This is a genomic window from Paraburkholderia diazotrophica (assembly GCF_900108945.1).
GTDB classification, from domain to species: Bacteria; Pseudomonadota; Gammaproteobacteria; order Burkholderiales; family Burkholderiaceae; genus Paraburkholderia; species Paraburkholderia diazotrophica.
Map to the genome: position 1 here is coordinate 230,687 of NZ_FNYE01000001.1, position 57,280 is coordinate 287,966.

The window sequence follows — 57,280 nt, forward strand, 5'->3', positions numbered from 1 at the left end:
ACGGTTTTCTGATCCGCGACGACGGCCAGGACGATCTGTTCCTGCCGACGGGCGAAATGCAGAAGGTCATGCACAACGATCGCGTGCTTGCGCGCATCGTCGGCTATGACCGGCGCGGGCGGCCCGAAGGCCACATCGTCGAGGTGACGGACCGCGCGAACAAGCGCGTGATAGGGCGCCTCTTGAACGAGAACGGCGCGCTGATCGTCGTGCCCGAAGAGAAGCGCATCGGCCACGACATCCTGATCACGCAGAACACGAAGAAGGCGAAGGTCGGGCAGGTCGTGGTCGTCGAGCTGACCGACTTTCCGAGCCGCCATTCGCAGCCGCTCGGACGCGTCGTCGAAGTGCTCGGCGATATCGACGATCCCGGCATGGAAATCGAAATTGCCGTGCGCAAGTACGGCGTGCCGCACGAGTTCAGCCAGGCCGCGCTCGACGATGCCGCGAAGCTGCCCGACGAAGTGCGTCCCGTCGACATCAAGCATCGCGTCGACTTGCGCGACGTGCCGCTCGTGACGATCGACGGCGAAGACGCGCGCGACTTCGACGATGCCGTCTATTGCGAGCCGATCAAGGTCGGGCGCGGCGACGGCTTTCGCCTGATCGTCGCGATCGCCGATGTGTCGCATTACGTGCTGCCCGACAGCGGCCTTGATGTCGATGCGATCGAGCGCAGCACGTCGGTGTATTTTCCGCGCCGCGTGATTCCGATGCTGCCGGAAAAACTGTCCAACGGACTCTGCTCGCTCAATCCGCAAGTGGACCGCTGCGTGCTCGTGTGCGACATGGTGATCACCGCGCGCGGCGAGATCAAGGCGTATCAGTTCTATCCCGGCGTGATGCATTCGGCCGCGCGTCTCACGTACACGGAAGTCGCCGCGATCCTCACCAACACGAAGGGCCCGGAAGCCACGCGCCGCGCCGCGTTGCTGCCGCAACTGCAGCATCTGTACGGCGTCTACAAGTCGCTGTTCGCCGCGCGCCAGAAGCGTGGCGCGATCGACTTCGACACCACGGAGACGTACATCGTCTGCAATGCGCAGGGCAAGATCGAGCAGATCGTGCCGCGTCACCGCAACGACGCGCACAAGCTGATCGAGGAATGCATGCTGGCCGCGAACGTCTGCGCGGCCGACTTCATGAAGCGCAACAAGCACCCGGGCCTGTATCGCGTGCACGCGGGTCCGACGGCGGAACGCCTCGAAAACCTGCGCACGTTCCTGCGCGGCATGGGGCTCACGCTCGGCGGCGGCGACACGCCGCACGCCAGCGACTACGCCGCGTTGATGGCGCACATCCGCGACCGGCCCGACGCGCAGATGCTGCAGACGATGCTGCTGCGCTCGATGCAGCAGGCCGTCTACAGCCCGGACAACATCGGTCACTTCGGTCTCGCGTACGAGGCATATGCGCACTTCACGAGCCCGATTCGCCGTTATCCCGATCTGCTCACGCACCGCGCGATCTACGCGATCCTGCAGGGCCGCAAGTACGAGCCGAAGACGCCGCATGGCGTCGAGCTGAACACGGCGCTGTCGCCGCGTGCCCGCGCGCTGCAGGCAGAGGACGAGAAGCGCGGCGGCCGCAGCCGTCCGAACACGGCGATCTGGGAAGAACTCGGCTTGCACTGCTCGTCGAACGAGCGCCGCGCCGATGAGGCATCCCGCGACGTCGAAGCGTGGCTCAAGTGCTACTTCATGCGCGACAAGCTCGGCGAAGAATATGGCGGCATGGTGAGCGGCGTGACGTCGTTCGGCATCTTCGTGCAACTCGATGCGCTCTTCATCGAAGGGCTCGTGCATGTGACGGAACTGGGTTCCGACTACTTCCAGTACGACGAGATCAAGAACGAACTGCGCGGCGAACGCACGGGCATTCGCTATCGTTTGTCGGATCGCGTGCGCGTGCAGGTGAGCCGCGTCGATCTCGACGCGCGCAAGATCGATTTCCGTCTCGTGCGCGATCTGCCCGTGAAGCCGCAAGCGCATCGCGCGACGTCGGCGGAGAAGGCAAGCGATCTCGGCGGTCCGCGCGTGCGTTCGATCGAACGCACCGAGCCTCTCGACGGCGCGCGCCGCAAGAAGGCCGCGCCTTCGCAGACGGCGGCCGTGAAGGAAGCGCGCGCGGCGCGCAAAGCGGGCGCGTCGAAGAAGCGTCCGGCGTCGAAGTCGTCCGCGAAGCCAGCCCGCAAGAAGCGTTGATTCTGTTGTAACGCCGCGCGTTTTCACTGCGCGCGGCGCCCGTTCTCATCGGGTGCGCCTCCCACGTTTTCGCCGGGCGCGCTCATTCAAAGGTTGTTTCAGTCATGTCACGTCTCAAGGTTCTCTACGGTTTTCACGCGGTGACGGCACGCTTGCGTCACGATCCATCGACGGTCGAAGAAATCTTTTACGACCAGTCGCGCCGCGATCGCCGGATGAACGACTTTCTCGCCGTGGCGAAAGAGGCGGGCGTGCGTCTGATCGCCGCCGATGAAACGCGCCTGTGGGGCCTCGCGCATACGGAGCGCCATCAGGGTGTCGTCGCGCGCGCGGGGGACCTGCCGCTCGCGCAGAACCTGGCGGAACTGCTCGACGGGATTCAGGGCTCGGCGTTGCTGCTGGTGCTCGACGGCATCACCGATCCGCACAATCTCGGCGCGTGTCTGCGCGTCGCCGATGCGGCGGGCGCGCATGCCGTGATCGCGCCGCGCGACCGCGCCGTCGGCCTGAACGCGACGGCGGCGAAAGTGGCAAGCGGCGCGGCCGATACGGTGCCGTACATCACCGTCACGAATCTTGCGCGCACATTGCGCGACCTGAAGGATGCGGGCGTGTGGGTCGTCGGAACGGCGGGCGACGCGACTGCGTCGTTGTACGAAACGAAGCTCGATGGTCCCGTTGCGCTCGTGATGGGCGCGGAGGGCGAGGGCATGCGCAGGCTCTCGCGCGATACTTGCGATGAAGTGATGCACATTCCGATGGCCGGCTCGGTCGAGAGTCTGAATGTTTCCGTCGCGTCGGGCGTGTGCCTGTTCGAGGCCGTGCGGCAGAGGTCGGTGAAGAAGTAACCGTCACGATGCAAAGCCACGAGCGAGGCCGTAGCGTTCGGATCTCATGAATCGACAAGCTGCTTTCAAGATCGAAGCCCTTCGCCGCGCGGTCGCCGTTGCGCTCGCGGCGCTGCTCACCGCCGCGTGCACGACGAACATCGTCGAGCGCGGCACCTACTACGCCGACACGTCTCGCCACGCGCAGTACGCCGACACACGCATCCGCTTCCTCGTGATGCACTACACCGAAATCGACGAAGCGCAGTCGCTCGACGTGCTGACCAATGAGCAGGTCAGCGCGCACTACGTCGTGCCGGATCATCCGCGCGAGAAGAGCGGCGAGCCCATCGTCTGGCAGCTCGTGCCCGAGTCGCAGCGCGCATGGCACGCGGGCCTCAGCTACTGGCAGGGCACGACGGAACTGAACGCTGCGTCGATCGGCATCGAGAACGTGAACCTCGGCCCCATCGATACGCCGCAAGGCCGCACGTGGCAGCCGTATCCGCCTGAGCAGGTCGACGCGATGATCCGCCTCGCAACGGACATCGTCACGCGCTATGGCATTGCGCCGACGCGTGTCGTCGGCCACAGCGATATCGCGCCGCAACGCAAGATCGATCCGGGTCCGCTCTTTCCGTGGAAGCAGTTGTATGACGCGGGCATCGGTGCATGGCCGGACGATGCGACGGTCGCGAAAGAGCTGGCGGGCCGCGATCCGCGCGCGAGCGCCGACGTGCGCGCGCTTCAGCAGAAGCTCGCGCGCTACGGCTATGAAGTCGCGACGGACGGCGTGCTCGACGACAAGACGCGCCGCGTCTTTGCCGCGTTCCAGATGCACTTTCGTCCCGCCGACTATTCGGGCGATCCGGACGCGCAAACCGATGCGATCGCGCAGGCCTTGCTCGACAAGTACATGCCGCAGGCGGCGTCAGAACCGGCTCAGCCGGCGCCGTGAATGCATGTCGCGCGTGACGTGCACGTGCACGACATCAGCGACGAGTCGTGAGCAATAAATCCGGCCTCGCGCGCCGACTCCGGTAAACTTGCGCTTTTCCGCCTGCGTTGGCATTTCCTCACCATGACTCAAGACGAACTCAAGCAACTGGTCGGCCAGGCTGCCGCCGACTACGTCCTCGCGAACGTGCCGGAGGGCGCTGTAATCGGCGTCGGCACCGGCTCGACCGCGAACTGCTTCATCGACGCGCTGGCCGCGCACAAGTCGCGCTATCGCGGCGCCGTATCCAGCTCGGTCGCGACGACGGCGCGCCTGCAATCGCACGGCATCCAGGTTTTCGATTTGAACGACGTCGAATCGCTGCCCGTGTATGTCGACGGCGCCGATGAAATCGACCACGGCGGCGCAATGATCAAGGGCGGCGGCGGTGCGCTGACGCGCGAAAAAATCGTCGCGTCGGTGTCGGAGAAATTCGTGTGCATCGCGGACGCGAGCAAGCGCGTCGATGTGCTCGGCCAGTTCCCGCTGCCTATCGAAGTCGTGCCGATGGCGCGCACGGCGATCGGCCGGCGCATCACGGCGATGGGCGGCGTGCCCGTCGTGCGCGTAACGAAGGACGGCTCGCCCTATATCACGGACAACGGCAACGAGATCATCGACGTCAAGGGGCTGCGCATCAGCGATCCGCGCGCGCTCGAAGCGCAGATCAACGCATGGCCCGGCGTCGTGACGGTGGGCCTCTTTGCCGCGCGCGGCGCGGACCTGTGCCTGCTCGGCACGGAGAAGGGCGTCGAGACGATCGACTATTCGCGAGTCTGATCGGCTCGCGCCAGCACGAACATGATGCGCCCGTGAGGCGTACATGACATGCGCGTTGCCTCGCGTTCGCGCGAGGCAGCGCCGCGCCAACGGTTCACCACAACTCAAACAGCAACGTCTCCGATCGCGCGAGACATTTGCCGCAAATACGCATCGAGCGAGAAATTCCGCTGCGCATCGGCGCGTCCTCGCGCCGCGAGCCGTTGTGCGAGCATCGGATCGTCGCGCAATGCGGCCATTGCCGCGACGAGTTCATCGATGTTGCCCGGCTCGACGAGCCATCCGTTCTCGCCGTGCGTGACGATCTCTTTCACGCCACCCGCCGCCGTTGCAATGACCGCGCGTTCCGCCATCATGCCTTCGACGATCACGCGTCCAAACGGCTCCGCTTCCGTCGACGTATGGACGATTACGTCCATCGCGCTCATCCATGCGGGCACGTCGTCGCAGAAGCCCGCAAAGTGCACGCGATCGGCGACGCCCAGCGCTTGCGCCTGGCGATGCAGTTCACGCTCGTATTCGTGCTCGCCGAAGAGCGCCGCGCCTGCCAGCACGAGATGCGCACCGGGCAGCCGCGCGAGTGCCGCCAGTGCGACGTGTTGACCCTTCCATGGCGCGAGGCGCCCGAACAGACCGGCGAGCCACGCGTCTTCCGGCAGACCGAGACGACGGCGCAGCGCCGCGCGGTCTTGCGCATCGGGCACCGCGAAGGCGGCGGCATCGATCCCGTTGTGAACGACGCGAACGGGGTAATCAGGACGCAGTGTCAGTGAAACGAGTGCATCGGCCGATGCGCGCGAGTTGGCGATCACATGATCGACAGCATGCAGCGCGAGCCAGCGCACGATGGCCAGTTGCACCCGGCCGAAGTGATCGCGCGACAGAATATCGTGCAGATACCAGACGACGGGACGCCCGTGCAGCAGCTTGCCGAACGCGCCCAGCACGAGTGCCTTCTGCGAGTTGACGAACACGAGATCGTAACGGCGAGCCTTGCGCGCGATCGATACGACCTGCCCCGCGATTGCAGGGAATGCGCCTAACCATGCGAAGCGCAGCGCATCACGGCGCACGCCGGAAATGCGCGCATTCGCCGACACATCGACGGATACGCCCGCGCTTTCCAGACGCTCGCGAAACGGACCATCTGAAAGCAGCAATACCTTGCCGCGCGAAGCCCAATGACGCGCGAGCGGCAGCAGTGCGAATTCGGCGCCGCCGAGTTCGCCGCTCTGATCGATGAACAGCACAGTGGGCGGCTCGTTTTCGAAGGCCGCTTCGGCGTGCGGCGTTTCGACGTGCGCGATGCCTTGCGCAACGATGTCGCCGATGACGGCGGCCTGAGTCGGATCGGATGGAGTCATTTCGCAAGCGCAGACAGGTGGTGGCGTCATTATTTGCCGCGCTTCCGGGCGGCACTGTTGGACGACGCACGCAGGCATTCATCAGTGCGGTGTGCCCGCCCGTCCGCTGCATTTCAACCGCTTTTTCAGCCGACCTTCAGACGCAGCCTGTCAGCCGCTTCATGATCGAACGGCTGGGGCTGCGCATGCGCGGCGACCGTTCGCATCACTTCGATCATGAACGCGCGCCGGAAGATCGCCGATGAAAATCGCTCGGCATTCGTGCGGCACGCCTGTGCGGTGATGTCGGCGTTGTGCTGCTCGAAAAGCGCAATGGCCGCATGCATCGAAGCGACCGTTTGTTCATGGAAGTGCACGCCCGTCGGATGCGGCTCGCCATACGGAATCACCGTTTCGAGCGCGCCGCCCTTGCCATACGCGATCACGGGTGTGCCACAGGCCTGTGCTTCGACGACGGCAATCCCGAAGTCTTCTTCGGCGGCGAATACGAACGCGCGGGCGCGCTGCATGTGATCGCGCAGCACCTCGAACGGCTGATAACCCATGATCGTGATGTTGGGCTTCGCCTTCGCGCGAATCTCCGCCATCTGCGGGCCGTCGCCTATCACGACGAGGCGCCGCTCGGGCGTGGCCGCGAACGCTTCGACGATCAGCTCCATCCGCTTGTATGGCACCATTCGCGAAGCCGTCAGATAGAAGTCGTCCTTGTTCGCGTGCATCTCGAACGCCTGCACGTCGACGGGCGGCGGCACTACGGCGGCTTCGCGGCGGTAGGCCTTCATGATCCGCCGCGCGACGAAGCGCGAATTGGCGATCAGCTGATCGACGCCGTTCGCGGTGCGCGCGTCCCAGTTGCGCAGCCGATGCAGCACGAGGCGGGCCGCCCACGAACGCGGGCCGCTCGTCAGACGCGCTTCACGCAGATACTGATGCTGCAGATCCCACGCGTAGCGGATGGGCGAATGCACGTAGCTCACATGAGTCTGGTCCGGGCCGACCAACACGCCCTTCGCTACAGCATAGGAACTGGTGATGACGAGGTCGTACGCGGTCAGGTCGAACTGCTCGACCGCGAGCGGCATCAGTGGCAGATAGCCGCGATAGCGGCGACGCGCGAAAGGCAGCTTCTGGACGAACGAGGTCTGCACGGACTTGCCGCGCACGACCGAGCGGTCCTCCAGAAAATCGACCAGGCTGAACAGGTCGGCGTCCGGGAAGCATTCGATGATCTGCTGCAGTACTTTTTCCGCACCGCCGGACACGACCAGCCAGTCGTGGACGATTGCCACTTTCATGATGGCGACTCCTCGCTGAGCGCAACATGGTGCCATTGAGAAAAAATAACCGGTTCCGTATCGCGCGTAAGTGCGGGCGAGCACACACGACATGCTTGCAGCGCGCCGGATACCAATGCGCAAGGTGTGTCCACAACGAAACAGGCCGCGCATTTCGTCTGATGACGAGATGCGCGGCCTGTTTGCAGGAGACCTGAAAGGTCAGTTAACGCTAGTCCGGCTTGTGGCTGATATCGAGCGCCGTATACGCATATTTGTACTCGGTGCCGTCATAGCGTCCGCTATGCTTCGGCGGAATCGCGTTCATCACGCCGCCGATCACATGCGCGCGAGCGCGGCGCAACTTTTTCAGCGACATGCGGATGTCGCGCTCGGTATGCGCGCCCGAGCGAATCACGAGGACGGTGGCGCCCGCAACGTTCGAGATGATCGCCGCGTCGGCGGCTGCGAGCAGCGGCGGCGTATCGACGATCACGAGATCGAACTGAGCGGACAGCAGATCGAGCACCTCGGCGAAGCGGTTCGACGTGAGGATTTCCGATGGATTCGGCGGATAGCCGCCCGCTGCGATGAAATGCAGACCGGACACGCCCGTTTCGCGCGTCGCGAGTTTGAGATCGACCTGGCCTGTCAGCAGCTCCGTCAGTCCGCCATTGGGCGAGCGTCCGAAGTAGTGTGCAAGACGTCCGCGCCGCAGGTCGGCGTCGATCAGCAGCACGCGCTTGCCGGACTCCGCGAAGAGCGTCGCGAGATTCGCGCACAGGAAGCTCTTGCCGTCCGAAGGGGCAGGGCTCGTGAACGCGACGATCCGGTTCGCGGCATCGATCAGACCGAATTGCAGCGACGCGCGCAAGCCGCGCAGGCCCTCGACGGAGATATCGAACGGATGCGTCTTCGACAGCAGCGTCCGCGTGGCCGCATACGGCGACGCAATGATGGTCTGCGTATTCACAGGCTCGCGAACGGGCGCGCCCGTTTTCAGCGCGAACGATCTCACGAGGCGTGTCAGTCCTGCCGGCAACTTGCGGGCATTGCCGCCCGGCTGCCTCGATGCTGCCGATGAACCGTGCGGCAGCATGCGGTCGCCGCGCAACTGCTGCTGGCTCATCGCGATCGCGCCGAAAATCGGCAACTGAAAGCGCCGTTCGACGAACTCGGGATCGGCGATGCCCTGGAAGAACGTGCGGCGGCAGAACGCGAACAGAATGCCGGCGAGGATGCCCAGCACCGTGCCCGCCGAAATGATCAGCGCGGGGTTCGGACGCACGGGCGACGACGGCACCAGCGCTACGTCGATGATATGCACGTTGCCCATGGTGCCCGCGCGCGTGATCGAAAGCTCCTGGATGCGGTTGAGCAGCAGCACGTAGATTTCTTCGGCAACCTTGGCGTCACGTTGAAGCGACATCGCTTCGCGCTCCGAGCCGGGCAGCGTCTTGAACTGATCCTCGAAGCGGCCGCGCTCGCGGGTCATCGCCGAGAGCTGCGCGTCGACGGTCTTGACTTCAGGGCTGTCTTCGGTGAAGCGCGTGAGAAGCTGCGCGCGTGCAATGCGCAACTGCGCAATCTGCTTCTCGTACTCGATGCCGCCCGACAGATAGATGCTCGCCTCCTGAGTCGGCTGGAACGAGCCGCTGCGGCGCTGGTATTCGGAAAGCGCGGTCTCGGCGCGCGTCACCTCTTCGCGCAGACGGGGCATTTCGCTGTTGAGGAACGACAGCATGTGGCTCGCTTCTTCCTGCGCGCTTTCCTGCCGGTGCTTCAGGTAGGAAGCGGCGACGGCATTCGTGATCGCTGTGATCAGGCGCGGATCGGTGCCCATGTACGACAGCTGCACGATGCCCGTGTCGTGGCCTTTCTCGGTGACTTGCAGTACGTTTGCGAATCCCAGGACGGCGTCGAGCTGATTGAATCGCATCAGATGAAACTCGGTGTCCGGACGGGCGACGAGCTTCGTCACTTTCAGCGTGACGCCGTTGCCCTCGGCCTGCGTGCCGGCCTGGCCCGTCAGCAGCGTAGCGCCGTTAGGATCGAGCAACTGATAGCGGCCGTCGCCGAGTGCACGCAGCGTCAGCATCGCGCCTTCGAGGCTCGTCGGAACCGAGAGCGAATCGACCGCGAACAGCTCGCCGCCCCACGCATACGAGCGCATGCCGAAGAGCGCGTCGAGGGGATGTCCCGGCCGCGCGAACATCGACGTCAGCTTGCCGATAAACGGCATCGTATCCGGCCATGCGTTGAAGTTCAGCTTGAACTGCTCGACGACGGGCTCGACCACCGCGCGGCTCTTCATGATCTCGACTTCGGCCTCGGTGTGCATGCCGCCCGACGGCACGAGCGCCGCGAGCTTCGAATTGGCGGCGCCTGCATTGCCGCCGTTGCCGGAGTCGACCTGCACGAGCGCATCGGCCGAATAGACGCGCACCTGCATGTGCGCGTAGAGGGCCGAGCACGCGATCACCAGCGCCGCGATGCCGATGACCCACCAGATCTGCTCGACGATGATTCTCAGCAGATCGCGCATCACCGCATCTTCGTCGTTGCCCGGCGGAGAGTCTTCCATCATGTCGTACGTGCTCATTGTTTTCTCCATCGCGTAGCGACCATCAGCGAGCCAGTTCCTTCGTAAAGAAGAGCGTTTGCAGTGCCGGCGTGATCGTGTCCAAGATGCGGTTGAAGCGCGCGACGCTCGCCACTTGCACGTACACCACGTCCTTCGGTTGCAGCTGGAATTTCGTCATCAACATGATCGCGTCGACCTGGGTCATGTCGAGCCTGAACACATCGGGCGCCAGTGACTTGTCGGCGGCCGGTGACTTGTCCGCGCCCAGTGACTTGTCGACGCCGCGAATCACGTAGATCGAGCGGGGATCGGCGTTGCGCACATCGAGACTGTTCACGCCCGCGATCGCGTCGGCGAGCGTGAGCTTGCCGCGGTTCATCGGCAGCGAAGTGGGCCTCGCGACTTCGCCGAGCACGAACACGCGGCTGTTCGAGCGATCGGGGATGTCGACGAGGTCGCCGTCTTTCAGGATCACGTTCTGATTCGGGTCGCCCGTTTCGAGCAACGAAGCGACGTCGACGCGATAGCGCACGCCGTTGCGCGTGATGCCTACGTCCTGCAGATCCGCATCCGTCTGCGCGCCGCCTGCGCGATTGATCGCGTCGAGCACGGACAGCGGCAGGTCGGTGATCGATTCAGGCGTCGGATTGCGCACATTGCCCGTCACCTGCACGATCTGGCTATTGAAGCCCGACACGCGCACGTCGATCTGCGGATCGCGAATGGTCTTGCTGATCGCCTTTGTCAGGAGTTCCTGCACTTGCCGCGTCGTCTTGCCGAGTACCTTTACGCGGCCCGCGCGCGGGAAGAAGATCGTGCCGTCGCGCGCGACGCGCACGGCAAGGCCGCTTTCGCCGCCCGTCGATGGCGAAAGCACCGCTATCGTGCTGCCCTGGGGAGCCACGAGGTTGCCCGGCGTCGCGCCGCCCGCTGCGCCCTGCGGGATGGGCGGCAGATTGGGCGACGTGCCGCCGCCCGTCAGTTCCGGATGGTCCCAGACGATGATGGTCAACTGATCGTTGACACCGATCTGGTAATCGTAAGTGGCTCGCTCCTCGGGCGTGAGGCACTTCAGCGGACAGACGGAAGGCTTCGCGGCCGCGCGCTCCTGAGCGAAGTAAGCGATATCGATCGGCGTGACCTCGTACTTCGGCGCCGCGTACTGCGGCTGCCGGCTGGTGTCGAGCCGGTCCGAATCGAGAAACGGTCCGGGCGCAATCGCGCACGCTCCCAACGACAGGCAGGTCAGCCCCGCGAGCAATATTCTGATAGTCATGATCGCAATTCCCCGTATGTGCCAGCGTTGCGCTAACGGATGGCTTCGTGCCACGCGCGACGCATCGCACGCAGTCCGACCCACCATTTGCGCAACGCAAGCGTGATGCTTTCGCCGCCCGCCGCGAGCGTCAGCGCGCGCACGAGACCGGGGTCCGCGCGATTGCCGATGAGCGTCACGTAGGCGACGAATGCCCAACGGCCGATCGACGACAGGTGCTCGCACATGATCAGCCGCAGGTTGAACGACGCGTTATAAAAAGCCGCGGCATTGAAGATGTGGCGCTGGTCCTCGTCGCCACGCACGGCCGGGTAATGCTCGACAAGCAGGTTCGGGTCGTAGACGAGCGTCCATCCGCGCCGGACTACATCCAGACAGAAAGCCATTTCGCAATGCACCTGCGCGCCGTTGCCGCGCAGGCGCTGATCGAAACGCACCGGGCCAATGGCGTCGCGGCGAAACGCCATGTTCACGCCCTTGAGCACCTGCACCGCGCGCGGCGCGCCGCAACCGATGTGATGGTTGCCGATCGCGCGTCCGTACCAGCGCACGAGACCGACGGCTTCTTTTTGTCCCGTGAGAATCGCGTCGCGCTCGTGAACGATGTCGCGCCCGCCGATACCGCCGAGCGCCCGATCGTTTGCGAACGCGGCATCGATACGCGCGACCCAGTCCGCGTGCGGCGCGGCGTCGTCGTCGGTGAAGCAGACGATGTCGCCCGTTGCGGATTCGATGCCCTGGTTATAGGCCGCCACGACGCCCGCGATCGTGACGTGCGCGACCTGCACGCGAATGCCGCGATGCGCGCCGGCATGGCGCGCGAGCCATTCGAGCGTAGGGCGATCGTCGGCGCGCGCGATCACCACGACCTGATCGGGCCGCCTCGTCTGCGCATCGAGCGCGGCGAGGCAGCGTGCGAGATCGCCTACGCGTCGATACGTCGGCACGACCACAGAGACTTTCACGTTGAACCCCGTACCTTCTTTCAATAAGCGTTGTGGCCCACAAAGCCCTTGAATATCGTCATCATCACGATGCGCATGTCGAACCAGAACGACCAGTTGTGGATATAGAAGAGGTCGAACTTCACGCGCGCTTCCATTTTTTCGATCTTGCTGGTACTGCCGCGATAGCCGTTCACCTGCGCCCATCCCGTGATGCCCGGCTTGATGCGATACCGGTACATGTAGCCGTACACCAGATCCTTGTAGAGATCGTCGTGTTCGAGTGCATGCGGGCGCGGCCCGACAACCGACATTTGTCCGAGCAGCACGTTCACGAATTGCGGCAGCTCGTCCATGCTCGTGCGCCGCATGAACGCGCCGATCTTCGTCACGCGCGCATCGAATCGCGCTGCCTGCGTCAGTTGTCCATGCGATTCGTGATGCACGGTCATCGAACGGAACTTGTAGATCGAAAACGGTTGACCATCGATGCCCTTGCGCTCCTGCGTGAAGAACACCGGCCCCGGCGAGCTGAGCCGCACGGCAAGCGCGAGGATCGCGAAGACGGGCGCCAGCGTGACGAGCACGACGAGCGCGAACAGGCGGTCGAATATCAGCTTCGACCACATCTGGATCGACGAGACGGGCGTTGCATCGAGGTTGATCGTGGGCAGTCCGGCCACGCTGACGAGCTCGTGATTGAACAGCGACAGGCTGCGCACATCGGGCACGAAGCGCAGGTTCGCGAAGTCGTGCTGGAACGTCCGGCGAAACCGATAGATCACATGCTCATCCGAAAGCGGCAATGCGAGCCACACCTCGTTGATGTGCTCGTCGCGGACCTTCTTTGCGAACTCGTCGATATCGCGCAGCATCGGCAATCGCCCCGCGCGCACTCGCTCGCCCGTGTCGAGCATGTCGCCGATGTCGGCGCTGGTGTCGAACAGGCACACCGGCTTGAAGCCCGCCTGCGGCGTGCGCTCGAGGCGCGCCACCAGCGTGCGGGTAAAGCCGGGCGCGCCAACGAGCGCGACCGTGCGAAAGTTCAGTCCGCGCCGGCGCATCATCTGCAAGCCCAGATGTGCGGCGAACTTCGTCGCGAGAATCATCGCCCCCGAGATCACCGTCGCATATCCGAACCAGAGGCGCGACACGGTGTCCATCCGATGCAGCGTGAAGACGAGGACGAGCCCGAGCGCGACCGCGACGAGCCATGCCATCGCGACGCGCCCGAGCATCACGGCGAGCGGCTTTCCGCGCCACGTTTCGTAGATGCCGAACGCCGGAAAGAGCAGCAGCACCAGCACGCAATTGAACGCGATCAGCAGCTTCTCGTTATCCGCGAGTTCGTACGAAGCGGGAAACCGTGCCGAATGGGCGATGAGCGCGCCTGCAATCACGAAGATCGCGTCGAGGCAACGCGCAACGTTCCTGAACATAACGGAGCCTTAGCTCACACGGTTTCCGCTTGATGCAGGCGCGGCAGCAGACGGTCGAATTCGCGTTTCACGAGGCCATAGCATTCGCATGCGCGGGCTTCGAGACCTTTACGATCCAGCACGCGGATATGGCCGCGGCTGTGATGGATCAGACCGTCGTTGTGCAGCTTGCCCGCCGCTTCCGTGATGCCTTCGCGGCGCACGCCGAGCATGTCGGCGATCAGCTGCTGCGTGACGGAGAGATCATCCGATGCGACGCGATCGACCTCAATCAGCAGCCACCGGCAAAGTTGCTTGCTCAACGAATGATGGCGATTGCAGGCAGCCGTCTGCGCGACCTGCGTGAGCAGCGCGTGCATGTAGAGCAGCATCAGGCGGCGCAGGAAGTCGGAGCGTGCGAAGTGCTGGCGCAGCGCTTGTGCGGACATCCGGTACGCGAATCCGGAGCACTGCACCTGCACGCGATTCGGCATCGTCTCGCCGCCCGTGAGCACGGGCACGCCCGTCATGCCTTCGCGGCCTACCGCGGCGATCTCGACCGAGCCGCCGTCTTCCATCGTCGACAGCATCGAAATGATTGCCGTGGTGGGGAAGTAGACGTGATGAATCCGTTGGCCCGAATCGCACAGCAGTTGTTCCGTGCGCAGATGAACGAGTTCGAGATGAGGGGCAATGGCCTGCCACTCATGGGATGGCAACGCGCCGAGCAAATGGTTGCCGTGCAGGTCGGATTGAAGCGTAAGCATGATCGGTCCTCGCAAGAAGCCGCGCGCTGCACGACTCCCTTATTTTTTAACCCGGCGCTGTGCTTCTTTTTGTTTGCCGCCTGGCTCGCGGCAAGAAGCGTACAGACCGGCCCCGTCGAACCATCCGCGAATGCGCTCGTTCAAGTTCTGCCATTCACGCTGGTGATCACTGCGCCGAGTATTGAGCGAGGACTGTGCCAATTGGCCTGAAAACGAGTACTGATGCGGCGCAGCGACGCAGATAATGAAACCCAACGCCGCAAAACGTATCGTTTTGTTTCAGATTTGCACACTGCCATTTTTCCGATGATTTGAGAAATGGCATTAACTTGTGAATCGTAAGTCACTGATTCATCAGGAAGTACGAATATCGTCGCAAGCGTTCGGGTAATGCGTTCATGCCTGAAAGCCCTTTAATGAGTGATTTCCGGATAGAACGCGTTTTGATTCAGATGTGTTCCGTTCCTTTTGTGTGCTGGCGCACGGATACCGATTTTGATCAAAGCCCGGTTTTTAAAGGCGCGAATGTGTCGGACATAAGCCAACGCCCGCTGCGCAAGTGTCGGCGCGGGGCGCCATTACCTCAGTCAAAAGAATGGCGATGATTATCGCTGTGAGACGAAAACGTTTAGCGGTAGTAGACGGCGGCCATTGCGTTGATTGCGCGAACTTCTCCATCGGGTGTCCGGTTTGTATCACTTGCGTGCAATGGGATCAGCGGAACCCTCACGGGCTGGCCTGGCACGAGATGAAACCAGTCGCGCCGCGCACGAAAGTGCGAATCGACGATATGGACGAAGCGCGCGAAGCGGCGCGTCTCGATCACGAGCTGCCAGCCATCGGACGAGGCCTCGGGCGTTGCCGTGAGGCCGAGGTCGTGGCGCGCGAGCGCGGTGCGCTCCGGCAAATGGAAGGCCTCGGACAGCACCGCGCCGCTCTTGGCATCGCGCAGCGTCACGATGGTCACGTCATGGGCGCGCGGGCCGAAGCGGTACGCGTGCGCGAAATCGAAGAACTGGCCGAGCAGATCGGCTGCGGCGATCCGCTCGGTGCGGCGCGCAGGCAGTTCGAGCGCGCGGCTTACGTGAGCGACGCTGACCGTGCCATCGCGCAGGCAAACGATGTCGAGCTGAACGCCCAGCGTCTGATCTGTCTCGTTGATGAGATGCACGTCGAGGCCGTTCAGTCCTTCATCGGTGATGACGGCCTGCACGGGCTGCAGCACGTCCGCGAGCGCATGCCACGCGCTTTTCGGGCGGCCCGTCACATCGATCACGCCCCAGCCCGCTCCCGCCCGAAGGTCCTGTAGCTGCCACACGAGCCCGCCGCCGCACGGCGAGCCCGCGCGGCGCCATTCGCCGAACACGTCGGCGAAAAGGTCGGCGACGACGGCACGCGACAGATCGAGATAGTGCTGCGGGTCTTCGTAGCGCAGCCGCGACGGTTGCACGCCATAGAGCGTGCGCAGGTAGTGATCGCGCACGTCGTCGAAATCCCAGCCCGCGCCCGGGTCGCGCGGCACTGCGTTCTTCCAGCGCGGATCGTGCGCGTGGATCGTGCCGAGCGCATCGTGCAGCGTCGCGTCGTCGGGGACGTTCGCGAACGCGAGGCACTCGGCCGCGAAGCGCACCTGCGCGCGGCGCGCGTCGTCGAGCGGACGCTGATACGCGCCGACGCCGTAATAGTGGGTGATGCCCGTGCGCGTCGAGAAGGGCCAGGCGCCGCCCGTCGGCGAATGCGCGACATAGGGCACGTCGGGCCGCTCGCTTGCGACGATGGCGGGCAGCCGTTCGGTGAAGAGCGGCTGCGCGCGCTGCGCAGTCGGCAGGCCGAACATCGCGGCCTGCTGGTCGATCTCGCTGCCGCCGCACAGGACCGCGAGCGACGCGGCATGCCGCGTACGCGCGAGAAACTGCGTGGCTTCGCGCGCGACCGTTGCGGCAAACGCATCGTCGTTCGGATAGTCGAAGTTCGCGAACGGGAAGTCTTGCCAGATCAGGATGCCGTGCTCGTCTGCGAGACGGTAGAACGCGTCGGACTCGAACACCATCGTGCCGCCGACGCGCAGCATGTTCATACCCGCATCGCGCACGAGTGCGAACGCTTGCGCGAGCTGTTGCGGCGTCCCGGCGAGCGTGACGAGGTCGGCGCTCGTCCAGCACGCGCCGCGGCAAAACACGGGCACGCCGTTGACCTTCAGCGCGAAGCCTTCGCCATCGTCGCCGCGCGCGACATCGATCGTACGAAAGCCGACGCGGCCCAGTTCGATCTGCATGCCGATTTGTATATCGCCGATGCGCACGGCAAGCGCATGCAGCTTCGGCGCGCCGTGCGTGTGCGGCCACCATCGCTCGACCTTCGGAATACGCAACGAGCCCGTCAGCGTGCGTTTTGACGCGTCTGCCGGCGTGCCCACGTGCGGACGACCGGCGCACCATCGCAAAGGAGCTTCAATGCCCGCGCACATCAGCGACGCGCGCGCCTCGATCGCATCGTCCGCCTGCGGATGCACGAACGTGAGCGCCAGCGTGACGATGCCGTCGTCGCCGTCGAGCCGGGTCTTGATATCGACGCGATCGATGGCGAACGGCGCGTTGCCGAGCAGCTCGATCGCGCGCCACGGGCCGACGGGCTGCACCTGCGGGCACCAGCCCGGCATATAGCCGAGCAGCGTGGTGCGCACGTTGCGCAGCGTCGGCGGCGTGACGAGACGCGGGCGCCAGCGCGCGCGTGAGCGGCGCGCGCCGAGCGCGGGCCCGAGCGAGCGGAAGCACAGCGCGAGCGTCGCGTCCTCGTGCAATTCGAACGCGATGTCGTGCGTGACGAACATCGAATCCGACGTGAGCAGCCGTTCGCCGTCGAGCCAGACTTCGGCGAGCGTCGCGAGCCCGTGCAGGCGCAGGCGCTGCGCGCCCCGGCCCGCGAGCCGCAGACGATACCAGTGGTCGTCGAATGCGAACGCGGGCGCGCGCTCGATATCGAGCAGGCCCGCCGCGCGCCACGCCGATGCGACCGTGCCGGGCACGTGAGCGGGCAGCCAGCCGGCCTCGGGCAGGTCGGCGGGTGTCGCGCATGCGCCGGGCTTCGTCGTCACGCATTGCCAGCCGTGCGTGAGCGGCTGCGGCCAGCAGGATGCACGAAGGGCGTCGCCCGTGTGGGCCGAGGTGGTGGAAGTGGCGCTCGCGCCTTGCGGCACGAGCGCCAGGAGGTCGTTTGGCAAGGCGCGCACAGCGTGTTCCGTTGAGGCGGCGAACGCGCCCGCCGAGGCGCGCGGCTCGCCGCGGCAGCCGCTACAGCGTCAGCGACGCAAGCGGCGGGATGGTCTGTTCGTAGGCGGCTTCGAGCACGTCGAAGCAGTCGTCGCAGGGATCGCGCCGGCCCCGCGCCATCGCGCGCACGAGGCGGAACTGCATCACCATTGCTTCCGATGCGATTCTCTGCGCGGACGCCGCAATCGGCTGCGGAATCTCGAAGCCTTGCGCCGACAGCCAGATCAGATACTTCGACAGAAATTCGAAGTTCGCGCCGAGCTGCCGCATCAGGTTGAACGAGTACGGATGGAAGAAAGGCTCGCCGCGCTCGAGCAGCATGTCGAGATGCGCGGGGAACGCCTTGCGCCATTCGCTGACGGGATTGCGCAGCGGCCGGCGCTCAAGATGCGCGCGCAGCAGTTCCGCCGATGCATGCGCGAGCGCCACGCCTTCGAGTGCGGGCCGCGCCTGCTTGGCGAACTCGACGTACGGGAACAGATAGTCGGGTTGTCCCGCGAACTGCGGCAGCTTGCGGAACACGCCGTCGTAGTCCTCGCCGTCGAGCGTGTGATAGCCCGTGTTGTGGAAGTAGCCGAGCCGGCGCGCGGCGGGGTCGATATGGTCGATGCCGATCGTCGTCTTCGGATGCTCGCGGCGATACGACGTGGCGCGCGTATTCGGCAGATAGTAGCCGTCGACTTCGACGAGCACCGTGTGTCCCCGTTGAGTCTGCGCGAACACGCGGTCTTCGAGCGAATCGTAGATGGCGAGCTCCTGCACCTGCGTGCCGTACAGGCGCTCGATGTCTTCGAGCGGAAACTTGAAGAACGTGAACTGGTCGCCCTCGAAGTCCTGCGTCACCGTGAACGCGAACGCGGCGCGCGGATCGAGGCCGAAGCCGTGCAGCAGCTCGATCCATAGGTCGACGTAGCAGTTCGTTTCCTGCCATACGCGTTCGCCCTGATGCAGCGGATGCGACTGGTGGCTGCGCATCGGCCGCGGCGCGTCGCAGGCACCCGCGATAGTGCCAGTTACAGCGCCCGCGGCAATGGCCGTCAGCGCGGACGTGACGGGCGAATTCATGCGCGCGCTCCTGCAAGACCCTGATCGATGCGCGCCTTCGTATCGCCCCACAGCAGCGCGCGCACGTCGTCGGGCCACGCGTTCACATCGAGCCCGTGATGGCGGAAGAGGGCGAGCGTGATGCGCTCCATGCCGAAGCCCACGCATCCCGTATGCGCGACCGAGCCGTCCTCGCATTCGATCTTCCAGATCGCGCCGAAGTGGTCCATGTGATAGTTGAACGACAGGCAGGCCGTCTTGCTGTCGGGATTCGCGACGGGAATCAGCAGCTCGAACTTCAACGCCTGCGCGCGCTGGCTGTCGGCGATGATCTTGCCGCCGCGTCCGAAGAACGGATCGTTGGCGAGATCGACGTCGACGGGCAACTGGAGCAGCGACACCAGCAGCGAGCCGCGCTCGATCCACATCTGACGGAACGCCATCACCTGTTCTGCGTTGCCGAGACGCACGTACTCGCGCTGGCGGAACATCTGCATGCGCGCGGGATCGAGCGACGGCTCATGGCGAAAACAGTACGACAGCACGTCGATCGTGCGGCCGCCGGCGGGCAGCGGGCCGCGCCGCGCCATCACGGGATAGATCGGATAGCACGCAGCGGGCGTCAGCACGACGCGCGTCGGCTTTTGCTGCGACATCCATTCGGTGTCGCGGTCGTCGTCGCTTTCCTTCATCGCGTCGTCGAGACAGCGCAACAGGCGCTGCTGGCCCGCTTCCGAGCCGCAGAACGAATGGATCGTGCCCGCCAGATCCGGAAAGCTCTTCAGATACTCGCTGTCTTCGAAATCCGTGCGGCGCATCGCGGGCGGAAAGCGCAGCACTTCGGGGTCCTGATCGGCGCCCAGATGCGTGATCGCCACATTCAACCGCTCGACGACGTCTTCGAACACCTGGCTGCGGCCATACAGGCCGTTTTCGCCCGTGTCGATCAGAATGCCCTTCGCGAGAAGACGCTCACGCAGCGTCGGGTCGGCGCCCGCGGCCTGTGCATCGGAGGCGGCGAGCGCGGCCGTATCGGTCATCGTGTTCATCTCAGGCCCTCCCCGGTGCGGCGGGACGCTGCGCCAGCAGCAGGCTCGCCGTGTTCATCGCGATGCGGTCGTTGTTGATCATCAGCGGCGCCGAATGCAGATCGCGCAGATGCCGCCCCACGCTGTACTCGGTGCCGTTCTTGTAGCCCGCCATGCCGCAGATCAGCAGCACTTCCTGCACGACCTGAAGGGCCGTCGTCGAAATGCTGGTCTTCAGCGTGTTCATGTCGGACGCGAAGCCGAGCATCGCGGACAGCGGCGCATCGGCCTGGCAGGCGCCGAGCTTCGCCTGATGCGCGGCGCGCGCGGCGTCGAGCGCAACCGAGAGGCGCGCCTGCATCATCTGCAGCAGCCCGACGGCCTGCGCGAGGCGCACGCCCGACGGCGGCACGAAACCGGGCTTGCCGCGCGTCTGCGCGCGGAAGAATGCCTTCGCGCGGTTCACGGCGTCGGCGGCGATGCCCGTCCATACGGCGGCCCACAGCGTGTGCGAGACGGGCAGCATCGTCTGGTCGGCGATGATGGCGAAGGGCGTCGGCAGAATCTGTCCGGCGATGCCCGTGGCGACGAGCCGGAAGCCCTCGCTGCAGGTGCCGCGCATGCCCATCGAGTCCCAGCCGCCGCGCTTGTCGAGCTGCGTTTCGTCGCGCAGCGTGACGATCATCACCTGATCCGAGGCCGACGATTCAGCGGTGCGGCGCGCCGTCACGAGAATCACGTCGGCCTGTGCGCCGTACGAGATGGTGGGGGCGAGCTTCTCGATGCGGAACATGTCGCCATCGATTTCGACTGCGCACGCGCTCGTGCGCAGATTGCCGCCGATCGTTTCTTCAGACGTCGCGGAAGCGAGCAGCCACTGCTTTTCGGCAAGCTGTGCGAGCAGATCGCGGTGCCACGCCGACTCGCTGCCGTGCTCCTCGATGCACGCGACCTGGATCTGATGCATCGCGTAGATCATCCCCGTCGACGCACAGCCTTGCGCGAGGATCTCGCAGATGGCGGCGACGTCGGCGAGCGACAGCCCGGCGCCGCCGAAGCGCGCGGGCACCATCGCGGACAGCAGGCGTTCGCGCCGGAGCACGTCGAATGCCTCGACGGGAAAGCGCGCCTCGCTATCGACGGAGTCGGCGTGCTGCGCCGCGATTTGTGCGGCGCGCTGCGCGGCCGCGCGCCAGGCCGGTTCCGGTTCGATCGCGACGAGCGCGGCCGCTTCCGGCGTCTGGGACGCTTCAGCCGCGACGGCAGCGGCGGATTCTGCCTGCATCAGCGGCGCGTTCATGCCGCCGCCTTTGCCAGTTGCAGTTCGGTGACGGCAGCCGCCAGTGAATCGATGCTGGAAAAGAGACGGCGCGTCAGCATGCGGTCGGGAATCTCGATGCCGAATTCGTCTTCGATCGCGAGCATCAGGTGCACGGTCGCGAGTGACGAGAGGCCTGCTGCATAGAGGTCCGCGTCGTCGGCGAGCGTGTCGGCGGGTACATCGAGCCGTGCGGATTCGGTAAGAATGCGTCGCAGTGCTGTTTTCATGAAGGGAGCCCCTCAGAGTGTTTTGGCGAGAGCGGGTTGCTTCGAATCCGGCGATGCGTGCGCGCTTGCATGCACCCGTGACACCTCGTCAGCGAGGGTCGTGCGCGGGACGGACCAGTGCGCCGGTTGTCCGTATTTAACGGATTGCGACGCAGCAACGTCGGTGCGCTGGCGCACGGAAACACAAGGGTCCGCGGCGTACTGTGTCGTCGAGGCAACGGGCTTGACGGCCGCCGAAACGCTCTGGGGAAACGTAATGATGAACTGGAAAACACTCGAGTTCGAACAGTTCACTGCGCGCGAACTTTATCTGGTCATGCGTGCGCGCAGTGCAGTGTTCGTCGTCGAGCAGGCGCATGTCTGTCTCGATGCGGACGGCCATGACGAGAAGGCCTTGCATGTGTTCGCGGTCGATGACATGTCGCGCCCGATGCCCGTGCTCGCGTATGCGCGTCTGCGTCCGGGCGACGACGAAGACCCCGAAGTGGTGATCGACAAGATCATGACGAGCCCGAGGCGGCGCGGCGACGGCACGGCCGAGATGCTCATCGAGCGCGCGCTGCAGGCCGTGGCGCAGCGCTGGCCGGGGCGTCACGTGCGAGTGACGGCGCCCGAGGGGCTCAAGAGCTTTTACGAGCAGTTCGGCTTCAGAAAGACGGAAGGGCCATTCCTCGAGCACGGCGCGCCTTATATCGGCCTGTCCTGCAGCCATCGTCACAATCAGACGCAATCGGGCGACGCTCGCCGCGCGCGGCATGGCCTTGCGTTCGGCAGCACGTTCGAGCTTCTGTAATGGCGATGTCGCCACCGCCGACGCGCCGCGCGCCCGGCGCGCCGCGCGCGGCGCCGCGTTCGCTGCAAAGGCGGGCGGGCGCGCGCGTTCGCGCGATGCGCAAGACGGTGCTGGTGCCGATCGGCTTGTTTGTGCTCAGCATCGTGCTGATCGCCGTGCATCTGGCGCGGCCCGTCGAGTTTCTGTTCCCGCTTGGCTCGCTGGTGATTGGATATTGGCTGTATCGCAAATCGCCGCCCCATTACGTGGGATTCGTCTGCTGGCTGTTTTTTCTTTCGCCCTGGCTCCGGCGCCTCGCCGATTTCGTCAACGGCTCGTTCAACGACAAGAGCATGATCATGATGGCGCCGCTGCTCGCCGTGGCGCTGTGCGGCCTGTCGCTGATCACGGGCGCCAATACGCTCGGCCAGCGCCGCAACGCGCCGCTGATCCTGATCGTGGTCGGGCTCATGTACGGCTTCATTGTCGGCGTCGCCCAGACGGGCTTCGGGCCCGCCGTCTATACGCTGGTCAACTGGCTGTTTCCGCCGCTGGTGGCGTTCTATCTCAACGTCACCTGGCAGCATTACCCGGACTATCAGCGCGTGCTGCTCAGAACGGCCGTCTATGGCGGACTCGTGATGGGCGTCTACGGCGTGATCCAGTACGTCGTCGTGCCGCCGTGGGACCTGTTCTGGCTCATCGCGGTCAAGATAACCTCGTTCGGCAAACCCGTGCCTTACGGGCTGCGGGTATGGAGCACGATGAATTCGCCGGGCCCGTTCGCCGTCACAATCATGTACCTGCTGCAGATATCGCTTGCTTCGCGCGAGTTCATGCGGATTCCGATGATGCTGTCCGCCGCGTCCGCGCTGCTGTTCACGTCGGTGCGCAGCTGTTGGGGCGGCCTCGTGATCGGGTTGGTCTATCCCGTCGCGATGCTCGACGGCAGGAGCCGCCTGAAGCTGCTCTGCGCAGTCGTCGGCGTCGCCGCGCTGTGCTCGCCCGTGATGATGTTCGATCAGGTGTCGGACGGCGTGCTCAAACGCATGCAGACGATGAGCGACATCAGCAACGACAACAGCTTCCAGTCGCGCCAGATGCTTTACGAAGCCTGGCTGTCTGCGGCGTTCTCGAACATTTCCGGCGACGGTCTCGGTTCGACGGGGCTGGGAACCAAGCTTTCGTCGGACCCGACCAAGGCGGCATCCCCTGCCGGGACGATCGACAGCGGCATTCTCGAAGTGCCTACGGTGCTGGGCTGGCCCGGCTCGCTGCTCTATGTCGGCGGCATTCTGATGCTGATGTGGCGGGCGTTTCTTGCGAGCATCGTGCGCTCGAAAGACCGTCTCGCGATCTGCGGGGCAGGCGTCTCGCTTGCGATCTTCGCGATGATGGCGTTCACGAACACGCTGGTGGGCGTGACGGGCATGTTTTATTTCATCGGCGTGATGCTGCCCGTGATCGGCCTGCGTCACGCGCGCCGCACGGCGCACGCGGCCAAAAAGGCAGCCGCGCGGACGCCCGCACCCGCGGCGCCCGCCGCGGCGATGGCGCGCACGGCACGCTCGCAAGGGCAGCGCGCGCCGCTGCACGGTGGCGCGACACCCCTGTACAAGGTGAGGCTATGAGGATTCTGATCGTGACCCACGTCGTCGCGAAGAACGACGGCCAGGGGCGCGTCAACTACGAGATCGCGCGCGCGGCGCTGGCGGCGGGCCATGCCGTGACGCTGCTCGCGTCGAACGTGGCGCCTGAGCTGAAGACGCTTGCGCGCTGCGTGCCCGTGCCCGAAGCGCGCGTGCCGACGCGGCTCTTGCGGTACCAGTGGTTCGCATGGCAGACCGCGCGCTGGATTCGCGCACATCGCGACGAATTCGACATCGTGCATGTCAACGGTTTCATCACATGGGCGCGCGCCGACGTCAATTCGGTTCACTTCGTTCACGACGGCTGGTATCGCAGCGGCTACTACCCGTTTCGCTTCTGGCGCGGTCCGCACGACGCCTATCAGGTCGCGTTCACGCGGCTGAATGCGCTGCTCGAAGCGCACGCGTTTCGCCGTGCGCGGGTCATCGTTCCCGTGTCCGGGAAAGTTCGAGGCGAGTTGCAAAGACGCAGCGTCGGCAAGGCGCAGATGCAGGTCATTCATAACGGAGTCGATATCGACGAATTCGCGCCGGGCGCAAGCGAGCGCGAGCGCCTGGGCTTGCCGTCCGATGCGTTCATGCTGCTGTTCGCCGGCGATCTGCGCATCTCGCGAAAGAATCTCGATACCGTCTTGCGCGCGCTCGTGTCGATGCCGGCCCACGTGCATCTTCTCGTCGCGGGCGACACGCGCGACAGCGCGTATCCGCGCATGGCAGAAGCGCTCGGCGTCGCCGGACGCGTGCATTTCGCCGGCTTCGTGAAGGACATGCCCGCGCTGATGCGCTCCGTCGATGCGTTCGTGTTTCCATCGCGCTACGAGGCGATGAGCCTCGCGCTGCTCGAAGCGCTGGCGTCGGCGTTGCCCGTCGTGACCGCGCGCACGGCGGGCGGCGCGGAAGTGATCGGGCCACACTGCGGCATCGTGCTCGACGACCCCGACGATGTGACCGCGTTGACGCGTGCCGTCGCGCAACTCGTCGACGGACACGATCGCGCGCGACAGATGGGGCAGGCCGCGCGCGAGCTGGCGAAATCGCTCAGCTGGTCCGCGATGGCTGCGCGATATCTGTCGCTCTACGAACATCTGGGCGCATCGCGCGAGGCCACGCCGCAGCCGCAAGCGGAACGGGTGAAGTGTCCGGCTGCGGCGGCGGACTCATGAGCGGCGCGATCGATTCGTTGCAGATCGGCATGCACTGGTTCGCGGAGCGGCCGGGCGGTCTCGATCGCATGTTCGTCGAGCTGGTGGAGTCGCTGCCCGCGCAAGGCGTCAGCGTGCGCGGGCTGGTGGCGGGCAGCGATGCCGTTGCGTCGTCGTCGGGCGGGCACGTGCAGTCGTTCGCGGCGCCCGAGTCGCGTCTCGCGCCGCGTCTGTGGCGTGTGCGCGCGCTGTCGTCGCAACTGAAGCGCGCGCGCAGACCGGATGTGGTGGCCACGCATTTCGCGCTGTACGCGGCGCCCACGGCGGGCGTGTTCAACAACGTGCCGCGCGTCGTGCATTTTCATGGGCCGTGGGCCGACGAGACAGTGCCCGAAGGCGGCAGCGCCTGGGCGCGCGGCGCGCGGCGCTCCGTCGAGCGTTTCGTGTATCGCGGCGGCACGCGGCATATCGTGTTGTCGAAGGCGTTCGGCGACATCCTGCACACGCGCTACGGCGTGCGCGAAGACCGCATTCGCGTGGTGCCCGGCTGCGTCGACGTCGCGCGCTTCGACACGGGCGTGACGCGCGCAAGCGCGCGCGCTGCGCTCGGACTGCCGCACGACCGGCGCATTCTCTTTTGCGTGCGTCGGCTAGTGTGGCGCATGGGTATCGAGGATCTGATCGACGCGATGTTCCTCGTGGTGCAGAAGGCACCCGACGTGATACTCGCGATCGCCGGCCGCGGTCCGCTCGAAGCGACGCTGAGGGCACGCGCGGCGGCGCGCGGACTGGAGCGCAACGTGCGCTTTGCCGGTTTCGTGCCGGACATCGAGTTGCCGCTCTGGTACGCCGCCGCCGACATGAGCGTGGTGCCGACTGTCGCGCTCGAAGGCTTCGGCCTCACGACGATCGAATCGCTCGCGTGCGGCACGCCCGTGCTCGTGACACCCGTCGGTGGACTGCCCGAGGCTGTGGCGCCGTTGTCGCCGGATCTGGTGTTTTCGTCGGCCGGGTTCAACGCGATCGGCGCTGGACTCATCGAGGCGCTGCGCGGCACGCGCACGCTGCCCGATGCCGCCGCCTGCCGCGCGTATGCGCGTGCGCGCTTCGATCGAGGGGTCGTGGCGTCGCAGGTCGCGCAGATCTATCGGGAAGCGATCGACAACTTCTGATTGCGTATCGCTGCGTCGCGCGTTTTGCATGCGAAGCGCGCGAGGCCGCATGCTTCCCGTGCCGTTCCCCACGTCGTTCACCACTGCCGGGTTTCAGTCCTGCCGTGCGAAGTATTCGGCGCTTTGCGTCGTGCGCAGTCTTGCTGCCCAGCGGTTGAACGCATCGCGAGCGGGCACTTCGATGAAGCGATAGGTCAGCCCTGAGACGGCAATCAGCGCGACGACATACGCGAGCAGCACGGCGGCGCCCATCGCGGGCCCCGACGCGCCACGCACGACATAGCCGAACACGCAGATGAGGGGCGGATGCATCAGATAGATCGAGTAGGAACGCTGCCCGAGTATCTGTGCGGCGCGCGTCTTGAGCAAGCTCGCCGCCCGGCCGCGATCCGATGAAAGCGAAAGGATCAGCAGCGCAAACACGAGCGGCAGCAGAAGCGCGATCGCGGGTGCATCGGCCAGGCACGCGAACACGACAACCGTCGCCGCGAGCGCGATGCCTTGCAGCCTGCTCGCGTGCGAGGCCGCGTAGCGCGAGGCGTGAAGCGCCGCGCATCCCATGAAGAACGACGCGATGCAACGCGCGAAGCCGAAGTCGTAGGTGACGTCGAGACAACGCGTCTTCGCGATGCAATCGTGCCACGCGATGCTCGCCCAGCAGGTGACGGCATACGCGAGCACGCTCAGCGCGGCCATCGCGACGAGCCGCGCGCGCGGCGGCAGCGCGATGCACAGGCCCGCGAACAGCAGGTACGTGTAGAACTCGGCGCTGATGCTCCAGCTCGCGTAGTTGAGGATCGCGTGATCGAACATGCCGAGGCCGTGCGTCATCGTCAGCGTGGTGAATATCTCGGCCGCCGATGGCATCGTGTAATCGAACGCCGCCGGATTTCTGAACATGCCCTGATGTCCGAAGGCGACGAGTATCTGCTTCGCCAGCACGTAGGCATTGGGCAGCAGCACGTAGATCAGCGTGGAAAAGACGAGCAGCGGAAAGAGCCGCCCGAAGCGGCGGATCACGAAGGTCCAGAAGTCGGCGCCGTCGTTCAGGCGGCTCTCATAGGAGGAGCAGATCACGAATCCGCTCAGCACGAAGAACAGATCGACGAACAGATAGCCGTGCCGGATGAAGCCGGGATAGGGCAGCCCGAAGCTGTCGAAGAGGCTGAAGTGATAGAGCGCGACCAGCAACGCGGCGAGCCCGCGAGCGCCTTCGAAAGAATCGATCGTTGCCTGTTTGCGCATGACTGCCCCGTAACGAATGCCCTGTATTCACGATCGCTTGCGACACGATGCGGCGCCCGGATGGCGACGGGGGCCGCAAGCCCGCGACATCACGGCAGCGATTTGTCGATGGGCGAATGTCCGGCGATCGCTGCCACTGTGCACGACCGTGCGGCAACAATCTGTGCGCGCCACCACATCGGCGTCGCCCGTTGTTCGCGCGCTTCGGACGCAGCGGCCGGGCCGCTGCGACACTGGCATGTGGTCGGCGGCGCGCGGGCTTACTGGCGCGCGATGGGTTCGCCGGCGCTCGCGGGCGGCGGCGTTGCGCCTGCGGGCATGCCAGCGTCGAAGGCCGAACGCGTGCGAAAGCGCTTCGACACGATGTGCCGCAGCTCGTGCACGGCACGCTTGCGCCATGCCGGTTCCGCATGCAGCGCCCATGCGAGCGATGCCGCCACCATCACGAACCAGCACACATGGCGCGCGATCGACGTCGGCGGAAACACGACGGTCGCGATGAACGATCCCATGACGAGCAGCGTCGGCGGCACGAGGTAGCGCGCGAGGCCGCCGCCGAGTTTCGCGGCCCAGAACAGCAGCACGGTCTCCGCGACGTAGCGCAACGTCCATGAAAACGCCGCGCCGACCAGGCCGAAGTGATGCAGTGTCCACCAGAGCAGCGCCACCAGCGGAGCGGCCTGCAGCGTATGGAACCACGCGACGATACCGGGCCGGCCGCCTGCCGCCAGATGGCTGCCGGGTATGTGCGCGAGCGCGTTCGCCCACACGCCGATCAGAATGATTTCTCCGATCGACGTCGTGCGCGCGGCGAAGTCGTGGCCGACCCACAGTGTAATGAACGGCTGCATCAGGAAGATGCCGAATACGATGGGCGGCGTGATCAGCACGCACAATGCGTGCGTCGCGCGCACGGCGAGCTCGACGGCATCGCGTGCCGGCAACGCGGACAGGCGCGGGAACAGCGTGCGCGAAAAGACGGCGGGCAGGATCTTCGCGCGGGTGGCGAGATTGAACGGCACTTGATACCACGCGACGGGTTGCGGTCCGAGAATGCTGCCGATCATCAGCCGGTCGGCGGAATCCAGCAGCGGGCTCAGAAAATTGCTGACCATGACGGCTGCGCCATACGAAAACAGCGGCTTAAGATGACGCCGCTGCGGCGGGGCGTTCAGGCGCAGCGGAAACGCGCGGATTGAGACGAAGAGGAGAATCAGCAGCGACACGCCGCTGCCGAGCACGGCCGCGCGGATCACGTACTGCAATTGCGGCGCGATCAGCAGCGCCGCAAGCAGGGGCACGGTCTGGAAGATCAGCACGCCCGCGAACTGCGCGGCGTTGAGCGGTCCGAACTGCTCGCGGCCGCCGAGCGCGCCGACGAACACGGAGGTCAGCGTCGCGACGGGAATCGCGCAGGCGATGAACGGCAATGTCTCGATGACCTCCGCGCTGATCGATGGCGCTATATGGAAATGCGAGAACAGAAAGCTTCCGGCGAAGTACAGGATGACGCCGCCGAGCGTCCCGAACAGCGCATTGAGGACGAATGCCGTCCAGAACACGGACTCCCGCTCGCGCTCGGACGCTTCGGAAAGTTGCGCGATCCGGTTGGCCGTCGCCGTCGACAACCCGAAGTCGAAATAGCCGAAATAGCCCTGCAAGGTCCAGACGATCGCGAGCACGCCGTAGCGCTCCGCGCCGATGTGCTTCAGGTAGAGCGGCACCGTGATCAGCGAGACGATCATCGGCAGCGCGCCGCCAAGAAAGTTGGCGATGCCGTTGCGCTTCAGACTGGGTCTGGACGATTGCATTGAGGCTTCGACGCGCTTCAGTTGAGGCCGATCGACAGGCGGTCCGGACCCGCGGAGACAGCGTGCCCGGCGATCTTGTCCAGGATGGTTTGCACGACGCGCTCGATGCTCGGCCAGCCGGATATGCGCCCATACGGCTTACCGTTCTCGGGCCCCACGCTGCAATAAGGCGCGCAGTAACCCCATACGCTATCGTGCCCGCGCGCGTCGCCGAGGGTCCCGCCGAGCACGGCGACCGTCGGCCGTCTGAACGCCGCCGCCGCGTGCAACAGCATCGATGAGTTCGTGATCACGACGTCGGCCTGCTCGGCGAGCGCGAAGGTTGTGCGCAGCGGCGTCTGGCCGGCGAGCGAGCGTATGCCGGCCGCTGCGCCACTGTGCTCGATCACGGTCTGTGCGCAGGACTTTTCGGCTGCGCCGCCGACGATGACGATGTCGCTGCCGCCCGCTTGAGCGAGCGCCCGCGAGACACGGCCGAGCGCCTCGCCCAGCGCTTCGGGTGCCCAGCTCTTGTCGGGCAGGCCGGCGGCGCATCCGACGAGGAGCCGCACCGGGCGACGGCCTGCGACGGCGCCCGAGCGCCACACATGGGCCGCCTGGGCCCGCTCGAAGTCGGTCAGATACAGTTGCGGCCTCGCTTCGGGCAGGTCGTGCGCGCCGAGCAATTCCGCTTGCGCGAGGGCCGCACGCGACACATGGACCATCGGCGAAAACCGGATATGCCCGTGACAGCCGCTCCAGCCGCCGCGATAGCCGCGTACGCCGATCCGGTATCGGACGCCGAGGCGCAGCATCAGCAGCAGGCCGAAATGACTGCCGACCACGTCGATGCCCACGTCGAAGCCGCCGCGCTCGCGTGCCGCGCGTACCTGCGCGCAATCGCGGATGAAACGCAGCGCGGCGCCCAGCGACTGGTCGGGCACGACCTTGTTGTGCCACGGGGCGTCGAGTTCGAGGACCTCATCGACGAACGGATTGTTTTCGACGATCGCGCGGCCCCAGCGCCCGATGCCCGCCACGAGCCGGGCATCGGGAAAACGCCGTCGCAAGGCTTCGAAGATGGGCGTGGTCGTCAGCAGGTCGCCGAGATCGTTTGGCCGCAGCACCAGAATGCTGCGAGGCGCGTCATTGCGTGAACGGGCGGGTTGCGGACCCAGTCGGCCCGCAAACCAAAGCGGCACTTCGGCAAGCGAGCCCTTCCATCCCATCGCGATGCTCCCTTTCGTGTTGTGTATTGGCGGGCGGCAGCCCGGCAGGCCGTGTTCGCGCCGCCGTCCGTCGATCGTGCGCATTGCCGTGGATTGTGCGGCCCCGTCGCCCGGCGTTCTGTGCTGGAGCCAACCAAGCCGCCGAGTTTTGTGACCGCGTCGCGCGATGGACGCCTGTCAGTTCGATGCGCGGTGCTGGCCGGCGTGGACTCGTGCGGACGTTACCGCGTCGAACACGGCAATGCGCCGTCTATTTGCCGAACCGGGCGATGCCGATTCCGAAGAAATCGGCCAACACAGCGGGCTTGCCGCGCTGCCTCACGAGTTCGCTGCCCACTACGTTCGGGACGCCATCGGCGTCTTGCCAGGCGCCGACGAGCCAGACGCGCGGATGCGTGGCCAGCAGCGCATCGATCTGCGCCCGGTCGCTTTCGATCGCCGCGGGCGCGCCCTTGTTGCTGCCGAGATAGGGGCGCGTGAGACCGAGCGCCGGATAACGCGCGGGGATGGCTGCAAGCTCGAACCGGGTGGCCAGGTCGCGTGCGTAGTAGTGCAGCCCGACTTCCATCTCGTTCGGATAGAGGAGCACCGCGTCGCCGGCGTGGACGTTGTCGCGCAGATATCGCACGGCGCCGCGCAGGTCTTCCGTCGGCGTGCGGTAATAGCCGACGCACTGCACGAGGCCCAGCGCGATCAGCACGGCCAGCAGCCCATGCCGTAGGCCCGGCGAAGGGACGGCCCCGAAGAGTCCCAGCGAGACCACGAAGAGAAAGAGTGGCGCCATCCACGCGAACGTGCGGGTGATGAAGACGGGCGTGAACAGATACGAGATCGTAAAGATGCACATCACGGGCAAGAGCAACATCGACGCGACGTAGATCGCCATGCCGCGGTTGTTGCGGAACATGCGCAGCCATGCGAGTGCAGCAATGGCTGCGGCGGGGACGAACGCGTACTTGCCTCCTGCCGCGAGCGTATAAGGCCATGTGAGCATCTTCGGCGAGACCGTCACCCAGAACGCGGAGGCGACCGTGCGGCTTTCGATCAGCAGGATCGGCACGCACGGACTCCATACGAGCAGACTGAGTGTGAGCGAGCTGGTCGCGAGCAACAGGTCGGCGCGCCTGTAGCGGGAGAACAGCGCGATCGCGGCGAAGCTCGCGACCGAGTTGCTGAAGATGATGAAGGGGCTCGTGTTGTGCAGCCAGAGGACGATGCCGCCAGCGAGCCCCGACAGCACCGCGAGGCGCACGCCAGATCCGATTCGCGCATGTTCGCGCTGCGCGTCGAACATGCGGCGCAGCATGCTCGCCGTCAGCAGGATCAGCAGCGTGCAGAACAGTGTCTGGAGCGCATAGGGACGCGCCTGCTGCGCGTATTCGATACTGCCTTCGTTGACGGCGAGTAGCGCGGCGGCCGCTATTCCGGCGCTCCCGTACCGGCTCGGCAGCCGCAGCAGACGCGGCGCGACGGCCGTCAGCGCAATCGTGACGACGCTCGCCAGCACCGACAGCGAACGCATGCCGGCCTCGGACGTGCCTGCCCAGGCGGTCCACAGTTTCAGCAGCGAGTAGTAGAAGGGCGGATGGGTTTCGTAAGTCGGCGTCTTTGTCCACAGATCCGTCCACGACAGATGGGAGAACCAGTAGCTGTAGGCCTCGTCCATCCAGATCGAGCGGCTGGAGAGCGTCGGAAGCCGAAGCAGCAGCGCAAGCGCGACGACGCCCGCGACGGCGAACGGAAACCATGCGGCGGCGCGTTCGCGAATGACCCGCGCTTGCGGCGCGGTCGCGGCGGGAGCGGTGCCCGGCGCTCGCGCCCCGCCGTCAGCGCTGCCCGCGCGATCCTGCGTGGTTTCCATCTGCATCATGTGCGGCGTTCGTGTCGAGAGTCGGGAAGGTGCTTCTTGCAGACAGGCCGAGGCGGATCGGATATCCGGCGCCGGCGCCTGTCCGTCGGTTGCCCGATTCTGCCAGCCGTGCACGGTGGCGTTTGTGCGTCCGCGCACCGTCGATGCTCACGGTGCCGGCTCACATTGGCGTGTTTCATCGGCGTGTCGGAAAGGCGGGCTGGACGGCTTCGCGTATTCCGCGCCGAGGCTTGCTGCATGCGTTTTGTGCATCGCACGCTAGTGTGGGTCGGCGTACAGATTCGCCGGGTCGGGATTGTTTAAATCACGGGCAACGTCGAGGATGCCGCTCTTCGTTTCGTTCAATCAGGAAAGCCGCGCAGCTTGCCGTCGATGCGACAGCGTGGGTTGCGGCGGTCAGGCGTGAACCTCGCGTTCAGGGACTTCGATGACACCTGTCGTTTTCGACGACTGTTTCGGCTGGCTCCATCCTGCGCAGGGGCGGCACGGTGTCGTGTTGTGCAACCCGTTCGGCTACGACGCGCTGTGCACGCATCGCGGCTGGCGTGCGCTGGCGCAGCGGCTGTCGGCGGCGGGCATGCCGGTGTTGCGCTTCGACTATCCGGGTGCGGGCGACTCGGCGGGGGTGGAAGAGGACGTGGGGCGCATCGATGCGTGGATCGCCAGCATCGCCAGTGCCGTGCGATGCCTGCGCGAGCGCACAGGAGTCGAGTGCGTGTCGCTGTGCGGACTGAGGCTCGGCGCGACGCTGGCCGCGCTCGCCGCGCAGCGGATCGGCGACATCGACGGCCTCGCGATGCTGTCGCCCGTGGTACTGGGCAAGAGCTATATCCGCGAGCTGCGCGCGCATCGTCAGAGCTGGCTCAGCACGCCGGCGGGCATCAACGCGGTGCCGATTCCCGATAGTGCCGCGTATGTCGAAGCGTTCGGCTTCGGGCTGCATGGCGACGACATCGCGCAGCTTGCCGCAGTCGATCTGCGCAACGATACGCGCGCGCCTGCGAGGCGCGTGCTGATTTTCGAATCGAGCGACCGCGCGCGGCTCGCCGCGCTCGCGCAGCATTACATCGGGCATGGCGTCGAAGTCGAGCGTCAGCCGTTCGAAGAGGCCGACCGGTTTCTCGTCGAGGCGTTGTACAGCATCGAGCCCGTTCACGCGTTTGCAGCCGTCACGATGTGGCTCGCGGCGGGCGGCAGCGCTGAACGGCGCGTTCCGCCCGTTGTGCCCGTTGTGCCCGTTCCGCCCACGGATCGGGCCGCTGCCTGCGAAGGGAATGCCTCGCGCTGCGAGGAGCCCATGTTGCGGCTCGCGCGCGAAGGCGCGAACGAATATCCCGTTGTGTTCGGCAATTATTTCGGCATCCATTGCAAGCCGGATGTACCGCGCGCCGATGCGCCCGCCGTGCTGTTCGTCAACACGGGCGCGAGCCACCATATCGGCGATGGCCGCATCTTCGTGCTGTTCGCCCGGCTGCTTGCCGCGCAAGGCATTGCGTCGCTGCGCATGGATCTGGGCGGACTCGGCGACAGTTCGCCCACCGCGCCGCACGTCGATCTGGACACGATTTACGCGGACCAGTCCCCGATCGACGCGATGGCGGGCGCCGACTGGCTGATCGCGCAGGGCCACGCGCGCATCGTCGCGTTCGGCGTGTGCGGCGGCGCGTTCGTGAGTCTGCACGCGTGCGCGCAGCATCCGCAGATCGTCGGCTGCTATGGCGTGAACCTGCAGAAATTCATCTGGGACGGCATCGAGCTGACGGAGGCGACGGCGGGACTCGCGCCCTCCGCCGTATTGCGCCGCTCGGCGCTGAGCCTCGAAAAATGGAAGCGTGTGCTGCGCGGCGAGAGCTCGCTCATGCGCGTGATACGCGGCCTGTCGACGCGCCTCGCGCGCAGCGCGGGTCTGCGTGCGGCCGAATGGGTCAGGTCCTGTACGGGCATCTCGCTGTCGAATGACGATGTACACGATCTGATGCGAAAGCTGGATGACAAGGGTGCCAATGTTCGGCTCGCCTATGGCGAGTTCGATCTTGGCATCGAAGAACTCAAGATCCAGTTCGGCTCGGGGCTGCGTGCATTGCGACGCTATCCCGGCGTACGAACGATGACCTTGCCGCGGCTCGATCATGCGCTCTTCACTCGCGAAGCACGCGAGGCCGCGATCACGGGGGCGAACCAATGGTTGTTCGATAGCTTTGTCGAGGTATCCGCCGTGCGTGGGCGTTCCAGTTCCATGCCGCGAGAGGATGCGAAGGGCGACAGGGCTGCAGCCGCGGTGTCGGTGCCGACGCCGCACGGAACCTGTTCAGATGGAGTGAGTTCATGACCTTCGGACTTCCAATGGATCGCATCAATCAGCAGGCGTGGAATTCACGCGATGCATGGCGCGAATTCAACACGGAGAAAACCTGGAGCGATCCCGGCGAAGAGGCCGCATTCGCCTGGGTCGCCACCGAATGCGCGGGGCAGCCGCTGCTCGATATCGGCATCGGCGCCGGCCGCACGGTGCCGCTGATGCGGGAAATGTCGACGAACTACGTGGGCATCGATTACACGGCCAAGCTGCTCGAGCAGTCGCAGCGGCGCTTTCCTGGCGTCGATCTTCGGCTCATGGACGCGCGCAACATGGCGACGCTGCCATCCGATCACTTCGCGTTGTGCGCGTTCAGCTGGAACGGCATCGATTGCGTCGACTATCAAGACCGCGAGCGCATTCTGCGCGAGATGTACCGCGTGACGAAGCCGGGCGGCCTGGTGCTGTTCTCCAGTCACAATCGCGAAGGCCCCGGCTTTCACGAGAGCCCGCGCAAGCTGCTGCCGCGTTTTTCGGTCAACCCTGCGCGATTCGGCTGGCGCGTATTGCGCGCGATGCGTCAGTTGCCGCAGGCCGTCTACAACTACCGCCGCAACGCGAAGCTGCACCGCGACTTCGAAGGCTACTCGATCAAGACGGCCGCCGCGCATTACTTCGGCATTGTGATCGTCTATACGACGCTGCGCGAGCAACGGCGGCAGCTCCAGCAGATCGGGTTCGACATCGATGCCGTGTTCAATAGCTGCGACGGCCAGTCCATTCCCGAACAGGCGCAGACCAGCGATGCCTGGTGGTTCCACTTCATTGCGCGCAAGCCGTCGAAGCCGGCGCCGGTACCGGACGCGCAGCCGGCGGCATGACGGATGCGCCTGCGTGACGCCGCGCGAGCCGGCGTCATGCTACGGCGACCCGATTCACGGCCGCGATCCGTGAGGCAAACGCGGGAGTCGAACCCGGGAGTCGAACCCGGGAGTCGAACCCGGGAGTCACGTTCACGACTCAAACCCGCGACTCAAACCCACGATTCGAAACCCACGACTCAAACCCATATCCACGGGGCAAGTTTCGACATCAGATCGCCGTTTACGCGCCCGTCACCGTTCTGCGCGTGTGACGGAACGGGCAGCGCCCGTCCTGCAATGTGATGTATCGAACAGCGGCCGCGTGCGCGGGTCGCTAGCATCGGCGTGCCGTCGTGCACTCATGAAGCACGGCGTCGCGCGATGACGTCGCTCAATGACGCTGTCCGATCGCAACTATGGGAACGCATGTTTGCTGCAATTGCAGTCACGATCGGTCAATTCATCAGGCTACGTGTGCTCACGAACAGTGAAACGTGTTCACGGTTGCTTCAATGGTTGCATGCTGCGCGGCGTAGTGTCGAAGCGTCGCGTCGCGCGGACGATGAACGAGGAATGGCATGGAGCGAGGATCGCAGATGAACGCCAGAAGGCTCCCCGTCGACGCCATAGACGTTGCACGTGCACCTGTCTTCGACGAGCGCCGCTTTCGCCACGCCCTCGGCCGCTTCGCAACCGGCGTCGTCGTGATATCGAGCGGCTGCGGTGAATCTTTGCATGCGATGACGGCCAACGCGTTCATGTCCGGCTCGCTGAATCCGCCGCTGATCGTCGTGTCCGTCGGCACGCGCGCGCGGATGCACGAAAGGTTGATGGACGACACGCACTTCGGCGTAAGCGTGCTGTCGAATGACCAGGAACCGCACAGCCGCCATTTCGCGGGCGAACCGCAGACGTGGCTCGTGCCCTGTTTCGCCGCCGTCGACGGACTGCCCGGCGTGATGCTGCTGGAGAGCGCCGTCGCACGTTTTGCAGCCCGTATCGTCGACCGGCATCCTTGCGGCGATCACACGTTGTTCATTGGTGAAGTACTGGTTTTCTCGCTCGACGAGCAGGCGCCGCTCGTGTTTTTCGGCGGACGCTACGCGTCGGTGGCGAACGGACGTTTGATGGAGACGTAGCAGAAGCGGATTGTGCGCTGCGGTTGGCAGGCTGCGGGCATTTGCATGCGGACTGCTAATTGATGCGATCGGCAGCGGCGTAATCAAGGTAACGGGTGGATGGCGGACAAATGCTTGCGGGCCCTTATTCGATGCAATTTTTCCCCGTTGCGCATGCTCTCGCGATGCGCTGCTTCACTTCGCTTCACGACGCGTTACACGAAAGAAACAATTCATCGGAGGGAATACCCTGTCAAGGTGATTCCCGACTGGCGTATCAGGATAAAGCGACGCAACGTACTGTTGACTATCTATCAGAAGATGACACGAGGGCCCGTGATCAACACTTATCGCAGGCGAGAAACGCCTCATCGGGGAGAGCATGATGATGGAACAAACCAATAAAGAACGATCCTTGGTCAGCAAGGTGATGGACGGGCTCGTGACCGGGATCGTCGAAGAGAAATACGGCGCGGTGCTCCCACCGCAAGACGTATTGTCGAAGGAATTCGACGTGAGCCGCACCGTGATGCGCGAGGCGCTGTCGATGCTGCTCGCGCGGCACATGCTCGACGTGCGCCCGAAGATCGGCACGCGCATACGCCCGATGCACGACTGGCGGATGATCGACGAGGACGTCGTGAACTGGCGCTTTCGCGCGAAGCCCGATCCGACGTTTCTGCGCGACGTGATCGAATTCCGCGTGCTGATCGAGCCGCGCGCCGCGGCGCAGGCGGCGACGCGCGGCAACGCGTCGGACATCGCCGCGATCCGCGATGCGTTCGAGGCGTTCCGTACCAGCCCGCCCGGCGAGCCCGGCCATCAGACGGCGGACGAAGCGCTGCACACGCGCATCGTCGTCGCGAGCGGCAACCAGTTCTTCCAGCAGATGGCGGCCATCATTCGCGGCGCGCTGTCGGCGCTCAAGCCGCTCGTCGAGCAGCCGCCGGGCGCATGGGATGAAGCGGTGAAGCTGCATGCGCGCGTCGTCGAGGCGATCGAGCGGCACGATGCGAAGGAAGCGGAAGCGGCGTCGATGGCGGTGATCGACTATTCGATGAGCCGCCTGAGCGTGGCGATGCCCGACGCGCAGACGGAATAGCTGCAAGCACAATTCCGCCAGGCCGCAAGCGCCTGTCCGGCGAAGTGGGAGACGACATCGGCGACAATGTCGGCTGTCACTCACCGATCAGGATTTTCTTGCGACCGATGAACAACGCAGCTACGCACGACCCGTCCGCACATCACGCAACGATACGCTGGGGCATCGTGGGCGCAGGCCGCATCGCCCACCGCTTTGCGCAGAGCCTCGCGCACGTCCCGGACACGCGCCTCGCGGCCGTATGGTCGCGCCGCCGCGCGCGCGCCGAGGCGTTCGCGCAGCAGCATGGCGGTCAGGCGCCCGAGAGCTTCGACGCGCTGCTTCGAAGCGGAATCGACGCGCTCTATATCGCGACGATGCAGGACAGCCACGCGCATTACGCGTGCGCCGCGCTCGAAGCCGGCATCCATGTGCTGTGCGAAAAGCCCGCGACGGTGAACGCGGCGCAACTGGCGCGCGTGATCGACAGCGCGCGCGCTTCGCAGCGACTCTTCATGGAAGCGATGAAGCCGCCGTTCTATCCGCTCTACCTGAAACTGCGCGCGCATCTTTGCGCCGATCCCATCGGCGATATCGGCCTCGTGCGCGCGGGCTGCTCGGTGCCCGGCGTACCCGACGATCATCCGTCGCTGTCGTTCGAACAGGCGGGCGGCGCGCTGCTCGATATCGGCATCTACGAGATGTTTCTCGCCGTCGACTGGCTCGGCGCGCCGCTCGACGTGCAGACGCTGGGGCGGCTCGGCGCGACGGGCGTCGATACGTTCGCGAGCCTCAACAGCCGGCACGAGAAGGGCATCGCGCAGCTCTTTTGCGGGCTCGACCTGTTCGGCAAGGGCGATGCGTTCATCGCGGGCACGCGCGGCAACGTGACGATTCACGAGAACTGGTGGAATCCGTCGCACGCGACGGTGCGTTATGTCGACGGACGCGTCGTCGAGCTCGACGCGCCGTTCGAAGGCGGCGGCCTGAACTACGAGACGCAGCACTTCTGCGAGCTGATTCGCGCCGGGCAGCTCGAAAGCCCGATCATGACGCACGCGAAGTCGCACCAGATGATCTCGATGGCCGATGCGGCGCGCGCGGCGCTGGGGCTCACGTTTCCCTGCGAGTGAAACTGCGGGCATCGCATTCGCGGTGGTAGGATCAGCGCGGACCGGATTTCACGGTCCGTTTTCGTTTTCCTTCAGACGTCGTAGAAAGGAGCGCGATCATGCGCGTGCTGGTCCGGCTGTGGCGCGAGAACAAAAGTCTCGTCGCGTTTATTGTTTTGATGGTGCTGTTTCGCAGCGCGATCGCCGACTGGAACGTCGTGCCGAGCGGCTCGATGCTGCCGACGATACGCGAGGGCGATCGCATCCTCGTCGACAAGATGGCCTACGATCTGCGCATTCCGTTCACGCATATCGCGCTCGTGCATCTGCACGACCCGCAGCGCGGCGATATCGTAACGGTCGATTCATCGGCGGCGCACGAGCTGATCGTGAAGCGCCTGATCGGCCTGCCCGGCGATACCGTCGAGATGCGCGACAACGTGCTGTTTGTGAATGGCGTGCGCGCGAGCTATCAGCCGCTCGCGCTTGCGCCGCTGCCCGGCGATGCCGTGTCGCCCGGCGATTATCTGACCGAGCGCCTGGCGGACTTCGCGCACGTCGTGCGGCTCTCGGAATTCGCGCCAAGCCCGCGCAGCTCGTTCGGCCCGGTGACGGTGCCGCCCGGTCAGTACCTGATGCTCGGCGACAATCGCGACGACAGCGCGGACTCGCGCTACTTCGGCTTTTTTCCGCGCGACGAGCTGATGGGGCGCACGCGCCGCGTCGCGTACTCGCTCGACCCCGACCATTACTACAAGCCGCGTTTCGACCGTTTCGGCGTGCGGCTCGATGCGTTGGCGGCAGTGCGGTGATGCAGCGCGAGACGCGTGGGATTTGATACCCGTTCTTGATGCGCATTCGCGCGTGGATGCGCCCACGCGCGACGCCGCTTCGATGATTACGCCGGGCGCTTTGCCAGCGCCTGCGCGCATTCGGCGACGAGGGCAGGGCCGCGGTAGATGAAGCCCGTATAGAGCTGCACGAGCGACGCGCCCGCGTCGAGCTTCGCCTGCGCGTCCGCGCCCGAAAAAATCCCGCCCACGCCGATGATCGGCATGTCGTTGCCGACCTGCGCGCGCAGCTTGCGGATCACTTCATTCGATGCATCGAACACCGGCCGTCCCGACAGGCCGCCCGCTTCGTCGGCGTGCGGCAGGCCTTGCACGGCCGCGCGCGACAGCGTCGTGTTGGTCGCGATCACGCCTTCGAACCTGTGGCGCAACAGCGTGTCGGCGATCGCCTTGATCTGCTCGTCGTCGAGATCGGGCGCGATCTTCAGCGCGAGCGGCACCAGCTTCCCGTGCAGATCGGCGAGGCGCTGCTGCTTGTCCTTGAGCGCCGCGAGCAACGCGTCGAGCTCGTCGGCGCCTTGCAGCTGGCGCAGATTCTTCGTATTCGGCGACGAAATGTTGACGGTCACATAGCTCGCGAACGGATAGACGCGCTCGAGGCAGTACAGGTAGTCGTCGGCGGCGCGCTCGATGGGGGTGTCGGCGTTCTTGCCGATGTTCAGGCCGAGCACGCCGCGATAGCGCGCGGCCTGCACGTTCTTCACGAACTGCTCGACGCCCGCGTTGTTGAAGCCCATCCGGTTGATCACGGCATTCGCCTGCGGCAGGCGGAACATGCGCGGGCGCGGATTGCCCGGCTGCGCGCGCGGCGTCACCGTGCCGACTTCGATAAAGCCGAAGCCGAGCGCGGCCAGACCGTCGATGCACGCGCCATCCTTGTCCAGCCCGGCCGCGAGTCCGACGGGATTCCTGAACGTCAGGCCCATCACGGTGCGTGGCGAATCGGGTACGTGCGGCGCGAGCGCGCCCGCCACGCCGGCGCGTCCGGCGGCGCCGAGCAGGCGCAAGGTCAGATGGTGGGCGTCTTCCGCGTCCATGCGAAAGAGTTGAGCGCGTACGAGCGGATAAAGGGAACTGAACACGGCGGGGCGCCTGGCGGCTGAAAATGAGAACCCGCTATTTTAACGGTTCGCAGCGGCGGTTATCGGCGTTTCGGGTTTGTTGCGCGGTTGCGCTCTTGCGTGACAGGCGCGTTGTGTGAGGCAAAGATACGCATTGTGGGCGGCATCGCGCTCCAGGAGTGGATAGTCGCGAGCCCGCACGCGAGGCGGGGTTCTTCAACCGCGGCTGATGTGCAGCACGCGCGAGCCGGCCTTTGCGGCATCGACGGGCGAGAGGTCGGGCGCGACGGGATCGAGCACCTTCCAGGCGCCGTCGAAAAGCCCTTCGAGCGGCATGAAATTGGCCTTGTAGGCCATTTTCGGGCTCTCGCGTATCCAGTAGCCGAGATACACGTGCGGCAGCTTCAGGCTGCGCGCCTGTTCGATCTGCCAGAGGATGTTGTAAGTGCCGTAACTCGTGTGCGGCTGGTCGGGATCGAAGAACGTGTACACCGACGACAGCCCGTCGCCGAGAATGTCGATCATGCTGACCATGCGCAGCGTGCCCGGCATGTCCGGATGACCCGCATAGCCGGGATTGGCCGGCTCGCGGAATTCGACGAGGCGCGAATTGATCCTGCTTTGCAGCAGGAACTGCTCGTACTGGTCGCGGCTGTCGCGGTCCATGCCGCCGCCCGCGTGCCGCGCCGACTGATAGCGCATGTAGAGCGCATAGTGCTCTTCGTCGTAATGCAGCGGGGCGACGGTGGCGATCAGATCGCCGTGCTTTTTCCATACGCGGCGCTGCGTGCGGTTCGGCTTGAAGCGCTCGACGGGCACGCGCACGGGCACGCATGCGCGGCAGCCGTCGCAATAGGGTCGGTACGTGAACACGCCCGAGCGGCGAAAGCCCGCGCGAACGAGCTCGGTGTAGACGTCGGAGTTGATCAGATGGCTGGGCGTGGCGACCTGCGAGCGCGCGACGCGCCCTTCCAGATAGCTGCAAGGGTAAGGCGCTGTTGCATAGAATTGCAGCGCCGAAAGCGGTGAAAGCGGCAGCTCATTCGGGTGAGTCACGTTAGCAGCTCTCGAAGCGTTTCTGGTTTTGCAAATCCGGCTGTCTGCTGGCAATTGCTGGTGACGGTGGCAATTGGCCCGCGCCATGCCGGACGGACATGTCCATCGCGGTTATCGTCGGCCGCGCGGCGGCGCTCACGTCATGCCGACGGCAGGGCCGGCATGATCAGATCGCGCAGCACAGTCTTGTCGAACGGCCAGGGGATCGGCGCGGCGTCGACGGAAGCACGCACATGCGCGACAAACGCCTTGCGCGCGATCTCGCGGCCGCCCAGCGACGCCAGATGAGACGTGTTCTGCTGGCAGTCTATCATTTCTATTTCATGGCGTCGCAAGTGGAAGACGAGCGCGGAAAGCGCAATTTTCGACGCATCCGTCACTTCCGCATACATCGATTCGCCGAAGAACATCTTGCCGAACGACACGCCGTACAAACCACCGACGCGTTTGCCTCGATGCCAGGTCTCGACACTGTGCGCGTCACCGTGGCGATGCAGCGACGTGTACGCGTCGATCACGTCCGACGTGATCCACGTGCCGCGCTGGCCGTGACGCGGCGCGAGCGCGCAGGCGCGCATCACGGCGGGAAAGTCGACGTCGACGCGAATCTCCCAGGCGTCGTCGCGCAGCACGCGCTTGAGCGTCTTCTTCAGCGATGGCGAGACCTTGAACTCGCGCGGACGCAGGATCATGCGCGGATCGGGTGTCCACCAGAGCACGGGCTGGCCGTCCGAATACCACGGGAAAATGCCGCGCCGGTACGCATCGATCAGCCGCGAAGGCAACAGGTCTGCGCTTGCGGCGAGCAGGCCGGGCGCGCCGCTCGCCGCGGACAGCGCGCGTTCGACGGGCGGAAACGGATCGTCGGGGCCTAGCCAGGGAACCATGCTGCGTTGGTCGTCGTCGTGGCGTCAGCCGTCGCGCAGCGAGCGGAAGATGTCGCCCGTATGCAGGCCGTAGTTGCCGGATGTGCGGTCGGTGAAGAAGAAGCGCAGCGTCTGCGCGACGGTCGGAAACGCGATGTCGTTCCACGGAATGTCGCGCTCTTCGAAGAGGCGCACTTCGAGGCTCTCTTCGCCCGCTTCGATGTCGAGATCGAGCAGCCGCGCGAGATAGAACAGATGCACCTGATGCACGTGCGGCACGTTCAGCAGCGAAAACAGGTTCTGCACTTCGACGCGCGCGCCGGCTTCCTCCAGCGTTTCGCGCGCGGCGGCCTCCGATGTGGTCTCGCCCATTTCCATGAAGCCTGCGGGCAGCGTCCAGTAGCCGTAGCGCGGCTCGATCGCGCGGCGGCACAGCAGCACCTTGTCGTCCCACACGGGAACGGTGCCGACCACGTTGCGCGGATTCTGATAGTGCACGGTGCCGCAGCTCGCGCAGACGAAGCGCTCCCGGTTGTCGCCGGGCGGAATGCTAAGGCTCACTGCCTGGCCGCAGACGGAACAGAATTTCATAGAGAGGGGACGGAGAATGGTGATGCGAGTGTATCACCGGCTCGCGCGTTCACGATGACGCCTGGGGGGCGTGGTCGGGCCGTTCCGCGCGAAGGCATTCGCGCAAATAAAGCAGACCCTAAAACAAAAAACCCGCCGATGGCGGGTTTGATGGTGCGACGGACATTGCTGATGCTGAACTTGGTTGCGGGGGTAGGATTTGAACCTACGACCTTCGGGTTATGAGCCCGACGAGCTGCCAGACTGCTCCACCCCGCGTCCGTCGAAGAAAAGATTATATGGCAAACGCAGGGTCGATGCAATCGTTTTTTAAGAATCGACTGGAAAGCGTGCGAAGCGACACGCAATTGGCCTGCCGCGACAGCCGTCTCGAACGCGTGCCGCCGATGTGCGAGCATGGCAGGCGGCGCGCGATGCCTGCGCTAGAATCGCCGTTCGTCTGTGCCGCGCAAGCCGTTCGTTCTGGTTCTGGCATGCGCGGCATGCTTGCACCCACTTTGCTACCGACACGCCATGGACATCGCTCACGACTTGCAGTCGATCGCCGCGCAGGAACATGCGCTCGTCTTCCCCCATTTCGACGCCGACAGCGCGTGGCAACTCGGCGCGTATCTGCATGAGATCGCAAAGGCGCGCGGCCTCGCGCTCGCGATCGACATCCGCACGTTCGGCCAGCCGCTCTTTTTCTGCACGCTCGAAGGCGCGACGCCCGACAACGTCGACTGGGCGCGCCGCAAGGGCAACACCGTCGCGCATTTCCGCCGCAGCTCGTACGGTATCGGCCTGAAGCTGCAGCAGTCGGGCGCCACGCTCGCGGACAAGCACGGCCTCGCCGTATCCGACTATGCGTCGCATGGCGGCGCGTTTCCGCTGACCGTGAAGGGCGCGGGCGTGATCGGATCGGTGACGGTGTCGGGACTGCCGCAACGCGCGGATCACGAACTCGTCGCCGAGGCGCTGTGCGCGCAACTGGGCCACGACTACAGCAAGCTCGCGCTTGCGAAGGCGTGACGCATGCGCATGCCGCCCTATGTGCTGCTCGCGATCGCGATCGTCGCCGAGGTGATCGCAACCTCCGCGCTGCGCGCGTCGGAAGGCTTTACGCGCGCGGTCCCCGCGCTCGTCGTGCTGCTTGGCTACGGCATTTCGTTTTACTGCCTGTCGCTGACGTTGAAGAGCCTGCCCGTGGGTATCGTCTATGCGATCTGGTCGGGCGTCGGCATCGTGCTGATCACGCTGGTGGCGATCGTGCTGTACCGGCAGGTGCCCGATCTTGCGGCCGTGGCGGGGCTCGGCCTGATCGTCGCGGGCGTCGTCGTGCTCAATCTGTTCTCAAAGATGCAGGCGCACTGACGCGCCAAGCGATCAGCCAGGCCCAACCCGGCTCAACTCAAGTTGCCGCCGCAGTCTGCGCGTCCGTGCCGGATTGCGGCGTTTTCTCTCTCCATCCTCGACGTGCCAGCAGCGCACGGCCCAGAGCAATGCCGGGACGTTCGATCATCACATACGTCGCACAGGACATCGCGACGACCAGCGCGCCCGCGATCAGCACGACGGCCCAGTACTGCGCGATCGATTCCATCGAGAACTGCCGCAGCGACGCGTTCGCGAACACCAGATGCAGGCAGACGCCGTGCGTCAGATAGACGCCGTAGCTGATGGCGCCGAGTCGTTGGGCACCCCGCGATTTCAACAGGCCGAAGAGGTCACAGCCCGTCAGGATGAGATAGAAGAAAGCGGCGATCAGCAGGTTCTGAACCACTGCGTTCGAAGCACCGACGCCGGCATAGGCGAGCGCGATCGATGCGCTTGCAACCAGCGATCGAACATGCGCAGGTATCCCGTCGAGCCGAAAGCTGCTGCGCGGCAACGAGGCGGCCATCATGCCGATGCTGAACAGCATCAGATACGACCACACGCCGAAGCGGGCATCGACACTGAACGCCACCGATACGCCGAAAAGCAGCACGACAAACGCGGTGCGCAGCCGTGGGACGAAGGCGATCAGCGATGTCACCGCGAGCGAGAAATAGAAGTACCACTCCCACGCGAGCGTCCACACCATGCCGAACATCACGGGCGGCTCGGGGTTTCCGTTGATCCATACGTTTGCGCCGAGGCCGAGCGCCATCCAGTTGACGATTTCCTTCGCGAGCTTCGCGGGACTCACATTCAGATGCAGGCCCGTCGACGAGAATACGGTCAGAAGCGTGAGGCAGAGCACGAAATAGAAGAGTGGGGCGACGCGAAAAAAGCGCGACAGGTAAAGCGAAAACAGATACCTGCGATAGTCGGCGGCGCGGTGCACGCGCGCGGATGCGGCGATGGCTTTGCCCCAGAACAGGTAGCTCGTGATGACGAAAAACACTGACACGCCGATATTGCCAAGCTGATTGAAGAACAGGTCGGGTCCCGGTCCCCAGAATCCCGCGCGCATGTAGGCGTAGTAGCCCGAAGCGTGCGCGAGGAATACGCCCAGCGCGAGGAATCCACGCAGACCGTCGATATTGCGGAAGCGCTCGTCTGCGCGAATCTCCTGCGCATCGAGTCCACGCCAGCGCAACACGGAAATTGCACCGCAAAGCACGACGAGGACGGGTACGATGCGCCACGCCTCGTGCACGTCCAGGTTCGCCAGATGCTGATCCATTCCGCGTGCTCCTCTCGTGTCCAGCGCAATGGCGGTCTCGCGTATCGCGCGCTGTCGGACTGCAATCTTCCACGCAGCGTGACAAACGGATCGTTCGACGGCGAACGGAGCGCGAGCGATTAAGGGCATCGCGGTACGCTGGCGGCACTTGGTCCGCATCCTTCGCGCGCGCGGAAAGTGGGGTGGCGAACAAACGCGGGGTCCGAACGCCATTACATTAGTTGCGAGGTCAAATGGCCAGCGCAATGGCCCAGACCAATGGCCCAGACCAATGGCCCAGACCAAATGCCTTCGACGCAGCCATGCGCGAGCACCGGGCCTGCGTACGCGAACAACCGCGGCTGCCATGCCTTCTTGTCGGGGAATGAACCATGAACTATATCGGCCGCGAACAGTTCGACTCGCCCTTACGACGCGAGATGGATGCGGATGAGCTTGGTCCACATGCGTCGGGCCGCCCGCTCGACGCCGCACCGGCGGCCGATGCATCGGCGCTTAAGGCGCGCAAAACGGCTCTGCTGTCGCTGGTCGTGCCGTTCTACAACGAAGAAGCGATGATGGATCACTTCTTTGCTGCCACCATTCCCGTTCTCGAATCCATCGACGGAATCACATTCGAAATCGTCTGCGTGAACGACGGCAGCCGCGACGATACGCTCGCGATGCTGCAAGCGCGCGCCGATCTCGACCGCCGTATCCGCGTGATCGATCTGACGCGCAACTTCGGCAAGGAAGCCGCGCTTTCGGCTGGGCTCGACGAGGCGCTGGGCGATGTGCTGGTGCCGCTCGATGCAGATCTGCAAGACCCGCCGCATGTGATCGGGAAACTGGTGGAGAAATGGCGCGAAGGCTATGACGTCGTACTGGCAAGGCGCAGCAACCGGGATTCCGATTCGTACCTGAAACGCCGGACGGCCTCGATGTTCTATCGGATGCACAACGCCGTTTGCGACACGCGGATTCCCGAGAACGTCGGCGATTTCCGGCTGATCACACGCGACGTGGCCAACGCGCTCAGCAAGTTGCCGGAGACACGGCGCTTCATGAAGGGGCTCTTCGCATGGGTCGGCTACAAGACGGCCGTCATCGATTACGTGCGTGAGCCGCGCGCAGCGGGCGAGTCGAAGTTTTCCGGATGGAAGCTGTGGAACTTCGCGCTCGAAGGATTCACGAGTTTCAGTACGCTGCCGCTGCGTGTGTGGACGTACGTCGGCTGCGCGGTCGCGGCTTTCGCTTTTATGTACGCGGCGTTCCTGATCACGCGCACGTTGATTCTCGGCGTCGCCGTACCCGGCTATGCATCGATGTTGACAGTCGTGCTGATGTTGGGCGGCGTGCAGTTGATCGGTATCGGCGTGCTGGGCGAGTACATCGGCCGCATCTACGTCGAGTCGAAGAAGCGTCCCGTGTATCTGATCAAGGACCGCTACCAGGCGGGCAGCGCGACCAATGTCTGACTCGTCAGACATGCGCCAAAAGCATCAGGCGCCGCTCGCGATGCGCTTCTTCAGATACGCGGGTGTCGGCGTGGTCGGTACGGCCGCGCAATACTGCACGCTCGTCGCGCTTGTGGCATCGGGCCTGACAGGGCCCGTCGGCGGATCGGTGAGCGGGGCCGTCGCGGGCGCCGTCGTCAACTACGAACTGAACCGCCGATACACCTTTTCCACGCGCGCCCCCATCATTCTCACGCTGCCGAAGTTCGCGGCAACGGCATGCTTCGGCATGTTGATCAATGGCCTCGTGATGAAGTGGCTGGCTGTCGACCTCGGGATCAACTATCTCATCGCGCAGGTGGTCGCCACGGGTGTCGTGCTCGTCGCGACCTTCTCGATCAACTCCGTCTGGACGTTTCGCCAGAAAGGGCAATCAGGCCGCGCCTGACGGGCGATCAGCCGAAGCCAGGCGCGGGTCGCTCGTCGATGCTCTCTGCTGTGTCACTTGCGGCTGCCGTGTTCGATCTTCTGCCGCCACGCGAGGCTGACCAGTTCCAGATAAGTGCGCTGCCGTACGTGCAGCGTCCAGTCCCCGGGCGGCAACGCGAATTGGATCATCGGGCCGCCTTCGATCCGGCGCACGCGCATCGCGCCGCCTTTGTCGTTGTCATTACCCATCACCCGCGTTTCGAGGAACGGCGTATCGAACTGGTTGATGCGCGCCGTGCCCGCAGCCGTGCACGTCACGGCGATCTGAAGACTCTGAACGTAAGCGACGTTGGCGGGGGAGTTCAGCGTGCATCCGCCCGCGCTGTCCGCAAACGCGTGTCGCACCGGCAGCACCGATGCGGCTCCCGTCGCGAGAATATCGGGCGTTGCGGCGAGCGCATTGCGGTATCGCGCGGGAAAGTACTCGCCGCCAGCGTCGGGGCCTGGGCCCGTCGACGGGCTCGACTGACGTAGTTCGGCTGATGGAATGGTCGCGAATACGCCGTGCACCCAGTACAGCATCCCGGCGGCGTGTATTACGCTCAGACCAAGGATCGCGAACAGCGTGTGTCGCCTCAGGTTGGCAGGCAGCCGTTCGATGGTGCCAGCGAAGGTGGCGAAGACCAACGGCGTCGCGATCGAAAGCAGACGCCACGGAAACTGGACGAAGTCCAACTGCGCCGAGAGTCGCCACATCGGCGCGCTGACACGCGTGGTCAGCAGGATCAACGCGAGAGCCGTCAGGCCCGTCACGAGCGGGGCCTTCACACGTTTGTCCTTCCAATGACGCAGCAGAAACCCGAGCGCCGCGAGCAGCGCGAGCACGGGCCAGCCGAACCACGACGCAGGATTGGGCGACAGGATGCGGATCAACGGCACGGCGTTATCGGCAGGAAGGCCGTGCAGGCGCGCCTGAGTCGGGCTGAAGTAGCTTCCCCACACAAGGAACGGCACGTAGATCGCGACGACGAACACCGCCAGCGCGCCGACGCTCGCCGTGAGAAGGATGAGCGCCCGCCGTTGCGAGGACTTCACGCGTGCCAGCGCGAATGCCGCGAGCAGGCCGGCCGTCACCGCGAATGTGACGATGTGCGCGAGCGCCAGCAGGCACAGCAGGACGAACAGCTTGACGCCGAGCCAGGGCTTCGCGCGCCGAAGGATCAGTTCCGCGGCGTACGCGGCACATAGCGGCACGAGCGCCATCGCCGAATACTCGGCCGCAGCACCGCGCTCGACGATGCAAACGAGCGCATACGGCGACATCATGCACGCCACGGCCGTCACGATGCGCGTTTGACGCGATGCGCCGAGAAGCGCCGCGCAGCGATAGACGCCAAAGAACATCACGCCCGAAAACAGCAGGATGGCGAGCCTGACGCCGACGACGATATCGCCGGTGGCGATCGTCAATGCTGCGGCGGCCAGGTTGAAGAGCTTGTGATAGAAAAACGGCAAAGGCGAGCCGAATCCGTTCGCATGCGACGGCGTCCATACGGACAGGAAATCGCCGGCGCGCATCGCCGTGGTCCAGGTCTCGACGTGCGAGAACGACAGATACGTATCGTGACCCGCGACGATGGGCCCCCAAAGCACGGCGACGGCATACACGAACATCAGGATGCCGGCGAACCACAGGATCGAATCGCTTCCCCGAACCAGAGCGTCAGGCTTGGCGGCAGGCGTTCCCGTGATCACGTTTGGTTCTCCTGTGCGTCGTCGGATGGCGGCCGCGCTGTGCTCATGGCGATTCCGCGTCAGGCGTCCGAGGCGGTTCTTCTCGCTGCAAGGGCGTCGTGTGCGTGTTGGCCTCGATTGGAACGAGGCCAGGCGGAGCGGCATCGAACGCGGGCGGTTCGTTCGACGAGCCAAGGCCTCTGTTCGAACCGTGATGGCCTGAGCGGTTTGCCGCCGGAAATCAGGTTCGCCGGACCGATTGTGCCGTTTGGGTTCACGCTCCGTTTGTGCGGCCGCCCACGTTGTCGTGCCCGCCTGTGCGCCCGCCCACGTTACGCCTGCCGACGAATCGTTCCGCCAGCGAAAGTGCGCGCAGCGGATGAGCAGGCGTGCTTACTTGCAGCGAATCACCATCGACCGGTTCTTCACGTTCGCCGACACCACGTTCGTGATACCGCCGCCCGCCGTGCCGCCTTCGTCGGTGTCCTTCGATACGATGTCGTAGCCCGTCGCCCCGCACGCCTTGCCCGCCTGCACATAGCACGATGCCCAGCTCGACGCCGCGTCCGCGCCGCTGCAGTTGACCGCGAAGCCGCTTTCGCCGTTGGGCAGGTTGATCAGCGTCGTGTTGTTGGACGACGCGCATCCGCCGAGGCTCGCGATTCCAAGCGCAGCCAGTGCGGCAAGGGTGGCAGCGGGCACGGCGGCAAGTGGCTTCGCGCGGAACAGGACGGCAGTCGACTTCGACTTCATTGTGTTTTCCTTCAAGAAATAGGGTGTGAGCGAAGAGCGCAAGGCGGTCGCTGCAAGGCCATCGTGGCCGTGGCAGGGCCGCCGTCCGGTGGCAGCGCAGACGCAAACCGTCGTCGGGAGGAGGGCAGGCCGGCAATGAGCGCCGATGACGGCAAGGCGTGCCCTTGCCCGCGCATCAGGCTTCGGGTCTCAAGCTGGGGTGTCCCGTTTCGGACACGTCGATGCGAATGCCCGCCTGCTCGACGAGGCGCCGACTCTCGGCGCCTTCCTCTGTCGCGGCGTCTTCCCAGATGCTGATCGCCTTCGGAATGTCGATGCCATGACTTTCCGCGTACGCAAACCACGCATTGGCTGCATCCGGCTCGGCGATTTCGCTGTCTCGAAGAAAATATTTTCCCATATCGTCGGTGCTCGTCCGGAAATTGCGGACGCCTTCCCCTGGATTCGCGTTGCGCGCGCGTCGGATTGGCGGTGTGTCCGCGGAGCGCGTTCGACCGCCGCCGCGTTCGAAAGTGCGCGAATTCGCGCACTGCAAGGCGCCGCGGGATGCGTCCGAACCGGCCGTAGAACTTATCGCGCGACGGAAGGACTTACTGTGTATCGCACGTGGCGTGCCCCGTGCTTTCGATCGAACGAAACCGTAACTGACAGAACGAGAGGCGAGTATGGCTGAGAGGGTCAGCGGCCCTTACCGGGGCTATTACATCAGTGCGTCGGCGCGTCTCGTGCCGCCGCACGAGCAGGCGCGGCGCGCGGGTGAGCGCGAGGGCCTGTACGTCGGCGCGGTCAGCCTGTCCGAGCGCGGGCCCGACGATCCGCACCGGATGGAGACGCTCGTGGAAATCGGCGACGAACATCGCTTTTCGACGGAAGACGAGGCGCTCGCTTTCGTCGAACAGGCGGGCCGCGCATACGTCGACCGGCTGCTCGACGGGCATTGAGCACGCGCGGGCATTGGCGGGATGCGGCGCATGCCGCGCGCGGTGCGCGTTGTCGTGCACGCACGAAGGCCGCGACACGCATTCGCCGATGCGCAGATAAGTAGGCCCGCAGCCTGCAAGGCCCACCGCCCGCAGCCCGCAGCCCGCAGCCCGCAGCCCGCAAGGCCCACCGCCGACGGCTCGTAGCCCCAAAGCCATGCCGCCCACGGCTCGCAGCCGCGGCCCGGCAAGGCCCGCAACTCGCCGCGCGGCCGGCGCTGGACCGCCGTATGCCGCTACGAGTACCATAAAGCCCGCTGACCGGGCCAGCCGTGCGCATCTCGCGCCGTTCGCGCACTGATGCGGCCGCTGGCCTTTTCCGCCGGATTTTCCCGATGAGGTCACCATGGAGATTCGTTTTCCCGCGGACGCACCCGACTACCGCGACTTCAACCTGACGCTGGTGTTTCCGGCGCTCGTCGATGGTGAGCGGGTACCGTGCGCGATTTCCGTCGAAGCGCTCGAAGATCATTTCGGCGCCAGATCGAACGATACGGAAGGATGGCGCCGCGCGTTCGACGCCGGCCGCGCGCATATCGAAGCCGTCGCCCGCGAGCATCTGCTGATCAGCAATGGCACGCCCGTTCTGCTCAAGAGCGGCCACTTTCCACCTGGCAATCTGGCGGGCGCATAAGCGCGGTTCGCACGGCTCGTCTGCGAAGCGCCAGGCGCGCAATCTATCCCGCTTGTTCCGCTATTCGTCTGTTCCTCGTCCGCTCTTCGTCCGCTCTTCGTCCGCGCCGGACGGGCGTGGCTCACACCTGTCATGCGGGCTGCTTCGCATCCGCGCGCTGCGTAGCCTGCCGTCCAGCACGGTGCGCGGCGGCAAACGACTGCGCGATGCCTGCTTCGTACGACGTCTTGATGACCGGGCCGATCAGCGTGGTCAGCGCCGTATCGTCGAGCACGACGGGGTCCGTCATCAGGTAGTGCATTTCCACCAGCTCCCGCAGCATCGGATTGAAAAGGCCCAGCACGCGCAGCATCGTCTTGCCCGCAACCATCAGCCTGGGCTCGCGTTGCGCGAGCGCATACGCGCGTTCGGCGATTTCACGCTGCGTGATCGTGCCCGCGCCCGCCAGATGCAGCACGCGCCCGAAAGCCTCCGGCGTGCGCGACAGCCGTTCGACGACAGGCCCGACGTCGGGCATGAATACGAACTCGTGCGGCACGTCGATGGGGCCGATCATCTGCGCGCGCTTGCCGAGCGCCGCCCCTTCGAATACGCCATGCAGAAAACTGCGCTCGACGCCCGGCCCGTAGAAATCGGGCAAGCGCAACACGAGCGTTTCGAGCCCGTCGCGTCCATGCGCGTCGATGACGAGATTTTCCTGCGCAAGCCGCATCTTGCCCTTGAAAGTGTGCGGCTCGCGCGGATGCGATTCCGTGACGGGCCGGCTGCGCGGCCGACCGTACGGATACACGGTGCCGATCAGGATCAGCCGCTGCACGCCGGCCGCGCGCAGACCGTCGAGCGTCTTTTGCATCAGCACCGGATGCTTTTCGAACTGGTGATAGGGCACGCCGACGAGATACACGGCCGTCTGCAATCCGGCGGCCGCCGACGCGACGGAAGCGGGATCGTCGGGATTCCACGCGACGATTTCCGCGAGGGGATCGTGACCGAACGACGCCTGCAGCGCCGCCCGGCCACGTCCGATCACGCGATAGCGGCGGCCCGCCGCGCCCAGCGCGTGGGCGATGCTTTGTCCGGCGGCGCCCGCCGCGCCTAACAGGCCGATCTGTGCTGCATTGTCCATGACGACTCCCGCAAAACGCGCCGTCGGCTGCGGCACTGTCGAAACAGCTCCGCGCGGAGCGCAAGAAACTTGATGAACAGCGTTCAGTGAACGGTGTTCAGTTTAATTTGACTTTTCAGTTTGTCAACCCGAAAATTGCCTGCATGGGAATCGCCGAAAGAAAGACACGTCAGAAGCTGGAGCTGCGCGAGCGCATCCTCGATGCCGCGCGGCGCATCGTCATGCGGGAAGGTTTTGGCGCGCTGTCGATGCGCAAGATCGCCGACGCGATCGAATATTCGCCCGCCACGCTGTATCTGCACTTCGAAAGCCGCGACGCGATCGCGCATGCGCTGTGCGCGGAAGGCTATGCGCAACTGCTGGCCACCTTCGAGCCGCTGATCCCGATCGCCGATCCTGCCGAGCGGCTGCGAGCGATCGGGCGCGCGTATGTCGCGTTCGGCGTCGCACATCCGCAGACGTACCGGCTGATCTTCATGGAAGATCCGTCGTACACGGGCGCCGCGCTGGTCGGCGACGCCGGCGCGTCCGATAAAGATCCCGGCGATACCGCATTTCGTCTGATGGTCGAGTCGATCGATGCGCTGAAGGCGCAGGGGCGTCTGCCCGGCGCGCCCGACAGCCACGTCTGCGCGGAAGCGCTGTGGGCGACGATGCATGGCATCGTCGCGTTGCATCTGACTTGCCCCGTGTTTCCGCGCGCGCCGCTCGACGCCGTGGTGGACGCGGCGCTCGTCGCGTGGTTCGGCGCGCAGCAGACGGACGCATCCGGCGAAGCAGAAGCGAGCGCCGCCAAAAACCCAGCCGGCGACGCGAATGCGTCCGAAGCATCGGAAGGAACGAAAGCACGCCGCGCGGCTTCATCGAAAACCAGGGCCCCGTAGTACCGTCCGCTTGCCCCAGGGCACGACCACCGCCGTCGCTGAAGAACTCGCCCGCGTGCTAACGTATGTGCCGCACATCATTCAACCGCTTTACGTACGAACCATGTCGATACCCGAATCGCGCAGCGCCTCTGACGAACTCATCGCCTATGTCGCCAACCGCATTGGCTTCATCGAACTGAACCGGCCGAAGGCGCTCAACGCGCTGTCGCTCGGCATGATGCGAGCGATGCACGCGGCGCTCGATCAATGGCGCGACGATCCCGGCGTGCTCGCCGTCGTCGTGCGCAGCACGAGCGAGCGTGCGTTCTGCGCGGGCGGCGACATCCGCTACCTGTACGAGTCGTTCCGGCGCGGCGACCGCGAAGCCGTCGATACCTTCTTCATCGACGAATACCGGCTCGATCACGCGATCTTCGCGTACACGAAGCCTTATATCGCGTTCATGAATGGCGTGGTGATGGGCGGCGGGATGGGCATTTCGCAGGGCGCGCATCGCACGGGCGGTCTGCGCGTCGTGACGTCGTCGACGCGCATGGCGATGCCCGAGACGCGCATCGGCCTCTTTCCCGATGTCGGCGCAGGATGGTTTCTCGCGCGCACGCCGGGCGCGATCGGCCGCTATCTGGCTGTGACGGGCGAGACGATCGGCGCCGCCGATGCGCTCTACGCGGGGCTCGCCGACGCGTACCTGCCCGACGATGCGATCCCCGCGCTGATCGACGGGCTCAAGACGCAGACGTTCGAGCAGGGCGCGGACGTGGTTGCGTGCGTCGAGCGCGAGGCGCAGTGCCACAAGGTCGTGCCGTTGCCCGACATCTCGCCGCTCGCCGACGCGCGCGCGTTGATCGACAGGCACTTCGCATTGCCCGACGTCGCGCAGATCGTCCGCTCGCTCGATCGCGAAGGCGATTGCGCGAGCGCCGATTGGGCCGAGCAGACGGCCGCCGTGCTGCGCGAGCGCTCGCCGCTGTCGATGGCCGTTTCGCTCGAAGTGGTGACGCGCGCCGAAGGGACGATGGCCGAATGTCTGCGGCGCGATCTCGATCTGACGCGCTCGTCGTTCGAATGGGGCGACGCGCCGGAAGGCATCCGCGCGCGCATCGTCGACAAGGACAACAAGCCGGACTGGCGCTTTGCGCGTATCGAAGACGTGACGCGTGCGGACGTCGAGAAGATGTTCGAAAGCCCGTGGCCCGCGCACGAGCATCCGTTGCGCGACCTGCAGGGCTGAGGCCAACGCGGACCCGAACAGAACGCAGGCCGTGACCACAACGCAGACCCGAACAGAACGCAGGCCGTGACCAGAACACAGGCCCGAAGAAAAAAACGCAGCGGTCTCAGTCCTCGGCTGTCATGAAGGCGCGCATGAACACGAGCGCGCCCCATCCCCACATCGCATTCGATGCAAAGCCGAGCGCGAGGCGCGGCAGCATGTTGCCCGTCGGCCAGATGCCGCGAATGGGATCGACGACGAACACGGACGCCGCCGTCAGCACAATCCCGCCGAACACGAATGCGGGAATCCACGGCGCGGGACGCTCGGGCGATACGCGCAGCAGCCACGCCATCAGCACGGCCCACACGGAACTCCAGATCGCGTTCGCGATGAATTCGGGCAGGCCGATGGGAGCGAATGGCGCTGTCGAGAACCCTGTCGGGTCGATGAGACCGGCCGCGTGCAGAAGCGCGAGCGTCGACTCGTGAAAGAACAGCGACGCGAGAAAGCCGGACACGAACGGCAGGATGATTTTTTGCATGCTTGACAGCGTCAGTCGCCGGGCGTCGATGACTAAGCGTTACGCCCGCGCAGGTTGATTGGATCGAGCGCCATTATATCGGCGGCGCGCTGCTGTTTTCGTGCGAGCACGCGCGGAACATGCGGCGACGAGGTGCGCGCGACGTATGCTGCAGCGTCAGGTAAATCACGAAAGTGGAAAACCTAAGCTCAAAAAAATCGTTCAAAAGAAAGCGCGCGATCCATAGACTCTTTTTCCATGCAGACGGCGGCGGCGTGCTCAGGACGCATGCACCGCCGGCGGATTAACACGCCGCGCGTTGCGCGCGCGTTCCACGTGATTCACATGAGAGAAGCTGTCGCGATGTCCGATCCGATGCCGATTCGCGGGTGCCCGGCCGCTTCGTGCGCGGCACGCGATCCATGCTTTGCGCGCAGGCCGCCGCGCTGTCGCCGCTGACGCGCTCTTTCGCGGTTGTTTCTTCGCGCGGTCTTATCCGTTTTCCCTACTCCGTTCCGATGCGCCGCCTCGCGCGCGGCATCGCGCGGTCACGTCCGTTCGAAACGCAGCCGTGCACTCATGCGAGCGCGAAAACAGGCGGGCGACGCAACCGGCCAGCCATCCGGCACCGACTGACATCAACTCGAACAAACGCAGGAGCAGCCCATGAATGTGTTCTGGTTCATTCCGACTCACGGCGACAGCCGCTATCTCGGTACGTCGCAAGGCGCGCGCGCAGCCGACTATGACTACTTCCGGCAGATCGCCGTCGCCGCTGATACGCTCGGCTACGAGGGCGTGCTGCTGCCGACGGGCCGTTCGTGCGAAGACGCATGGGTCGTCGCGTCGAGCCTGATTCCCGTCACGCAGCGGCTCAAGTTTCTGGTCGCGATCCGGCCGGGCATCGCGTCGCCGGGACTGTCGGCGCGCATGGCGGCGACGTTCGACCGGCTCTCGGGCGGGCGTCTGCTGATCAACGTCGTGACGGGCGGCGATGCCGCCGAGCTGGAAGGCGACGGGCTCTTCGTCGATCACGATACGCGCTACGAAATCACCGACGAGTTCCTGCGCATCTGGCGCGGACTGCTGACGAGCGCGCATGGCGGCGAAGCGATCGACTTCATCGGCAAGCATCTGAAATCGAAGGGCGGCAAGCTGCTGTATCCGCCCGTGCAGAATCCGCATCCGCCGCTGTGGTTCGGCGGATCGTCGCCGGCTGCGCACGAGATGGCGGGCGAGCACATCGACACGTATCTGACCTGGGGCGAACGGCCCGAAGCCGTCGCGATGAAGATCGCGGACATTCGCGCGCGCGCCGCGCAGCATGGCCGCAAGATCAGATTCGGCATCCGTCTGCATGTGATCGTGCGCGAGACGGAAGACGAAGCGTGGGCCGCCGCGGACAAGCTCATCAGCAAGCTCGACGACGACACGATCGCACGCGCGCAGGCCTCGTTCGCGAAGATGGATTCCGAAGGCCAGCGGCGCATGGCCGCGTTGCATGGCGGCAAGCGCGGCACGCGCAAGGAACTCGAGGTCTATCCGAATCTGTGGGCGGGCGTTGGGCTCGTGCGCGGCGGCGCGGGCACGGCGCTCGTCGGCAGCCCCGAACAGGTCGCCGCGCGCATGCAGGAATACGCGGACCTCGGCATCGAGACGTTCATCCTGTCCGGCTATCCACATCTCGAAGAGTCGTATCGCTTCGCAGAACTCGTGTTCCCGCTGCTGCCGGGCCGCCAGCGCGCGAGCGCAAGCGGTCCGTTGTCGGGGCCGTTCGGCGAAATTGTCGGCAACAACTATGTGCCGAAGGCGGCGCAAAGCTAGACC

Annotated in this window: 49 protein-coding genes and 1 tRNA gene (1 of these 50 only partly in view); 23 read left to right on the forward strand and 27 right to left on the reverse strand. The window is 65.2% G+C overall.

Features of this window, described 5'->3' with window-relative positions; genetic code table 11:
* From rnr to rpiA, 4 genes are all read left to right on the forward strand, one after another.
* On the forward strand, positions 1-2,204 hold the 3' portion of the coding sequence (gene rnr, locus BMW76_RS01015) for a ribonuclease R (RefSeq protein WP_090861800.1). The gene continues 253 nt to the left of window position 1, outside the view; only the last 2,204 of its 2,457 coding nucleotides appear in the window; the start codon falls outside the window, past its left edge; it ends in the stop codon at positions 2,202-2,204.
* 104 nt (positions 2,205-2,308) lie between these two features.
* On the forward strand, positions 2,309-3,052 hold the full coding sequence (gene rlmB, locus BMW76_RS01020) for a 23S rRNA (guanosine(2251)-2'-O)-methyltransferase RlmB (protein ID WP_090861801.1): 744 nt from the start codon (positions 2,309-2,311) through the stop codon (positions 3,050-3,052).
* Positions 3,053-3,098: 46 nt separating this feature from the next.
* A complete protein-coding gene (locus tag BMW76_RS01025) occupies positions 3,099-3,989 on the forward strand; it encodes an N-acetylmuramoyl-L-alanine amidase (protein ID WP_090861803.1) in 891 nt (296 codons plus the stop codon).
* 123 nt (positions 3,990-4,112) lie between these two features.
* Positions 4,113-4,808, forward strand: coding sequence for a ribose-5-phosphate isomerase RpiA (gene rpiA, locus BMW76_RS01030; RefSeq protein ID WP_090861805.1), 696 nt, complete (start codon positions 4,113-4,115; stop codon positions 4,806-4,808).
* 104 nt (positions 4,809-4,912) lie between these two features.
* On the opposite strand, the gene BMW76_RS01035 is transcribed toward rpiA, so the two are convergent.
* The 12 genes from BMW76_RS01035 to BMW76_RS01090 all read right to left on the reverse strand — a co-directional run bounded on the left by BMW76_RS01035 (position 4,913) and on the right by BMW76_RS01090 (position 21,324).
* Positions 4,913-6,172: a glycosyltransferase family 4 protein gene (locus BMW76_RS01035; protein WP_090861807.1), complete on the reverse strand. Its 1,260-nt coding sequence runs from the start codon at positions 6,170-6,172 to the stop codon at positions 4,913-4,915.
* A gap of 125 nt (positions 6,173-6,297) precedes the next feature.
* Entirely contained in the window at positions 6,298-7,467 is a 1,170-nt protein-coding gene (locus BMW76_RS01040) for a glycosyltransferase family 4 protein (protein WP_090861809.1), read from the reverse strand.
* Positions 7,468-7,678: 211 nt separating this feature from the next.
* Positions 7,679-10,048, reverse strand: a complete 2,370-nt coding sequence (locus BMW76_RS01045) for a polysaccharide biosynthesis tyrosine autokinase (protein ID WP_090861811.1) — start codon at positions 10,046-10,048, stop codon at positions 7,679-7,681.
* A 25-nt stretch (positions 10,049-10,073) separates the two neighbouring features.
* Positions 10,074-11,306, reverse strand: a complete 1,233-nt coding sequence (locus BMW76_RS01050; protein WP_090861813.1) for a polysaccharide biosynthesis/export family protein — start codon at positions 11,304-11,306, stop codon at positions 10,074-10,076.
* 32 nt (positions 11,307-11,338) lie between these two features.
* Positions 11,339-12,271 carry a glycosyltransferase family 2 protein gene (locus BMW76_RS01055; RefSeq protein ID WP_090862485.1) on the reverse strand — a complete coding sequence of 311 codons (933 nt, stop codon included), beginning with the start codon at positions 12,269-12,271 and terminating at the stop codon, positions 11,339-11,341.
* A 20-nt stretch (positions 12,272-12,291) separates the two neighbouring features.
* Positions 12,292-13,689, reverse strand: coding sequence for an undecaprenyl-phosphate glucose phosphotransferase (locus tag BMW76_RS01060; RefSeq protein ID WP_090861814.1), 1,398 nt, complete (start codon positions 13,687-13,689; stop codon positions 12,292-12,294).
* Positions 13,690-13,703: 14 nt separating this feature from the next.
* Entirely contained in the window at positions 13,704-14,435 is a 732-nt protein-coding gene (locus BMW76_RS01065; RefSeq protein WP_090861816.1) for a Crp/Fnr family transcriptional regulator, read from the reverse strand.
* Positions 14,436-15,063: 628 nt separating this feature from the next.
* Positions 15,064-17,664 carry a glycosyl hydrolase 2 galactose-binding domain-containing protein gene (locus BMW76_RS01070; protein WP_407668873.1) on the reverse strand — a complete coding sequence of 867 codons (2,601 nt, stop codon included), beginning with the start codon at positions 17,662-17,664 and terminating at the stop codon, positions 15,064-15,066.
* A gap of 61 nt (positions 17,665-17,725) precedes the next feature.
* The gene (locus BMW76_RS01075; protein ID WP_245763100.1) at positions 17,726-18,679 is read right to left on the reverse strand and encodes a DUF1839 family protein; all 954 of its coding nucleotides are present in this window, start codon (positions 18,677-18,679) and stop codon (positions 17,726-17,728) included.
* Between the two features lie 86 nt (positions 18,680-18,765).
* Positions 18,766-19,797: an amino acid--[acyl-carrier-protein] ligase gene (locus tag BMW76_RS01080; protein ID WP_090861820.1), complete on the reverse strand. Its 1,032-nt coding sequence runs from the start codon at positions 19,795-19,797 to the stop codon at positions 18,766-18,768.
* 1 nt (position 19,798) lies between these two features.
* On the reverse strand, positions 19,799-21,076 hold the full coding sequence (locus tag BMW76_RS01085; RefSeq protein WP_090861822.1) for an acyl-CoA dehydrogenase family protein: 1,278 nt from the start codon (positions 21,074-21,076) through the stop codon (positions 19,799-19,801).
* A complete protein-coding gene (locus tag BMW76_RS01090) occupies positions 21,073-21,324 on the reverse strand; it encodes an acyl carrier protein (protein ID WP_090861824.1) in 252 nt (83 codons plus the stop codon). Before BMW76_RS01090 ends, BMW76_RS01085 begins: the two co-directional genes overlap by 4 nt.
* Before the next feature lie 259 nt (positions 21,325-21,583).
* Here BMW76_RS01090 and BMW76_RS01095 point away from each other — a divergent pair, with 259 nt between their 5' ends.
* The 4 genes from BMW76_RS01095 to BMW76_RS01110 are packed head-to-tail and all read left to right on the forward strand — an operon-like array spanning position 21,584 to position 26,059.
* Positions 21,584-22,117 carry a GNAT family N-acetyltransferase gene (locus BMW76_RS01095; protein WP_090862489.1) on the forward strand — a complete coding sequence of 178 codons (534 nt, stop codon included), beginning with the start codon at positions 21,584-21,586 and terminating at the stop codon, positions 22,115-22,117.
* Complete coding sequence (locus BMW76_RS01100; protein ID WP_090861826.1) at positions 22,117-23,727, forward strand: hypothetical protein; 1,611 nt, start codon at positions 22,117-22,119, stop codon at positions 23,725-23,727. Before BMW76_RS01095 ends, BMW76_RS01100 begins: the two co-directional genes overlap by 1 nt.
* Complete coding sequence (locus tag BMW76_RS01105; RefSeq protein ID WP_090861828.1) at positions 23,724-24,908, forward strand: glycosyltransferase family 4 protein; 1,185 nt, start codon at positions 23,724-23,726, stop codon at positions 24,906-24,908. The genes BMW76_RS01100 and BMW76_RS01105 overlap by 4 nt, the downstream gene beginning before the upstream one ends.
* The gene (locus tag BMW76_RS01110) at positions 24,905-26,059 is read left to right on the forward strand and encodes a glycosyltransferase family 4 protein (protein ID WP_090862492.1); all 1,155 of its coding nucleotides are present in this window, start codon (positions 24,905-24,907) and stop codon (positions 26,057-26,059) included. The genes BMW76_RS01105 and BMW76_RS01110 overlap by 4 nt, the downstream gene beginning before the upstream one ends.
* A 93-nt stretch (positions 26,060-26,152) precedes the next feature.
* Here BMW76_RS01110 and BMW76_RS01115 read toward each other — a convergent pair whose 3' ends face one another.
* From BMW76_RS01115 to BMW76_RS01130, 4 genes are all read right to left on the reverse strand, one after another.
* The gene (locus tag BMW76_RS01115; RefSeq protein WP_090861830.1) at positions 26,153-27,304 is read right to left on the reverse strand and encodes an acyltransferase family protein; all 1,152 of its coding nucleotides are present in this window, start codon (positions 27,302-27,304) and stop codon (positions 26,153-26,155) included.
* A 260-nt stretch (positions 27,305-27,564) separates the two neighbouring features.
* Positions 27,565-29,115: a flippase gene (locus tag BMW76_RS01120; RefSeq protein ID WP_090861832.1), complete on the reverse strand. Its 1,551-nt coding sequence runs from the start codon at positions 29,113-29,115 to the stop codon at positions 27,565-27,567.
* Positions 29,116-29,132: 17 nt separating this feature from the next.
* Positions 29,133-30,407, reverse strand: coding sequence for a glycosyltransferase family 9 protein (locus BMW76_RS01125; RefSeq protein ID WP_245763085.1), 1,275 nt, complete (start codon positions 30,405-30,407; stop codon positions 29,133-29,135).
* A 166-nt stretch (positions 30,408-30,573) separates the two neighbouring features.
* Positions 30,574-32,193, reverse strand: coding sequence for a hypothetical protein (locus BMW76_RS01130; RefSeq protein WP_090861834.1), 1,620 nt, complete (start codon positions 32,191-32,193; stop codon positions 30,574-30,576).
* A gap of 427 nt (positions 32,194-32,620) precedes the next feature.
* Here BMW76_RS01130 and BMW76_RS01135 point away from each other — a divergent pair, with 427 nt between their 5' ends.
* From BMW76_RS01135 to lepB, 6 genes are all read left to right on the forward strand, one after another.
* Positions 32,621-34,522 carry an alpha/beta hydrolase gene (locus BMW76_RS01135; RefSeq protein ID WP_090861836.1) on the forward strand — a complete coding sequence of 634 codons (1,902 nt, stop codon included), beginning with the start codon at positions 32,621-32,623 and terminating at the stop codon, positions 34,520-34,522.
* Positions 34,519-35,370, forward strand: a complete 852-nt coding sequence (locus BMW76_RS01140; protein ID WP_090861838.1) for a class I SAM-dependent methyltransferase — start codon at positions 34,519-34,521, stop codon at positions 35,368-35,370. Before BMW76_RS01135 ends, BMW76_RS01140 begins: the two co-directional genes overlap by 4 nt.
* 578 nt (positions 35,371-35,948) lie before the next feature.
* Positions 35,949-36,491 carry a flavin reductase family protein gene (locus BMW76_RS01145; protein WP_090862498.1) on the forward strand — a complete coding sequence of 181 codons (543 nt, stop codon included), beginning with the start codon at positions 35,949-35,951 and terminating at the stop codon, positions 36,489-36,491.
* A gap of 367 nt (positions 36,492-36,858) precedes the next feature.
* Positions 36,859-37,572, forward strand: coding sequence for a FadR/GntR family transcriptional regulator (locus tag BMW76_RS01150; RefSeq protein ID WP_090862501.1), 714 nt, complete (start codon positions 36,859-36,861; stop codon positions 37,570-37,572).
* A 107-nt stretch (positions 37,573-37,679) separates the two neighbouring features.
* Positions 37,680-38,684, forward strand: a complete 1,005-nt coding sequence (locus BMW76_RS01155) for a Gfo/Idh/MocA family protein (protein ID WP_090861840.1) — start codon at positions 37,680-37,682, stop codon at positions 38,682-38,684.
* Positions 38,685-38,782: 98 nt separating this feature from the next.
* A complete protein-coding gene (lepB, locus tag BMW76_RS01160) occupies positions 38,783-39,475 on the forward strand; it encodes a signal peptidase I (RefSeq protein WP_090861842.1) in 693 nt (230 codons plus the stop codon).
* An 86-nt stretch (positions 39,476-39,561) separates the two neighbouring features.
* Here lepB and BMW76_RS01165 read toward each other — a convergent pair whose 3' ends face one another.
* The 5 genes from BMW76_RS01165 to BMW76_RS01185 all read right to left on the reverse strand — a co-directional run bounded on the left by BMW76_RS01165 (position 39,562) and on the right by BMW76_RS01185 (position 43,346).
* A complete protein-coding gene (locus BMW76_RS01165) occupies positions 39,562-40,596 on the reverse strand; it encodes a quinone-dependent dihydroorotate dehydrogenase (protein ID WP_090861843.1) in 1,035 nt (344 codons plus the stop codon).
* Between the two features lie 195 nt (positions 40,597-40,791).
* The gene (locus BMW76_RS01170; protein WP_090861845.1) at positions 40,792-41,631 is read right to left on the reverse strand and encodes an arginyltransferase; all 840 of its coding nucleotides are present in this window, start codon (positions 41,629-41,631) and stop codon (positions 40,792-40,794) included.
* Between the two features lie 140 nt (positions 41,632-41,771).
* Positions 41,772-42,518, reverse strand: coding sequence for a leucyl/phenylalanyl-tRNA--protein transferase (aat, locus tag BMW76_RS01175; protein WP_090861849.1), 747 nt, complete (start codon positions 42,516-42,518; stop codon positions 41,772-41,774).
* A gap of 24 nt (positions 42,519-42,542) precedes the next feature.
* Positions 42,543-43,088, reverse strand: coding sequence for an NUDIX hydrolase (locus tag BMW76_RS01180; RefSeq protein WP_090861851.1), 546 nt, complete (start codon positions 43,086-43,088; stop codon positions 42,543-42,545).
* 181 nt (positions 43,089-43,269) lie between these two features.
* A tRNA-Met gene (locus tag BMW76_RS01185) sits at positions 43,270-43,346 on the reverse strand.
* Between the two features lie 255 nt (positions 43,347-43,601).
* On the opposite strand from BMW76_RS01185, the gene BMW76_RS01190 reads away from it, so the two are divergent.
* Both BMW76_RS01190 and BMW76_RS01195 read left to right on the forward strand, forming a co-directional pair.
* Positions 43,602-44,099, forward strand: coding sequence for a heme-degrading domain-containing protein (locus tag BMW76_RS01190; RefSeq protein WP_090861853.1), 498 nt, complete (start codon positions 43,602-43,604; stop codon positions 44,097-44,099).
* A gap of 9 nt (positions 44,100-44,108) precedes the next feature.
* Positions 44,109-44,441 carry a DMT family transporter gene (locus BMW76_RS01195; RefSeq protein WP_177200292.1) on the forward strand — a complete coding sequence of 111 codons (333 nt, stop codon included), beginning with the start codon at positions 44,109-44,111 and terminating at the stop codon, positions 44,439-44,441.
* A 37-nt stretch (positions 44,442-44,478) separates the two neighbouring features.
* Here BMW76_RS01195 and BMW76_RS01200 read toward each other — a convergent pair whose 3' ends face one another.
* The gene (locus BMW76_RS01200) at positions 44,479-45,738 is read right to left on the reverse strand and encodes an acyltransferase family protein (protein ID WP_177200276.1); all 1,260 of its coding nucleotides are present in this window, start codon (positions 45,736-45,738) and stop codon (positions 44,479-44,481) included.
* 371 nt (positions 45,739-46,109) lie between these two features.
* On the opposite strand from BMW76_RS01200, the gene BMW76_RS01205 reads away from it, so the two are divergent.
* Together BMW76_RS01205 and BMW76_RS01210 are read left to right on the forward strand one after the other, a co-directional pair.
* Entirely contained in the window at positions 46,110-47,195 is a 1,086-nt protein-coding gene (locus BMW76_RS01205; RefSeq protein ID WP_281248475.1) for a glycosyltransferase family 2 protein, read from the forward strand.
* Complete coding sequence (locus tag BMW76_RS01210; protein WP_090861857.1) at positions 47,188-47,622, forward strand: GtrA family protein; 435 nt, start codon at positions 47,188-47,190, stop codon at positions 47,620-47,622. Before BMW76_RS01205 ends, BMW76_RS01210 begins: the two co-directional genes overlap by 8 nt.
* A 53-nt stretch (positions 47,623-47,675) precedes the next feature.
* Here BMW76_RS01210 and BMW76_RS01215 read toward each other — a convergent pair whose 3' ends face one another.
* From BMW76_RS01215 to BMW76_RS01225, 3 genes are all read right to left on the reverse strand, one after another.
* On the reverse strand, positions 47,676-49,358 hold the full coding sequence (locus BMW76_RS01215; protein ID WP_090861859.1) for a 6-pyruvoyl-tetrahydropterin synthase-related protein: 1,683 nt from the start codon (positions 49,356-49,358) through the stop codon (positions 47,676-47,678).
* 372 nt (positions 49,359-49,730) lie between these two features.
* A complete protein-coding gene (locus tag BMW76_RS01220; RefSeq protein ID WP_090861861.1) occupies positions 49,731-50,090 on the reverse strand; it encodes a hypothetical protein in 360 nt (119 codons plus the stop codon).
* A gap of 175 nt (positions 50,091-50,265) precedes the next feature.
* Positions 50,266-50,490 (reverse strand): hypothetical protein, encoded by a 225-nt coding sequence (locus BMW76_RS01225; RefSeq protein ID WP_090862509.1) that lies wholly within the window; start codon positions 50,488-50,490, stop codon positions 50,266-50,268.
* A 265-nt stretch (positions 50,491-50,755) separates the two neighbouring features.
* Between BMW76_RS01225 and BMW76_RS01230 the strand changes: the two genes are divergently transcribed.
* Complete coding sequence (locus BMW76_RS01230; RefSeq protein ID WP_090861863.1) at positions 50,756-51,031, forward strand: hypothetical protein; 276 nt, start codon at positions 50,756-50,758, stop codon at positions 51,029-51,031.
* A gap of 385 nt (positions 51,032-51,416) precedes the next feature.
* Positions 51,417-51,704 (forward strand): DUF1488 family protein, encoded by a 288-nt coding sequence (locus tag BMW76_RS01235; protein WP_090861865.1) that lies wholly within the window; start codon positions 51,417-51,419, stop codon positions 51,702-51,704.
* Between the two features lie 130 nt (positions 51,705-51,834).
* On the opposite strand, the gene BMW76_RS01240 is transcribed toward BMW76_RS01235, so the two are convergent.
* Positions 51,835-52,830 (reverse strand): NAD-dependent epimerase/dehydratase family protein, encoded by a 996-nt coding sequence (locus BMW76_RS01240; protein ID WP_090861867.1) that lies wholly within the window; start codon positions 52,828-52,830, stop codon positions 51,835-51,837.
* A gap of 143 nt (positions 52,831-52,973) precedes the next feature.
* On the opposite strand from BMW76_RS01240, the gene BMW76_RS01245 reads away from it, so the two are divergent.
* Positions 52,974-53,714 (forward strand): TetR/AcrR family transcriptional regulator, encoded by a 741-nt coding sequence (locus BMW76_RS01245; RefSeq protein WP_090861869.1) that lies wholly within the window; start codon positions 52,974-52,976, stop codon positions 53,712-53,714.
* 103 nt (positions 53,715-53,817) lie between these two features.
* Complete coding sequence (locus BMW76_RS01250) at positions 53,818-54,948, forward strand: enoyl-CoA hydratase/isomerase family protein (RefSeq protein WP_090862511.1); 1,131 nt, start codon at positions 53,818-53,820, stop codon at positions 54,946-54,948.
* A gap of 106 nt (positions 54,949-55,054) precedes the next feature.
* On the opposite strand, the gene BMW76_RS01255 is transcribed toward BMW76_RS01250, so the two are convergent.
* Positions 55,055-55,474: a hypothetical protein gene (locus tag BMW76_RS01255; protein WP_090861871.1), complete on the reverse strand. Its 420-nt coding sequence runs from the start codon at positions 55,472-55,474 to the stop codon at positions 55,055-55,057.
* A gap of 645 nt (positions 55,475-56,119) precedes the next feature.
* Here BMW76_RS01255 and ssuD point away from each other — a divergent pair.
* On the forward strand, positions 56,120-57,277 hold the full coding sequence (ssuD, locus tag BMW76_RS01260; protein ID WP_090861873.1) for an FMNH2-dependent alkanesulfonate monooxygenase: 1,158 nt from the start codon (positions 56,120-56,122) through the stop codon (positions 57,275-57,277).
* Positions 57,278-57,280: the final 3 nt, after the last annotated feature.

Bases quoted from the DNA above. Each gene is read 5' to 3' on its own strand.
- rlmB (WP_090861801.1), top strand. From the start codon at position 2,309: ATGTCACGTCTCAAGGTTCTCTACGGTTTTCACGCGGTGACGGCACGC.
- BMW76_RS01025 (WP_090861803.1), top strand. From the start codon at position 3,099: ATGAATCGACAAGCTGCTTTCAAGATCGAAGCCCTTCGCCGCGCGGTC.
- rpiA (WP_090861805.1), top strand. From the start codon at position 4,113: ATGACTCAAGACGAACTCAAGCAACTGGTCGGCCAGGCTGCCGCCGAC.
- BMW76_RS01035 (WP_090861807.1), bottom strand. From the start codon at position 6,172: ATGACTCCATCCGATCCGACTCAGGCCGCCGTCATCGGCGACATCGTT.
- BMW76_RS01040 (WP_090861809.1), bottom strand. From the start codon at position 7,467: ATGAAAGTGGCAATCGTCCACGACTGGCTGGTCGTGTCCGGCGGTGCG.
- BMW76_RS01045 (WP_090861811.1), bottom strand. From the start codon at position 10,048: ATGAGCACGTACGACATGATGGAAGACTCTCCGCCGGGCAACGACGAA.
- BMW76_RS01050 (WP_090861813.1), bottom strand. From the start codon at position 11,306: ATGACTATCAGAATATTGCTCGCGGGGCTGACCTGCCTGTCGTTGGGA.
- BMW76_RS01060 (WP_090861814.1), bottom strand. From the start codon at position 13,689: ATGTTCAGGAACGTTGCGCGTTGCCTCGACGCGATCTTCGTGATTGCA.
- BMW76_RS01065 (WP_090861816.1), bottom strand. From the start codon at position 14,435: ATGCTTACGCTTCAATCCGACCTGCACGGCAACCATTTGCTCGGCGCG.
- BMW76_RS01075 (WP_245763100.1), bottom strand. From the start codon at position 18,679: ATGCGCAGCCACCAGTCGCATCCGCTGCATCAGGGCGAACGCGTATGG.
- BMW76_RS01080 (WP_090861820.1), bottom strand. From the start codon at position 19,797: ATGAACACGATGACCGATACGGCCGCGCTCGCCGCCTCCGATGCACAG.
- BMW76_RS01085 (WP_090861822.1), bottom strand. From the start codon at position 21,076: ATGAACGCGCCGCTGATGCAGGCAGAATCCGCCGCTGCCGTCGCGGCT.
- BMW76_RS01090 (WP_090861824.1), bottom strand. From the start codon at position 21,324: ATGAAAACAGCACTGCGACGCATTCTTACCGAATCCGCACGGCTCGAT.
- BMW76_RS01095 (WP_090862489.1), top strand. From the start codon at position 21,584: ATGAACTGGAAAACACTCGAGTTCGAACAGTTCACTGCGCGCGAACTT.
- BMW76_RS01100 (WP_090861826.1), top strand. From the start codon at position 22,117: ATGGCGATGTCGCCACCGCCGACGCGCCGCGCGCCCGGCGCGCCGCGC.
- BMW76_RS01105 (WP_090861828.1), top strand. From the start codon at position 23,724: ATGAGGATTCTGATCGTGACCCACGTCGTCGCGAAGAACGACGGCCAG.
- BMW76_RS01110 (WP_090862492.1), top strand. From the start codon at position 24,905: ATGAGCGGCGCGATCGATTCGTTGCAGATCGGCATGCACTGGTTCGCG.
- BMW76_RS01115 (WP_090861830.1), bottom strand. From the start codon at position 27,304: ATGCGCAAACAGGCAACGATCGATTCTTTCGAAGGCGCTCGCGGGCTC.
- BMW76_RS01120 (WP_090861832.1), bottom strand. From the start codon at position 29,115: ATGCAATCGTCCAGACCCAGTCTGAAGCGCAACGGCATCGCCAACTTT.
- BMW76_RS01125 (WP_245763085.1), bottom strand. From the start codon at position 30,407: ATGCGCACGATCGACGGACGGCGGCGCGAACACGGCCTGCCGGGCTGC.
- BMW76_RS01130 (WP_090861834.1), bottom strand. From the start codon at position 32,193: ATGATGCAGATGGAAACCACGCAGGATCGCGCGGGCAGCGCTGACGGC.
- BMW76_RS01135 (WP_090861836.1), top strand. From the start codon at position 32,621: ATGACACCTGTCGTTTTCGACGACTGTTTCGGCTGGCTCCATCCTGCG.
- BMW76_RS01140 (WP_090861838.1), top strand. From the start codon at position 34,519: ATGACCTTCGGACTTCCAATGGATCGCATCAATCAGCAGGCGTGGAAT.
- BMW76_RS01145 (WP_090862498.1), top strand. From the start codon at position 35,949: ATGAACGCCAGAAGGCTCCCCGTCGACGCCATAGACGTTGCACGTGCA.
- BMW76_RS01150 (WP_090862501.1), top strand. From the start codon at position 36,859: ATGGAACAAACCAATAAAGAACGATCCTTGGTCAGCAAGGTGATGGAC.
- BMW76_RS01155 (WP_090861840.1), top strand. From the start codon at position 37,680: ATGAACAACGCAGCTACGCACGACCCGTCCGCACATCACGCAACGATA.
- lepB (WP_090861842.1), top strand. From the start codon at position 38,783: ATGCGCGTGCTGGTCCGGCTGTGGCGCGAGAACAAAAGTCTCGTCGCG.
- aat (WP_090861849.1), bottom strand. From the start codon at position 42,518: ATGGTTCCCTGGCTAGGCCCCGACGATCCGTTTCCGCCCGTCGAACGC.
- BMW76_RS01180 (WP_090861851.1), bottom strand. From the start codon at position 43,088: ATGAAATTCTGTTCCGTCTGCGGCCAGGCAGTGAGCCTTAGCATTCCG.
- BMW76_RS01190 (WP_090861853.1), top strand. From the start codon at position 43,602: ATGGACATCGCTCACGACTTGCAGTCGATCGCCGCGCAGGAACATGCG.
- BMW76_RS01195 (WP_177200292.1), top strand. From the start codon at position 44,109: ATGCCGCCCTATGTGCTGCTCGCGATCGCGATCGTCGCCGAGGTGATC.
- BMW76_RS01200 (WP_177200276.1), bottom strand. From the start codon at position 45,738: ATGGATCAGCATCTGGCGAACCTGGACGTGCACGAGGCGTGGCGCATC.
- BMW76_RS01205 (WP_281248475.1), top strand. From the start codon at position 46,110: ATGAACTATATCGGCCGCGAACAGTTCGACTCGCCCTTACGACGCGAG.
- BMW76_RS01210 (WP_090861857.1), top strand. From the start codon at position 47,188: ATGTCTGACTCGTCAGACATGCGCCAAAAGCATCAGGCGCCGCTCGCG.
- BMW76_RS01220 (WP_090861861.1), bottom strand. From the start codon at position 50,090: ATGAAGTCGAAGTCGACTGCCGTCCTGTTCCGCGCGAAGCCACTTGCC.
- BMW76_RS01225 (WP_090862509.1), bottom strand. From the start codon at position 50,490: ATGGGAAAATATTTTCTTCGAGACAGCGAAATCGCCGAGCCGGATGCA.
- BMW76_RS01230 (WP_090861863.1), top strand. From the start codon at position 50,756: ATGGCTGAGAGGGTCAGCGGCCCTTACCGGGGCTATTACATCAGTGCG.
- BMW76_RS01235 (WP_090861865.1), top strand. From the start codon at position 51,417: ATGGAGATTCGTTTTCCCGCGGACGCACCCGACTACCGCGACTTCAAC.
- BMW76_RS01240 (WP_090861867.1), bottom strand. From the start codon at position 52,830: ATGGACAATGCAGCACAGATCGGCCTGTTAGGCGCGGCGGGCGCCGCC.
- BMW76_RS01245 (WP_090861869.1), top strand. From the start codon at position 52,974: ATGGGAATCGCCGAAAGAAAGACACGTCAGAAGCTGGAGCTGCGCGAG.
- BMW76_RS01250 (WP_090862511.1), top strand. From the start codon at position 53,818: ATGTCGATACCCGAATCGCGCAGCGCCTCTGACGAACTCATCGCCTAT.
- BMW76_RS01255 (WP_090861871.1), bottom strand. From the start codon at position 55,474: ATGCAAAAAATCATCCTGCCGTTCGTGTCCGGCTTTCTCGCGTCGCTG.
- ssuD (WP_090861873.1), top strand. From the start codon at position 56,120: ATGAATGTGTTCTGGTTCATTCCGACTCACGGCGACAGCCGCTATCTC.